The following is a 57,671-nucleotide window of genomic DNA, read 5'->3' as shown; positions in this document are numbered from 1 at the left end:
TCTACAGTCGCGCACAATTAGATCAGCTAGATCCGGTATTCGGCGCCACCTTTGTGCCTGTCCTCCTTAAAAACAACATCAAAACACCCATACCCGAAAAGTGGAAAACATCCCCTAATCGGGCACCACGTACCGTGATCGGCAAATATAAAGATGATCAGATCCTGCTTTTTGTAGCGGATGGATATAATGAGTATGGCAGCTCTGGTGCACAGCTGGAGGAGATTCAGAACAAATTATCGAATATGGGTCTCGTAGATGCTTATAATTTAGATGGTGGTGGCTCTTCCTCATTGATCTTTAACGGAAGAGTTATCAATAAACCATCCGATGGAAATCTAAGAGCTGTGCCAACGAATTTTCTGTTTTTTAAATAATATAGTAAATTGTCTATGTAACATATCACATTTGCGTTTATTTTTATTAAATTGCAGGTTATAATCTTGATAACGAATACATTCGCTATTGGAGGTGCCAGTATGTCGTTCTCATTAACCTTTTGGATCGTAATGTTCGTATTTGTGTTATTTACGGTCGGCATCCTTACCTCATCTTACAACGACGACAAAACAAAAGGCCTATAAAGCCGATATGTCCCTGCAGCCACTTGGTGCGGGGGCATTTTTTGTATACATAAAAAAACTGCCCCCCAAGTAGAAGAGTTCTACGAAGAGGACAGTTTTTTTATAAGCTCTTGGCTGTCAAAATTCAAAATATGTACTTCTTAGGCATGTCTTGGCAATTGAGTCATTTCAGAAAGGCATGCAGAACAAATATAACGATCTTTATATTCGCTTACACCATCCATCGATCCACAGAAAACACATTTTGGACGGTAACGCTCCAAGATGATATGGTCACCCTGTACCAAAATTTCAACCGGGTCGCCTTCATTCATCTGATACCTTTTACGCAGGGACTTAGGCAGAACAATTCTACCCAACTGATCCACTTTGCGAACTACACCAGCAGGTTTCATAACTAACGTACACCTCTCCTGTTCAAGAAAAATTATTTAGTAGCTACTACTTATTTCGGCTCTTTCAATATATTTCGTTACCTAATTGTCGAATCCTGCTGAAAAAAATAAAAAATTTGTCTTTTTTTAAATAAGATTAGGGAAATCCAATTGTCGAAGCGCCTCGTACACAATAATTGCTGCCGAATTGGATAAATTCAGAGATCTCACAGCATCACTCATTGGCATGCGCATTTTTGTTTCTTTACCTGCTTCTAGAATCTCTGCAGAAAGCCCCTTCGTTTCCTTGCCAAAAACAAAAAAATCGCCATCTTGGAACTTAAAGTCGCTGTATCTTTTCTCTGCTTTCGTCGTTGCGTAAAAGAAACGCCCCTCGCTATATTTCTCCAAAACCTCAGCAAAGGAGTCGTGATATTCAATAGTAACAGCATGCCAATAGTCTAATCCTGCTCTTTTTAATGTAGCATCGTCAGTACGGAATCCGAGTGGACGAACCAAGTGAAGATGAGTGCCGGTAGCGGCGCAAGTACGCGCAATGTTGCCAGTATTGGCCGGAATTTCCGGCTCGACTAATACGATATGGAGTGCCATTATATGGTTCCTTCCTCTCTAAAGGCTTAATAGCCAGATGTTTTACTCTAGTGCCTAACCATAGCTTCTCCAAACAAACTGAAAACCTTCCACCAAGAAGGCGGAAGGTTATAGATAGAATTCATTAACCTTGAGTTTGCCGGAAATGGTTCATGAAATCGGATAGTGCTTTTACACTTTCGTAAGGAACTGCATTGTAGATGGAAGCACGCAAGCCCCCAACACTGCGGTGACCCTTTAAGCCGACAAAACCTTCCAGTTCAGCAGCTTTGACAAACTGCTTTTCGAGTTCTTCTGATTGCATCCGGAAAGTAACGTTCATAATAGAGCGGCTGCCTTGTTCTGCAACACCACGGTAGAAACCGTCACTTCCATCGATGTGATCATATAACAGACCCGATTTTTCAAGGTTCTTGGAATGGATGCCAGCTAAGCCGCCTTGCTCCTCAATCCATTTTAATACTTCGTTCACCATATATACAGAGAAAGATGGAGGTGTATTGTAAAGAGAGTTATTCTTATAATGAGTGCTGTAACGCATGATAGTAGGAATGTTAGAAGGTGATTCTGCAAGCAATTCTTCTTTCGCGATAACTACAGTCACGCCTGAAGGTCCAAGGTTCTTTTGTGCTCCGGCATAGATCATTCCGAATTGGTTCACATCGATTGGACGGCAAAGTATATCACTAGACATATCCGCGATTAACGGAATCGAGCCTGCATCCGGAAATTCTGCATATTGCGTTCCTTCAATGGTCTCGTTGGAAGTAACATGAAGGTAAGCAGCATTCTCCGCAGCTTTGATCGAACTTAATTCAGGTATAGCCAAGAATTTCTTATCTTCGGAAGAAGCAGCAACATGAGCGCCTCCTACCAATTTGGCTTCTTTATAAGCTTTATCTGCCCAGCTACCTGTCATTACATAGCTACCTACTTGGCCTTCGGAAATCAAGTTCATAGGGATCATTGCAAACTGCGTGCTTGCTCCGCCTTGTAAGAACAATACCTTATAGCCCTTCGGATTGCCGAGGAGTGAAAGCAGACGTTCCTGCGCTTCATTATGCACGGATTCGTAAATTGCACCACGGTGCGACATCTCCATGATAGACATTCCACTTTCCCGGAAATCAACAAACTCCGCTTGTGCGCGTTCCAGTACCGTAAGCGGCAATGCTGCCGGTCCGGCATTAAAATTGTATGCTCTCTTATTCAAAACTGCTCCCCACCCTTTCTCTCCTATCAATATGGATATGGTTATGATAGCAATATTCTCCCGCACCAGCAAGTATAATTATTCACATAAAAGGTTAAGACGGTACTCATTTCGCAGTGAAAAACCGGTAAGATCGGCGCCAGCTCTTGCTTTGACGCGGTAAAAGACTAATGTTCACAAATACTTCAGGAGAGACTACATGACCTTCTCCCCACAGGGCCATACGTTCTACTGGAAAGTCCCCACTCTCTCGCACGCCTGTTCCACTAGGCTTATGAACCAACTCCCAGGTGAACTCATTTTCCTGACCTTCCCAACCGCTCAACTTGCAATAAAAGGGTTTATCCGGTTCCTTTGACCAAGTAAGGGTATTCCCGGATACCTCTAGCAATTCTTTCGTATAGGAGGATTCTGGTTCTACTACCTTGAGTTCCCTCGGAAGACGCAGTTCGAAATCCTGCCCAATATTCAACCCGTCGATTCCGATGAAGTTGTGAATATATTCCTCCGTATGGAAAGGCTTTTGCCCTTTGTTATGCAGTTCATATGCAATTATTAATTGATCCCTCTGTAAAGAAATCGTTTTGGTTAGCTGCACAGCATATCCGTTGCTTTCCATCGGGTGGATCGTATAGGTGACCGCATCATTCCCTGCTTCGATATCCTTACTAAAAGAGGTTAAGGGGAACTCCTCATTGAAACTGTATAATGGGGAATTTCCTTTTTGTAACAATCCGACTCCGATTTTTGGAAACCAGCCTCCGATTGGTGCTTCATCATATCCAATTGCCCGGGAAATGCCAAACTCATTACAAAGCCCCTTGCCCCCAGTTCCTTCGCCTGGCTTCAAGCTTTCCGGCACACAAAACGTATGTTTCCCCTCTTCTAATGTCACCTGTGTAATAAATCCTGTCCAGTCAAAACGTGTGCCCTTATACTCTCCGATATCAGCGATATCGACAGTTAATATGCCATTTGACAGTCTGTAACCCATACCTAACGCGCCCTTTCGTTCATTGTTACAATGAATAAATATTCATTATTGAAAAAAACGTCTGCAGCCGCTATGAATAACGGTGCAGACGTCTTAAAATATCGTATAAAGCTACGCCAATGTCACTTCAATCAAGTGGCATTTCTCTGTCTGCAGAGAGAGCAACTCTTCACGCGGAATAATCGCACTTCCTGAGCCGCGCTGCAGCGTCACCTCGCTGCCATTCAGGGTAACAGCGTGTATTTGGTACTCCCCGTAGTTTAAGCTTCCTGTGGCTTTATAGACCACTTCAAACTCGCGATCCGCGAAGATTGTCTTAATAGAGGCTTTTCCCTCAGAATTAAACTGCGCTTTAACAAGCTTCGGTTCCAACAAAAGATCGCCTAGCTTACCTTTTACACCAAATACTTCAGTAACCATAGTTAACAGCAGCCAGCTTGCTGATCCTGTTAAATACGTATACATCCCTCTGCCTTGCTCGTTAATATACTCAGGAATTCCTGGGTATATGCGGGCTTTTGCAAAGTCAGTACTTAAGCTATACAGAGATTCTAATACTTTATGTCCTTCTTTCACATATCCGCGTTTATACAACGCATTGCCATACATGATGGTCATGTGACTGAACATAGCACCGTTCTCTTTATGTCCAAAGGCAAAGCCAAAGGCGCGACCCAGATTCTGCTGGATGCCTCCGAAACGGGAATTAAGTCTGTACCCAATTTTGTCATCCAGTAGATTACGATCCACGGCGGCAATGATATGCGGAATTTGCTCTGGCGCAGCTGCATGACCCATCAGCGGGAATACTTGACCTGTAAGCGTCATTCGAACGCCTTCTGAGAATTCCCCTTCCACTTGTTCTCCATCATTATTATAATAACCGTTAAACCAGCCTCCACCTTGTTCACTTTCCACCCACTCATTGCGGCGCAAGTGATTAAAGATCCACTCTGCTTTTTGTTCCAGATCGTCCGCTACTGTCTCTATGTCGAGTGCTGCACGAATACCGCTAACTTTGTTCGGAGCGGCAGCATAATATTGATTAAGTCTTTCATGCTTGCCTGATACAGATTCATAATCCACTTGCTCACCAAGCGAATCTAGCAATAGTTTCATTTCTTCTGCCAATTCAACTGTCTCTTGCCCTTTAGAAGTCTTTAGCGTACGCAGCACACGAGAAATATCCAATAAGTTACTTGCGTAGAATGCTGTGAAAGCTACACTCTCACCCCGGTCTGCGCCCATATCAAGACCATCATTCCAGTCTGCGCCCTCCAGCAGGATATTATTGTGCTCTCCAACATTAAAGAACGGAACCAGATTTTGCAGCAGGATATGTTCCAGAATCGTACCTTTATAAACCTCACCAGAAGTTGTTCTGAGATCACTTCCTAGCGAGGTATCCCATGAAGTATCACGTTCCTTACAGCGACTCATAAAGGTATCGCGGAAATACGTCTGTTCCTGCAATAAGAAATCAAGATCACCACTCTGATCCAGATATAACATAGTAGTTAAGAACGGCCAAGCCCCATGATCCATCCACACCCGCGGGATGTTGTTACGGTCGGCAATAAATTCACCAGGCTGTTGACCGATAATAGTGGCATTACTACCATCTATTCTTACCCCAGCGTAGTTGTTCAGCAGTAAGCTCCGTACTTCAGCCGGTTCCATAATAAGGAGTGCTAGACAATCCTGCCAAAGATCCCGCCAGCCACGTCCGCCTCTTCCATAATCATGATAAGGCAAGAAGGAGTTACCATAAAGTCTTCTCAGCACGGGTTGAATCGTAACCCATTTCATCCATTGGTCAGCATCTGAATCACCGGTATGAAATTCTACCATATTCACTTTATCTGCCCAGAAGGCTTTAGTCTCCTCAAGCAAATGATCAAAAGCTTCAGATGTACCATATTTGTTCATCAAAGCATCCACGTCAATTCTCTCATTATGGATCGCCATAACTACTATATAAGAATGGCTGTCACCAGGAGACAGAGTAAGCGTCTCGTAACGAAGACCCCCGATAGCCTCATATCCCTCTCTTTGTACGCCTCCGCCCTTGCCAATCTCCGGCGTGTTGTTCAGGATAACAGCTTCCGGCCAATCCAGGCTTCCACCTTCTCCAATGAACTCCTCCTGCACCGGAAAGAACCCCGCAGGTTGACTGCCGTCACCCTCTGCACCAAATACTCCATAAGAAGTGTGATTGATGCGGTGTCCCCGCTCATCAAAGGAGAGTGCAGGCTGAACCTCAACACCATAGGGTGAAGTATAAATCCGGTTAAGCAAGGAGGTTACATGTCTATGATCGCGCAGATCATCCGCCGAACGCGCGTAAATCGGAACTACCGCTGTCGGTGTCAGCGTAATAGCCTCTGCTGCTGTATTGGTCAACGTAACCTTCATTAATTCGACTTTATCATTACCACTTGGCACAAAGCTGGTGATTTCTGCTTTAACACCCATCTCTGCGTTACAACGCGTTACGCGTTGCCACAAGAAACCAGCCTCTAGTACTGCTTCATCAGTAGACGATGTATAAAAATCGGCATTTTGCTTAGCGGAGTTCCCCACTGCCGACCAAGCTCCCTTGCCGTCTACGTATACCCAGAAGTTGCGGGAAGCCCGCGAATTATGCAAATCTTCAACAGATAATGGCGGTGTTAAAAATGAATTATGACCTGTGGTAACCTGACCATGAAGTTTTGGAGTTACTGTCGACATCATTCCCCCTTCATTCACTAGAGGGAAATATAGAAAACTGCTGCGATCCGGTTGCTGAAGCCTGAATTCCCCATCATTTCCGGTGAATTCGAAGCCATGAATTTTATTACGATCCATTCTCTCCATCCTCTCATTTACACAACTACTTAAGCTTTAACCGCACCTGCCAATGCACCGTCAACGATATACTTTTGAATGAAGGTGTATAGGATGATAAGCGGTGCAGATACGATCATGATCCCGCACGCCAACATAGGCCAGTTGTTTCCGTATTGACCGCGGAATTCTTTAAGCCCGAAGGTGATTGGATAGTTTTCTGGACTCGGTAAATACATGACCGGCCCCACGAAGTCATTCCAGATACTAATTGCTGTTAGAATAACACCTGTAGCAATTACTGGTTTCATAAGTGGCATGATGATCTGGAACAAATAACGCATATATCCAGCGCCATCCATACCTGCTGCTTCATCCATCTCCCGGCTAATTCCTTTGATGTAACCTACAAACATCATGAACACGATACCCGTTCCGCCTGTTTTAAGGAGAATGTAACCCAGCTTCGTGTCATAACCTACAAATCCTAGCTCCTGTTTCATGGTAAGCATCAGCTTGAACTGTGCGACCATTGGATTCGGCAGGAACTGAGACATCAAGAAGAACAAATAAATAAATCCGCTCCACTTCACATAATTTCTCGCCACCGGGAAGGCCCCGAATAACGAAACAATTAGGGTCAGCACTGTTGCTACGGCCGTATACAGCAGACTGTTTAAGAAATAATTAGAGAAATTACCCTGTAGCCAAGCTTCTTTATAATTATCCCATTGAATACTTTTTACGAGACCGATAGGATCTAACAGATATTCTGTAAAGGACTTGAATGAAATATTGATTACAAATAACAACGGCATGATATACAAAACAAGCAACACTGCAATCAGAATATAAGAGAGAGTTTTGGCGGTTTTGGAATCCTTCATTAATATTCCACCTCTCTCTTACGCATTTGTTTCACTGCAAATACTACAAACACCAGAATCATAAGGAACTGAACCACGGAAAGCGCGGAAGGAAGTCCCATCTGTAGAGAACCACGGAACGTCTCTTTATAAACGTCATATGCCATCGTTCTTGTGTTAAAGCGACCGTCCGTAGTTGCGAGAATAATATCAAAGGTGGACATCGCACCGATAATAGACAAAATAATGTTAATCGTAAAGGATGGAGCGATAAGTGGGAATGTGATATTTTTAAAAGATTGCCACTTCGTAGTTCCGTCTATATATCCAGCCTCATACAAATCTTTCGGTACGGATTGTAGTCCCGCAAGGAAAATCAACATCGAATATCCCATATACATCCAAATTTGCGTAAATATAATATAACCGAACGCATGAGTGAAGCTTCCAAAGAACATATCTTTATAACCGAACAAAGAATCATACAGTTGGTTAACCGGACCACTCAGCGGATCGAACATCATGCCCCATACCAGTGCAACTACCGCCACACCAAGCACAACCGGTAAAAAGAATACCGCGCGATAGAAATAATCGCCTTTCAGCTTCTGATTGATAACTACGGCCATAAGCAGACCGACACCGTTCTGTACAATGGTTACAATGACCATGAAATAAATAGTACGTATAATGGAATCCCAACGCTCGCCTGAATTTCCTGAGTAAAATACATCATAATAATTGTCAAGGCCTACGAAACTCATCTTGCTTCCAGGAACGTTAGTGATATCTGTAAATGAATAGATGACCGTCATCATAGATGGGCCAAAATAGAAAATTACATACAATGATAATGGAATCATTAGCAGCAGAAGCGGTATATATCGTTTAAAACCTTTCCCGAACGGATACATTTCTCTCACCTACCCAATCCTAATTCAATAAAATGATCGGGGCCTGCACAAAACAGACCCCGAAGCTGTAAAACATGTTTGGTGTACAGTATGTTGTAGATTCTTTTTTATTTATTGGGATAGCTACTTATTTAGGTGCTGCTGCTTCCCATTCTTTTTGTTGTACGTCTGCAAGCTCTTTAGCGGTTTTAAACTCGCCGCCTGGTGCCAAATACTCAGTGTGAACGCCTTCAGCTGCAATGTGTTCACCAACGTTGTCACGGTTAATCATCATAATTTCATAAGCAAGCTCGAAATCTCCAGTCATGTATGGAGCAAGTTCTTTGTCAATAAAATCACTTTCAGTGGCAATATTGTCTTGTGTAGGCAAGAATCCTGCTGCTTTAACATATTCTGTGTAGTTTTCTGGTTCAGAGAAGAATTCCAGCCATTTCAAAGCACCTTCTTTGTTCGGGCCTTTTTCTGCTGCATACCAAGTTACATCGTATTTACCGACAAGAGAATTATTCTTAGCAGCATCTTCTGTAGCTGGGATTGGGAAGTAACCAAATTTCACATCTGGATTTGCTGCCGCGATCGTAGGAGCATCCCAAGTTCCGTCAGCAATCATAGCTGCTTTTCCTGTTGCGAAAAACGAAGGTGCTGTTGCATAGTCGATACCCAAGAAACCGTCGATGATGTAGTTATCTTGAAGCGTCTTCATTTTCTCCAATACTTCTACAGCCTCAGCATCGTTAAATGCCGAAGTTCCCTTCCAAACGCCCTCAATCCATTGTTGTTGGTTGCCGCCACCTAGAATCTTAGCTTGCAAACCGAACACTGGCAGTTTCAATGGCCATACGTCTTTACCAGCCACTACGATTGGAACAATACTCTTAGCTTTCAATGTATCTAGAACACTAATGAACTCTGTCCAAGTTGTAGGTACAGTCAGACCGTTTTGTTCAAAAATTTCTTTATTATAGAAGAATCCTGACATTGCTACTTTACCGGTTGGGATTGCATACACTTTATCTTTATAAGTGCCGGCTTTAGCAATATCATTCGCATTGTAGTTTTTAACGAAAGCTTCGTTGCTCAGATCAGCAATCAGTCCGGAATCAATCCATTGTTGCCAGTCTGGCACTTTCGCACCTGGTGTCCAATCTTTCGGGGACAATCTCATACCGGATAGATCGGCAAGAACATCTACGTCACCAGCTGTAATTCTTGCTCTTTGTGCTTGTTTGAATTCATCATCCGGACCCGTGGTTGTGTACTCCACTTTGTATTCCGGATATTTTTCTTCAAACTTTTTATTAATTTCTGTAATGACCTTGTTAATATTCTCTTGTTTCCAGTGTAAGATCTTAATCACTTTCTTATCACCAGATGCAGGCTTGTTTGTTCCGCTGCCCGGAGTAGCCTCACCATTCGCGTTGTTATTGCTGTTTCCACATGCTGCTAATGAGAGCACTAGCGCTGAGCTCAACAATACCGCAGAAAGCTTCTTTACCATTTTGTTACCCCCCAGATAATTTGTTATGACCCTTTTAACGAAACCACATGCTAATTTCTGAAAATCACGAAACAGTAAGGACGATATCACAGAAAGCGGTTTCGGTGTTTTTATTATTACATCGTTATTTGTCTTTGTAAAGTCTTTTTTCTTTGTTCGTTTTTGAACGTTATTTGAACCGATTATTCAAAAAAACCTTTAAAACCAAGCATAATCCTAGTTTAAGAGTAAACATTCCATTGACTATAATCTTATTGAACTATAAAATAAGTAACGAAACTATTTCGCAAATCATAAATTCAAGTCATAAAAAATAGCCTTGAGTAGATTTTAAACATATATTACGGAACATTTTTCACTATAAGGGGGACTTAATTTGGCCTACAGCATCAAAGATATAGCGAAAATTGCTGGAGTTTCTGTTTCGACAGTATCCAAAATCATTAATAACTACAGTGATATTTCGGAAGATACCAAGACAAGGGTTCAACAAATTATAAAAGAAACTGGATATACCCCCTCCAATTCAGCTAAAACATTGGCTACGAAATCATCCAATCTAATCGGAGTGATTTTTGCCGGAATGCTGAATGTCGACTTTACCCACCCTTTTTTCATTGAGGTGCTAAATTCATTCAAAAAACAAATGGGACTACTAGGTTACGACCTTATCTTTTTTTCCAATGAAAAATTCCAAAGTGGCGATACTAACGATTATCTTGCCCGTTGCCAGCATTTTAATGTAGATGGGTGTGTGCTTCTATCCGGACAGGAGCTAGAAACCTCTATCAGCGAATTAGACAACAGTGCAATTCCGTGTATCGGCGTAGATTTAAAGCTGACCGGTGACAACTCTGGTTTTATCATGTCGGATAATTTCAAAATGTCCTCCAAAGTGGTGGAACACTTTTACTTACTGGGCTATCGAGAGCTTGGCTACATCGGCAGTTCCTCAGATTCAGACATCTCCAATATGCGCGAAAGTGGTTATCGCAAAGCTCTTGAAGATTTAGGACTGCCTATTAACGAGAATTGGTTCTTAAACGGAAGTAACTTCTTTGAGGCCAGCGGGTATGAGACGATGCGTAGAATGATTGAGAATGGAAATTTACCTAGAGCGATCTTCGCGGCGTCGGATCAGCTTGCTATAGGGGCGATGCGTGCCCTTAAAGAGGCTTCTATCGCCGTTCCTGAAACTGTCGCAATTATTGGCTGTGATGATATCGAGGCCTGCAATTATACAACCCCCCTACTGACTACCATCCGCCAAAATAAAGATAAGATCGGTCGCCTAGCAGCGCTAATGCTATATGATCTAATAAACAACCAATCAGGCACGAGTTCTTTCAGCGTGGAGCCAGAGCTTATCATTAGAGAGTCCTGCGGCGCTCCTGAACGGGGGCTAGTGTAGTCTTTCTTAGCATATAGTCATAAGGCACAGTAAAACCCATTACTTTTCCTGATTCATAAAAAAGAAGCTGCCCCAAGTAGAATTCTCTACTTTTGAGACAGCTTCTTTTATTATAAAGATTATAATAGCAGGAATCTTATAGATCGAAGTACAGGGCGTATTCATGTGGATGAACACGAATCGCTACCTCTTGTGCTTCAGAACGTTTCAGAGCAATATAGTTATCGATGAAGTCCTTAGTAAATACGTCGCCTTCTGTTAGGAACTCGTAATCAGCTTCCAAAGAATCAAGCGCTTCGCTCAGGCTGCCTGGAACGCTGCGGATTTTTTCTTTATCTGCATCAGACAATTCATAGATGTTCTTATCCAGAGGACCATAACCCAGTTCTTGCGGGTTAATCTTGTTCTTGATTCCGTCCAGACCTGCCATCAGCATTGCGGAGAATGCCAAGTAAGGGTTAGCTGTGGAATCCGGTGTGCGGAATTCGATACGACAGCCTTTTGGTGTCACAGCTGCTACCGGGATACGAACTGCTGCAGAACGATTTCCTTTGGAGTAAACCAAGTTAACCGGTGCTTCGTAGCCAGGAACCAGACGTTTAAAGGAGTTGGTGCTTGGGTTAGTCAAAGCGATCAATGCTGGTGCATGGTACAAAATACCACCGATATAATGAAGAGCCATTTCGCTCAAGTTAGCATAAGCGCCTTTTTCGTAGAACAAAGGAGTGTCTCCGTCAAAGATGGATTGATGCACGTGCATTCCGCTACCGTTATCACCGAACAGTGGTTTTGGCATGAAGGTTGCTACCTTGCCATACTGACGTGCAGTGTTTTGTACAATATATTTATAAGTCATGAGATTATCAGCAGTTTTCTTCAAGGTATCAAAACGGAAGTTAATTTCCGCTTGACCTGCAGTGGCTACTTCATGGTGATGACGTTCAATGCGTAGTCCAACTTCAGCAAGCAGACGGCACATTTCACTGCGGATATCCTGTTGGGAGTCAACTGGTGCTACAGGAACATATCCGCCTTTAACGCCAACTTTAAATGCCAAGTTGCCGCCCTCTTCTTTACGACCCGTATTCCAAGCCGCTTCTTCAGAATCTACGAAGAATGAGGATCTGTTCATGCCACTTTCGTAACGAACATCGTCAAAGATAAAGAATTCTGATTCAGGCGCGAAGAATGCAGATGTACCTACTCCGCTTTTTTGCAGGAATTCTTCTGCTTTCACAGCAATACCGCGAGGATCGCGCTCATAACGTTCGCCATCAGGAGTGAAAATGTCGCACATCACGTTCAGCGTTGGATGAGCTGTAAACGGATCTATGAATACACTATTCGGATCAGGCATCATAACCATGTCTGATTCTTCAATACCACGGAAACCTTTGATGGAAGAACCGTCGAATGCTACCCCATTTACAAAAGTTTCATCTTCCACTTCAGAAGCTGGCAGAGAGATGTGGTGGGCACGACCACCTAAATCTACGAATCGAAAATCTACCCACTCGATATTGTTCTCTTTAATTGTTTGCAACACTTTTTCAACCGACATGAATTTTTCCTCCCCCAAGTTCCGAACATTAGGCCGCTCACAGTATGCAAATGTTCTTGTTTTAATTTTTTTTGCTGTCGTAATTATAAATCTCATACCTAACATCGTCAATGCTTATGTCAGGTATTTCTTTCAGCAATGTAAGATATTCTAACGCTTTCGTGAAATCTGTTATTTTCGCATATTTCCATGTCACATTTATTTTATCCAACTCCAAAAAAACCCTCTTTTCCCACTAGGTCGCGGGTTAAGAGGGCTTCCGAGGAAGCTATTAGATTAAATTTTATAGGACCGAAACCGTTTCTGGCGAAGTTGAAAACTTACGTCCAACAATTGGAGCCAGCTTTTCCAGATCCTTAAGCAGGTTATCAAACTGATCAGGGAATAACGATTGAACACCATCACCTGTCATGGAATTGTCCGGATCTGTGTGCATTTCAATAATTAGACCATTTGCGCCAGCAGCAACAGAAGCTTTGGCCATAGGCTCAACTAACTCACGACGACCGGTTCCGTGACTTGGATCAGAGATTACTGGAAGATGGCTTAAGCTTTGTAGCACAGGAATAGCCGATAGATCCAGCGTATTACGAGTGTAGGTCTCAAATGTGCGAATCCCGCGCTCACAGAGCATCACATCCTTATTACCGCCTGCCAAAATGTACTCCGCTGCATTGAGCAACTCGTCATAGGTCGCACTGAAGCCACGTTTTAGAAGAACAGGTCTGCCACAGGTCCCCAGCTTGCGCAGCAAATCAAAGTTTTGCATATTCCGTGTACCCACCTGCAGAATATCCGCATGCTCCGCACAGATATCAACATACTCTGGTGTCATAACCTCTGTAATGGTCAACAGCCCATGACGCTTTCCTGCTTCAGCCATCATAGTCAAACCTTCCACACCTACGCCTTGGAAGCTGTACGGTCCTGTACGGGGCTTAAACGCGCCTCCACGAAGTACCTGAGCACCAGACGCTTTAACAAGCCGGGCGATCTCATCAATCTGCTCTGGAGACTCAACGGCGCAAGGTCCGCCCATGATCACCAGGTTTTCTCCACCAATCTTCACACCCTTGATATCAATAATCGTATCCTCAGGATGGAAATCCCGGCTGGCCAGCTTGTAGGATTTGGAGATCTTCACGACGTTCTCTACACCCTTCATTTGCCGCAAATGCTCGGCGAGCTTAGGAGTGACGACTCCCACTAAACCTATCACCGTGTGATCTGCTCCTCTGGAGAGATGCACCTGCAAACCTTCTTTTTCGATTACGGCAATTATATCTTTAACCTGCTCTTCCGGTGTTTGATTTGATGTAATGACGATCATATTTATAACTCCCTCTCTACATTTAAAATTTATAATAATTCCGCTAAGTACTATCGCACTACGACGCGTGTTCGCTTTTAAGCTTTTATGCTTTTAATCACTAAAGCAATTTTACCTCAAAAAACGATTATAGTCAATCTATATTCTAGATTCCTATGCCGGAAGCGTTCTTTCGATAAAAAAGAGCACTTAACCTCGACTGACGAAGTTAAGCGCTCTTGTTGCAGCGTTCATAATATATAAGTTCGAGCCTAGCCCATTACATTAAGTAGTACTTGCACTCTTATTCTTAACCGGTGGCAGCAGCTTCGCCATATTCACTGTACGTTTGATCTCCCACGTCTCCGGATTAGCCGAATCATACTGATCTAAGTAGTTAATCACTTCTTTGGTGATAGGTGTAGGTGTGGACGCGCCAGAAGTGACCCCGACGATATTTACACCCTCTAGCCATTCTGTTTGGAGTTCAGACACATCAGAAATACGATGGGCAGGAACCCCAGCGATTTCTTCCGACACCTGTGCCAGACGATTGGAGTTGTTGCTTCGCGGATCACCGACAACAATCACCAGATCACATTGCCCCGCTTGTTCCGCCACAGCCTCTTGACGTACTTGGGTAGCCATACATATCTCATTATGCACTTCAGCACCTGGGAAGGTCTCTAGAAGCTTTTTCATGATGTGTTTAATATCCCACTGGCTCATAGTAGTCTGATTCGTAATGACAATACGTGAAGAAGAGATGGATAACGTAGCAATCTCATCTTCTTTTTCAATCAGATGCACATGCTCAGGGGCAATACCCACAGCACCCTCCGGTTCCGGATGGCCTTTTTTGCCGATATAAATGACCTCATAACCGTCATCTACTTTTTCCTGAATAAGATCATGGGTCTTCGTGACATCAGGACAGGTAGCGTCGACCGTAGTCAGACCCTTGTCCCTAGCCATCTTGCGTACCTCAGGAGAAACCCCGTGTGCAGTGAATATGACGGTCCCACTATCCACTTTATCCAGAATATCCAGACGATTATGTCCGTCCAAAGTAATAATGCCATCATCTTCGAACGAATTCGTGACATGACTGTTATGAACAATCATACCCAGTATATAAATCGGCCGGGGAAGATCGAGATTTTGCGCAGCCTGCCGTGCCATAACCATTGCATCGACAACTCCGTAACAATATCCCCGGGGAGAGATTTTAATGACTTCCATGAGTTCACCAGCTTTCTGCTTTCATTGACCTCTGTATTAGGACACTTCTAAATTATACCCTATTCCAGCGGCGGAGCAAAGAGAAGCGGCAACCAGATGACAAAAGTGGTCCCCTCACCTTGGCGTGTAACAACCTCCACAGACCCACCATGCTCGTCAATAATCCACTTAGCAATGGATAAGCCAAGCCCAATCCCTTCCGTAATTCCACGCGATTCATCTGCACGATAGAAACGGTCAAAGATATATGGAACCTCATCTTTATCCATACCAATCCCTGTATCAGTGATCCGAATGCCAATCTGATTCTGATAGAAGAGGGTATCCAAACTCACGATGCCTGAAGGCGTGTACTTAAAGGCATTATCAATAAAAATAAAGAGCATTTGCTGTAGATAATCTTTATTCCCAACTATATATTTGCCATTTAAGACTGACATATCACCTGTAACCCACTCGGCTTGACGGGGCAGGAAAGAGGCGCGGCGCGCAATCTCATTCATCATCGGTTCCAGTGCCACGGGCTCTATATCAAAAGTACGTCCAGTATCCGCACGCGCGAGCGAGAGCATATCCGCTACCAAGCGGCTCATACGCTTAGACTCGTCTGCGATATCCTGCACCGATTCAAGCGATAGCTGGCGAATCTCAGCTTCACTCATCTTCCCTTCTCCGGGTTCCATCTCCCAAACCTTTTGCAGCAGATCAATATTTCCGCGGATCGTAGTGAGCGGTGTCCGAAGCTCATGTGAAGCATCTGAAACGAAACGGCGCTGAGCCGCATACGAATCCTCCAGCTCTGTGTAGAACCCTTCCATACGCCCAAGCATACTGTTAACGGTCTCAATAAGTCTTCCTATCTCGTCTGGCGGCCCATCGTATTCAATCCGCGAGCTTAAATCATTCCCCGTCTGAATCCCATTCGCAGCTTCAATTACTTTGCCGATTGGACTCATGGATTTGCGCGCAAGGAACAAACCGAAGGTAAATGCCGCGATCAGGGTAGCAAAAGAACCTACGAGTAGTATATTTTTTAAACGCTCCAAGAGCTTGTCTTCCGAATTTGACGGTGTTGCCACCTGCAGAAGGGCCACAGGACTCTTATTCAAGTCATATATCGGTATCTGATAAACCATCAAATGATATCCGCCAAGCGTAGTCTGTTTGAACCCGTGAGCTTTATCAATATCTTCCAGTTTCGGAACATCGAATTGGATATCTAGATAATGCAAGTTCTCTGACTTTTGCAGGTTCTCATTATTATAGATATAGGTTTGCACCAAAATATTAGCTTCCTCCAGTTTGTTGCCGAAGAAGGGGTTTATGCTCACACTTTGCAATGAACCGTCATACGCCCAGTTAGGATTGAGATTGGTTACAAGCTGCTCACCCTGTTTTTGTATACGATCCTTCAAGTCCCCATAAGTATTAAAATAAACAAAACCGTAAATTGCGGCTGATAAGGCCAGCAGCATAACGGCCAAAATCCCTGAATACCAAGCAGTCAGCCGCAATCTTATAGACATGTTAGTTGTCACCTCTTAGAATGTAACCGGCACCCCGGATCGTTTGAATGAGGCGTTTACCGCCATGCTCCTCCGTCTTTTGACGTAGCATAGCTATGTATACCTCAAGCACATTAGATTCACCGCTATAATCATAACCCCATATTTTATCCATGATCAGATCCCGTGAAAGCACACGTTTCGGATTCTGCATAAAAAGATGAAGCAGCTCAAATTCCTTCGCTGTTAGCTCCAGTCTTTTACCGGCGCGGGTAACCTCACGTGAATCCACATCCAGCGTAATATCTTCATAAGAAACCGCTTGCTCTCCACCTTCGCTTTGCTCACTCTTACGCCGAAGCAACGCACGTACACGTGCAAGCAGTTCTTCCAGCGCGAAGGGTTTAACCAGATAATCGTCCGCACCCAGATCAAGCCCTTTTACACGGTGCTCAATTTCATCCTTCGCGGTAAGCATGAGAACAGGAACATTACTGCCTCCTTCCCGCAAGCGGCGACATACTTCAAAGCCATCCACCTGAGGCATCATTACATCCAAAATTACCACATCCGGGTCACTGCTCAAGATTGCCCGTAATCCATCCGCTCCATTCACCGCTGTTTTCACATCGTAACCTTCAAAAGCTAAACCTCTACGCAGCATAGAAATAATCTTTTCGTCATCATCAATAATTAGAATATTCGGTCGCATCAAGCAGCCCCCATTGTTCAGTTCTTTTTATATATTGTAGCAGTTTACATCACAATTAGACAAAAACGGAAGGGTCGCCCCTTCCGTGTGACTTACCGTCCGGTATTATTGCTGCTGACTTTGTTGTGTAGTCGTTGTATCAAAATCATTTTTGTTACCGATGGTAACTGAGAGATCCATGGTTTTACCGTCGCGCACAACATTTAATGTTACTTTATCACCAACTTTTAACGTTTGAATGAAAGTAATCAGATCTTGGTTGGTTGCATACTTCGTTCCATTCGCACCGGTAATGATATCGTAAGGGCGCAGGTCAGCGGTATACGCTGGGGATTTATAGATGATGTCTGCAACCACAGAACCTTCTTTAATATCCGTACCCATTTGCTTAGCAACCTCATCTGTAATCGTCATAAGAGTTGCACCAATGAAAGGTACCGGCTCTTTCGGAATGGCTTGGTTGGCTTCCAGCTTATCTACGACTTCTTTAATCGTATTCACAGCGATTGCGAAACCAATACCTTGAGAATCCGTGCTGACGGCTACGTTCATCCCAATTACCTGCCCATTCATGTTGAGCAGCGGCCCACCTGAGTTACCCGGGTTGATAGAAGCGTCGGTTTGCAGCAGGTTTTTGTAATTACGTGTTCCACTGCCATCTTCTTCATTAATATCAATACTGCGTCCTTTTGCACTAAGAACACCGGAAGTTACAGTATGATCAAAGCCTTGCGGGTTACCGATAGCAACCACTTCTGAACCTACCTTTATGCTATCCGAATCTCCCAGTGCTACTGTAGGGAAATCACTATCTCCTTCAATTTTAAGCACAGCCAAATCCAGATCTTTGCTAGAACCTAGCAGCTTCGCTTCATAAGGCTTGGTTACGCCATCCACGGTGACTTGGATTACATCGGCATTGTCAATTACGTGCTGGTTGGTCAAAATATAGCCGGATTTCTCATAAATGAAGCCTGTTCCAATTCCATAAGGGATAAGCTGTGATGAAGAATCCGATCCTGATTTGGAATCCTGTTCATTTTGGGAAGAACCATTTCCACTGTATTGATCCCCGAAGAAAAATTGTGAGAAGGGATCACTCAGATTCGGACTGGATGAGCTTCCATTACGCGAATTAGATTTAACTAGTGTCTCAATCTTAACAACTGCTGGTCCCACCGCATCAACAACACCTGTCACATCACGAGATCCAGTCACCAAGGATGTAGTAGAAGTAGAAGGCGCAACACCTGCACTCTCGCCCGTTGTCTTCGCCGTTCCATTCGTTCCGGAGCTAGCAACCGTTGTAGCTGTATCTCCCGTAAACCAGTTACCTCTGTCTGCCATATACATTGAGCCCGAGAGAACGACCATACCGGCTAGGAATGATACCAGCACTGTTTTTAACGAGCTTTTTGGTTTTTTATTATATTGCCAGCCGCCGCCACCTTCAGAACCGCCACCGCCATTTCCTCCGCGGCCACCACCATTGCCATCATAGCCAGTGGTGCGAAGCGATGTGTTATAAGGCAATGGCTTTACAGGCTGTGGAGGTGTAACCTCGACACGTTCTGGCTCCATCCGATTGTAGTGCTGTGCGCCACCGTCAGTGTTATTCTCGTCTTTGTTCAAAGATTTAAAAGGTCCGTAAGAATAGTAGTATGATGATGATCCTGCTTCAGATGAATTATTATTATTGCTGCTATTGTTATTATTGTCCCATTCCCGATCTGGTGCTGGTCCATTGTCGCGATTGAAGTTGTTTTTGTTATCGTCCATGTTTATCTTTCCTCCTGCTTCCTGTCGCCGTGACAAGGATTAATTTGTTTTCATGTTCTTATTTTGTACTTTAAACCTTAAGGTCACATTAAAAACAATTTAAGCGCAGATAAAAGATATAGGCAAATGGGAGGAGATTAGGCAGGAAAGTAAAAAAAGAAGCTCGGGCGCGAAAAACATCGCGGCCCGAGCTTCTAAAACCATTTCAAATAGTAATGCACCTTAGTCTACAAGTCCTACCCCTGAGCCCAGCCCTTCCGATGAGCGTAAATAGCCAACTGGGTACGGTCATCAAGCTCGCATTTCATCAACAGATTGCTGACATGCGTCTTCACTGTCTTGATGCTGATATGCAGCTCCTCACCGATATCCTTATTGGTCTTGCCCTCAGCTATAAGCAGCAGGACTTCCTTCTCACGCTCTGTTAAACCGGAGGAATCACCTTGCACGGTGCGCTGGCGAATACCACGGGTCAGCGCCTGTGACACATCACCCGTCATGACTGGCATGCCGCGGTAAGCCCCTTGCAATGCGTAGATTAACTCTTCTGCCGACACTGTTTTGAGCACATAGCTGACTGCACCAGCCTCTATAGCATCTACAACAAGATCATCCTCCAGGAAGCTGGTGAGGATCACGATTTTGAGGCCAGGAAATTCAGCCAGCACTGCTCTTGTGGTCTCGGCACCATTCATCACTGGCATCATCAAATCCATCAGCACGAGGTCAGGCAGACCTTCATGTCCACCAGCACGCAGCATCTCCAGCGCCTCTTGTCCATTCGCCGCCTCACCGATGACCTCGAATGTAGGCTCCAGCATTAGATAAGTTTTGAGGCCCATCCGTACCATATCATGATCATCTACGAGCAACACTTTTATGACACTCATGCTCTACTCCTCCTCGTCCTGTGTATCTGTTCCTAACGATCTATTCTGCTCTAATTCTGGGTTCCCTTGAACAAACTTAGGAATATGTACACGGATCGTCGTTCCCGCACCCTTGCGGCTAATAATCTCCACTTGCCCACCCAGTTTCTCCGCGCGTTCGCGCATGGTGGTGAGACCGTAGGAGCCTTGTTTTTGCTGCACATGTTCAAAACCTTGACCGTCATCACTAATACTCAGCACAACTTGTCTTGATCCTTCACGCAGCGATAGACTCACCAGTCTAGCCCCGGCATGCTTCACGATATTCGCCATCGCCTCTTGAATAATTAGGAACAGCTGATGTTCGATTGCTTCCGATAACTCGCCCTGAAGTTCGAGCTCCTTCATTCCTTTTAAGCCATTCTGGCGGCAATAATCGGGAAACCATTTTTCCAGCGCCTCGAACAGATTTCGACCTTCCAGCTCCACCGGACGCAGTTGTGCAATTAATGCTCTCATTTGTTTTTGTGCCATCTGAGACATTGTAATCAACTGGTCCATGACCATTTGACCTTGAGCTTCATTAACCTTCAGCACTTTAGGCAGCGAAGAAGCCGACATATGGATGGCAAAAAGCTGTTGGCTCACCGTATCATGCAGATCCCGGGCCATACGCCTTCTTTCCTCCAACACCGCACTCTCCGCTGCCTGTTCCTTCTCAATAACCTCTTGTTCACCCAATCGCTGTAGAAGCTGCATCTTATTCTCGACCGTATCCATCATGACATTAAACTCGTGATACACTCGGGCAAAAGACTGATCGTCACTTTCTGGCATCCGTACGGACAGATTTCCTTTGGCGACCTGCAGCATATTCAGATCCAGATGATCAATCCGGCGCTGAATCCGCTGGCCTGCCATATAGCCGATAACTACAGTGAACAACACAATCCCGAGACATAAGTACAGCCACATCCGATAATCCTTCACTTCGATATAACCAAGGCAAGTGCCTGCATACATCAATCCTGCGCTTACCGCTCCAGTGAGCAAAAAGTAAAACAACAGCAACCATTTGGTATTACTGAAGATTGTCCCCATCTAACCCACCGTTTTAACTTTAATGTCACCTATAAATGCACTTACATTTATACGGACTTTTTTGCCTGCTTCTTTATAATAAGGAGTCTTGCACTGTACACTGCTCATAAAACCACTGCGAGACTGATCCAGAACTTCCATATCCCCGATAAAAGAACTGCTGTTCACCGAGATGCCAAGATCCATATCATTCGGAATGTACACTTTAATGTCGCCTATAAAAGCGGAAATATTAATCCTCGTTTCGCCATAAGCAATCTGTGCATTCGTCAGATCCAGTACGGTATCGCCGATAAACTGCGAGATATTCGTGTTCTTCAGTTGGAAATGCTCGCGCCCCATGTGGACATCTCCGATAAAAGCAGAGCGATTGGTCGATTCCTTTTGATTATTTGATTCATGGAATTCCTCATGCCATTTACCATGTCTATGAGCATGACGCTCATGACGTTCCTGACGTCTGCGCTCGTGTCGTTCCTGCTTCTCTTGCCAACGTGCTTCAGCGCTGGACTTATAAGATCCTGTTTCGTCCTCATCGTCTTCTTCATCTTTTTGAAGATAGTCCTTCCAGTCGCGTTGACCAGAAGCCTTGCCAAATTTTTGCTCAAATTGTTCATCAAGTGTGGAATCCAGTGGTTTGGGCGGCTCCACATCTAGTGAGCTTTTTCCTGAAGGAAAGTGATCTGGTGGTGACGGTGGAGCTGGTGGCACAGGTGGTACTGAACCGCGTGGTTTAAAAATCACATAAAGTCCGCCGCCGATCAACATAACTGGAATGAACATTTTGAAAAAATCCCCGGCCGAAATATCGAACCAATCTAAATTCCGTCCAAGGAAAAACACTCCGATCGCCAGAAAGAAAAAGCCGCCGATAGGTGAAGAACCTTTGGATTGTCCATCCCCTGTACCTAAAAGCCGGTTCATTCCCATTAGGATCAAAATTACCGGCCAATAATTCGAAATCAGGTAACCTAAGCTGAAATCAGTGTAACCTAATTGTCTCAGTAGAAACATAGCTCCAATCCCTATCAGGATCAGGCCGCCTAAAACCTGGCTGGTGAACCTTCTTTTCATCATTCATTTCCCCTTTAAAGTAGTGGAACGCTCTCTTCTTCAATCTTATAGCCTTAGTCTACAGGAATGAAGTACTGAGAAACAGCGGCGAGAGAAGGAACTTCCCCTCAGTCTCTAGACTGAGATGAATGGGATAAAATTCTATTTACTTCATTATATATGAAAAAAGACTGTCCCTCAGTAATTAACTGAATTGGACAGTCTCTTTTTTTCAGCAGTCTTCTGCTTCAGTCAGCGCATTATTGTTGCGGTTTCTGAGCTGGTTTAGAAGTATTTCCACTTTGCTTAGTAGCGCCGTCATTCTCAACAGCAAACTCAGCATTGTATTTTTCATTTGGTGTTTTGTAATTTTCTTGTACTTTAGATTTCTTGTTATTGGCCACGGAATTCACCTCCTTTTCTCTTATGCAGCATAGAATATGCTTACTAAGAGAACATCTCGGAAGAGGCAATTGCTTTGCCCCAGTCCGTATTATGGCAAGGTGATGTCACTATTATGCATGACCAAGTGAAAATAAGTTCAATCCCTTTAAATGGATTCTTCGAGCATGGATTGCGGTACTGCTTTGTAAGTCTCAATCGCTTGGCTCAGCTTCTTCAGCATGACTTCCGTACAAGTCCCGTTACCACGCTTAATGAGTTGAACTACAACTGATTTTTTGCCCCATTCCTTATACACCTGTTTCGTAGTAGCAAAATACAGATCAATCTTCCGCCCTTTAATAGCCGAGCCTGTATCAGCAACTATGGCATATCCATAGCCCGGTATATAAAGAATACTCCCCAGCGGCAAAACCTTAGGGTCCGCAGCAATGGTTGAGACTGTATTTTTGTCTCTGCGCACTTTTACCCCTGAATAGGTAATTCCATATTCGGGATGTTTAGATGTTTTACCTGTAGATTCATAACCCGCAGTATATCCAGTCGCCATCACTTTCATTGAAGTAATGATCTGGTCTTCCGCAGGTGCGGCTACAGGAATAGAATTTGGTAACTGTTTGGAAGATCCGCTGCCACCGTTTGCTTTAGTGGTTGGAGCTTTGGTGCTCTGCGGTGCCTTCGTCGCTGCTGGTTTATTTTTTGTTGTTGCAGGTAATACAGGTGCGACGGAATGCGCCTCGTTTGACATAAGTGTGGCACGGCCAGTCGTAAGAATGACCTTATCATCTGTAGTTCTCATAAACACAGAATTAGCCTTGGTATATTGCAACTCGTTCGATAGCGTTTTGTTAATACCCGTGTGTTGTAAAGTGTCTCCTGTCCCAATGGCCCCTACTGCCTGTTGCTTAGATTCTGGAATGATTCCAGCAGCGGTCAATAGCAAAACGATGGTGACAAAAAGACACCAAAACCTCTGAAATATGCCCATTTTGTTCATGTGAAAAACCTCCCCCTTATTAGCGAAGGTTTCCCGATTCACAAAATTTTATACATGAAGATCAGAAGTTGATCCTCATTGGCATATAACAGAGGTCTTATTTAGACGTAATTTTGGTGTTGTTAATTACAAGAAACTAGGAGATCACACGATCAGCAATTTCCTGAGACAAGAGCTCAATCACTTCTTGAAGCGGCTTAGCTCCAATGTCGCCTTCCCCGCGTTTACGGATGGAAACCGTCTGAGCGTTCATCTCATTCTCGCCAACTACGAACATGTATGGCAGTTTCTCAAGCTGAGCTTCGCGAATCTTATAACCCAGCTTCTCATTGCGGAGATCTGCTTCAGCAGAGATACCACGGCGACGCAGCTTGTCTGTAACTTCCTTGGCATAATCGTCGAACGCTGTCGATACAGGAATTACTTTAACCTGCTGTGGAGATAACCAAAGCGGCAGCGAGCCCGCAAAGTTCTCTAACAGGAAGGCAACGAAACGTTCCATTGTACCCAAGATTCCACGGTGCAGAACGACTGGACGGTGTTTTTGACCATCATCGCCGATATATTCCAGTTCAAAACGTTCAGGCAGCAAGAAGTCGATTTGTACAGTAGACAGAGTCTCTTCTTTACCTAATACAGTCTTAATTTGCACATCAAGTTTAGGACCATAGAATGCAGCTTCGCCTTCTGCTTCGTAGAACGGCAGTCCAGCTTCCTCTACAACCTCACGCAACATCCGCTGTGCAGTTTCCCACATTTCGTCATTTGCATAATATTTCTCAGTATCCTTAGGATCACGATAGGACAACCGGAAACGGTAGTCATTAATACCAAAGTCACTGTATACCTGTTTAATCAATTCGATTACACGAATGAACTCGCCTTTAATTTGGTCCAGACGGCAGAAAATATGGGAGTCATTAAGAGTCATCGAGCGTACACGGTGTAAGCCAGTCAATGCGCCTGACATTTCATAACGGTGCTGGATACCAAGCTCAGCAATACGGATCGGCAGATCACGGTAGCTGTGCATTGAGCTCTTATAAATCATCATGTGATGCGGGCAGTTCATTGGACGAAGAACAAATTCTTCATTGTCGATAGTCATCTTAGGGAACATGTCCTCTTGATAGTGCTCCCAGTGTCCTGAAGTTTTGTACAGCTCAACATTACCCAGAACTGGTGTGTATACATGCTGATAGCCAAGACTTGCTTCCAGATCTACGATATAACGCTCCAGAATACTGCGCAATTTGGCACCCTTAGGCAACCAGATTGGCAAGCCTTGTCCTACCAATTGATTAAATGTAAAGATTTCAAGCTCTTTACCGAGCTTCCGGTGATCGCGTTTCTTCGCTTCTTCAAGCAGACGAAGATGCTCATCAAGCTGAGCTTTTTTAATCCAAGCTGTGCCGTATACGCGTTGAAGCATCTTATTCTTGCTGTCGCCGCGCCAGTAAGCACCGGCTACATTCATCAATTTAAAGACTTTGATCTTAGCAGTCGACGGCACATGGGGTCCACGGCATAGGTCGAAGAATTCTCCTTGTTCATAGATAGAAATTACGCTATCTTCAGGCAATGCCTCGATCAACTCCAGCTTGTAAGGATCACCTAGCTCACCGAAAATTTCAAGTGCTTCCTTGCGGCTAACTTCTTTGCGCACGATTGGCAGGTTCTCCGAAATTATGCGGTCCATTTCCTTTTCGATTTTGAGCAAATCTTCAGGATTTAGAGGATGTTCCAGATCCATATCGTAGTAGAAGCCATCTTCAATGACCGGACCTACACCAAGCTTAACTTCTTTTGTTCCGAACAAACGTCTAACCGCTTGAGCCATCAAGTGAGCTGTACTGTGGCGCATAACCTCCAGACCTTCAGGTGAATCCAAAGTTACGATCTCTACCAGTGCGCCCTCTTCAAGGGGAGTAGATAAATCTACAACGATACCGTTCAATTTCCCCGCTGCTGCATTTTTGCGCAGGCCACTGCTAATAGAAGCTGCTACATCATCAATACTGCTACCCTCTGCGTATTCACGGACAGAACCGTCCGGAAGCTTAATACTTACTGACATTGCTAATTCCTCCTTCATATAATTAAGCCTAAGGGCCCTTTAACCTTTGCGGAACAATAATATCCACGCACACAAAAAAACGCCCGTCCCGCAAAGGGACGAGCGATTACACCCGTGGTTCCACCCAAATTCGATTCTCTCTAGCCTCCCTTGAATCCTCAAGCGGAGTGAAGATAGAATCCTTCGTAAGCATGGAGTAACGACCATGAACCGGCAGCTCTTACTATCCCATTGCAGGGAATTCAAAACCGCAGCTACAAAGGGGTAAATCGAAAGCAGGATGCCGGAGAAAATTTCAGCCTAAGTTTCCTCTCTCTGAACGGTCCAGAACAATCAACTCATATCTTCGTCAATGCTGTTAACGTGAATTATGGAGTAATTATAAATCTGTCCTCTCTGACAGTCAAGTCAGAAAAGGGTCCAAAATGATAGAAACACAGTCAGAAGACACACATAAGGACTGTTCTTGCAGCCAATACATGGATGCTGAAACAGCCCTTCTATGGTTATTCCTCTCGCCGTTTTTTTTCAGGTAAGCGGCCTGCACGCTTCAAAGACTCACGCAACAAGTATTCGATATGTCCGTTTACGCTGCGAAATTCCTCTCCCGCCCATCGTTCCAGCGCCTCATGTAAATCCGGATCAATCCGCAGTGGAAAGCTTTTCTTGGCCGCCATGATGCACCGCCTTAGTACAACGAGCCGGCGTTAATGACCGGACTCGCTCCGCGCTCCGACACGATCGCAACCATCAGATTATTAATCATCGCCGCTTTGCGTTCCTCATCAAGCTCAACCACGCCACTCTCTTTAAGCTGTTTAATCGCCATATCGACCATGCCCACGGCGCCTTCAACAATGATTTGACGAGCGGACAGAATTGCAGATGCTTGCTGACGTTGCAACATTGTACTGGCAATCTCTGTGGAATAAGCCAAGTGTGTGAGCCGCGCTTCAATGACCTCTACACCAGATATCGACAAACGTTCTTGCAGCTCGGTTGCCAATTCTTTAGCAATCTCATCTGCATTGGCCCGCAGGGACATGCCCGATTCATTGAAGTTATCATACGGGTATTTACTGGCCACATGACGCAGCGCTGTTTCACTTTGAATTTCCACAAACGCCATATATTTATCTACATCAAAAAGCGCTTTTGCAGAGTTAATTACCTTAAATACGATAACTGCAGCAATTTCAATCGGATTACCTTCCACATCATTAACCTTCAGCTTGACACTGTTAAAGTTACGTACGCGGAGGGAAACCGTCTTGCGCAAACTGAACGGAATGACTGCAAACAAGCCACTTGTCACGATAGTCCCTACATATTGCCCGAAAAAGGTAACTACAACCGACTTATTGGGCTGCACAACCGTAACACTTGTACATAATACCCCAGCTACAACGAACAGAATGACTGGCACTGCGACATACTCTTGAACCGCACCATAAATTCCCCCAGCTAAACAAACTGCAATTAAGGCGAGAACCCAAAATCCACTGACAGGACGAAGCGTTTTCTCTTTCATAAAAGCACCCCCACTAGATATTCTTTTGATATGATTATGATATCACTTTTGGATAATAATGTGAATGGGTAAAAAGAAATAAAAAAATATTTTTATGTTCACATTTATATAAAGCTTCGTTAAAAGGCGTACTCCACACCAACCCTCGTTTGTGTAGTTAACATTAGTTCATATTGTTCGTATACATCAGCTCTATCGGACACTGATGCTCTTATACGCCACATTTTCCGATTTTCCCTATGCTATCGGACCCCACAGTCGCTATTGCACTAAAAACCAGCCTATATGGGGCTCTTTTCAAGGAATAGCGTCGCTGGGGTCCGAACCCCGACTCAAGAAGCGCTGAATTTGCAATTAAGGTCCACTGGGTCCGTACGCCTAGCGGATGATATAACAAGCGAAGATTCAGATGTGTTCTGCAATAAGGCTTGCTAATGATCGTAATCCTAACCTTACAAAAAAAACGCTTGATGCTCAGTAATCCACTTAAGGATTAACAAGCATCAAGCGTTGATTAATAATTAATATATATTAGTTCTGCATTACAAAATCATTATCAATCTTCGCATTAGGATCATCGAACACCCGCAGAATATCATAACGTGTATTCCGCTGCGCTGGAACTTTGCCTGCTTCGCGAATCAGCTGAGTAATCGACTCGATGTTTACCTTATAAGTCGCACCCGCCGAAGATACTACGTTCTCTTCAATCATTGTGCTGCCGAAATCGTTGCAGCCATATTGCAAGGAGAGCTTGCCGACCTCTGGCCCCATAGTGACCCAAGAAGATTGGAAGTTCTTAATATTATCCAACACAAGGCGGCTGATCGCTACCGTCTTCAGATATTCCTCAGGCGTTTGTCTGTCCAGCTTCAGGTTGGTATTGTCCGGCTGGAATGTCCATGAGATAAAGGCCAAGAAACCTTCAGAATCATATTTGTTGGCAATACACTCATCCTGAGCCTCACGTACACGTAGTAAGTGCAAAGCTCGTTCTTCCATACTTTCTCCAAGCCCAATCACCATTGTTGCTGTTGTATTCATACCCACTTTATGTGCTGTCTGCATTACATCCATCCACTCGCGCCACGAGCCTTTTAGCCGGCTGATTTTGCGGCGTGTACGGTCATCAAGAATTTCTGCGCCTCCGCCTGGCAAGGAATCCAGACCCGCAGCATGAATTTCACGAACCACTTGTTCCAGTGGTAATCCTGATACTTCTTTCATCTTCATAATCTCAGCAGGAGAGAAGGAGTGCATTGTAATCTCAGGGAAACGTTGCTTAATTCCGCGCAGTATATCTGTATAGTAGCTAAATGGAAGGTTAGGATTAGTTCCACCTTGCATAAGAATTTCTGTACCATTAACAGCAATCGTTTCAGCAATTTTTTGATAAATCGTTTCATCTGGCAGCACATAGCCTTCATCCGAGCCTGGTCTGCGGTAAAAAGCACAAAAACGGCAGTACACATCACATACATTCGTATAGTTAATATTACGGCCAATTACAAATGTGGCTAACGGGTCCGGATGCCAGCGTTCCATAATAGTGTTTGCAGCAGCACCCATTTTCTCAATTTCGTTGCTCTCGAATAGTCGGATGGTATCTTCCAATTGGAGACGGTCACCCCGCAGGGCTTTATCCAAAATAAGATCTATCGTACTCATCGTTCGCATCCTCCTTTTAAACCCTTAGGGATATGGTAGATTCACAAAATCACAAGAAAAATAACGTTGTCGTCCTTTAGAGATAACAACCGTTTCTCGTAGTAACATAAGGATAAAGTATAGTATGTAACTTATACCTTATATTTTAATAAATGAACAGTTCATTTCCTCATCGTATCACAATCTGAACAGCTTGAAAAACTTTTTACTTTCTTAGCAAGATACCATCCAGCAGAAAGAGTCCTTACATTGCTGCCTGCACCCGGTGAATCAAAATTCCTTGAGGCTGCCGGACACAGATGACGTTATTAGTTAGTATTTAGCCTTTGGAGCATAGTTATGGACTCCAGCCACGCTATTCCTTGACAAGAGACTCATGAAGGCTGGTTTTTAGCGCAATAGCTGCTGTGGAGTCCGTTAACATTCCAAATGTGTAATAATGCTGTGTCTAAGGTCAGCTGTGTCCAATAGCAAAAAGTCCAAAAAGAAGAGCTATCCCAGCAGCCAATTCCCGGCTTATGAGACAGCTCTATTTCATCCTGCGTCCAACACCAGCTCTAAATCAACGGTGAGATAGATCCTCGATATTTCCCAGCATTCGGTGCCGATCTGGGTTGCCGTTACTTTTACTTCGTTTCGATTTCCGCTCGCGCAGCCTCTAAAGCTTGACCAAGATCAGCAATTAGATCCTCCGCATGTTCAATACCGACCGAGAAGCGCAGCAATCGATCATCTACACCCACCGCATTCCGAATTTCCACAGGAATATCCGCATGCGTCTGTACTGCAGGATAGGTCATTAGCGATTCAACCCCGCCGAGGCTCTCCGCGAAGGCAATAAGCCGGATATGACGAAGCAGAGGTTCTACGTATCTGGCATCTTTTAATTTGAAAGAAAAAATTCCGGTATTGCCCGAGGACTGGCGATTCTGGATTTCATATCCCGGATGATCCGGCAGGCCTGGATGGAACACTTCCGCAATCGCCGGATGCTCTTGTAGATAGCGGGCAATTGCTAGCGCATTGCTCTCGTGCCGTTCCATACGCAGGGCCAGTGTCTTCATGCCTCTCATCAGCTGATAACTGTCTGTTGGCCCAAGCACAGCGCCAATAGAGTTATGTAGAATCGCTATTTCAGCGGATAATTCAGCTCCTTTAGATACAATAAGACCCGCAAGTACATCATTGTGTCCGCCCAAATATTTGGTAGCACTATGGACTACAATGTCCGCACCTAATTCCAGAGGACGCTGGAAAAATGGAGTCAGCAGTGTATTGTCTACAATTGTGAGCAGCCCATGATGACGGGCCCAAGTAGCAACGGCTGCAATATCCGTAACCATCATCAAAGGATTCGTTGGCGTTTCAATAAATATCGCCTTCGTATTTGGAAGACGTGAAGCCTCAAGCGCATCCAAATCATTCGTATCTACATAGGAAGCAGTGATTCCAAACTTGGACATAATTCGTTCCAACAAACGATAGGTCCCGCCGTAAAGATCCAGCGAAACGATCAAGTGATCGCCTTGCCCAAACAGGGTAAATATGGTTTGAATAGCTGCCATCCCAGAACTACAGGCAAAACCTGCATCACCAGACTCCAATTCCGCAGCCGCATTCTCTAGTACGGAACGGGTTGGACTTTTGGTACGGCTATAATCGAAACCTGTGCTCTGCCCAAGCTTCGGGTGACGGAATGCCGTAGCATTATAGATAGGGAAATTAATGGCTCCGGTAGCCGGATCTTCTTGTGAACCTATTTGTGCCAGTCTGCTTTCAATCCTAAGTTTGTCGTCCATGATAAATGCCTCCTAAATTGTAATGTAGCGCTGATCTTAATAAACAATCGGGTCGATATCGTAAGGTGTCTCTTGATATACATAGTAATTGAGCCAATTAGAGAATAATAAGTTGGCATGTGCACGCCACACTGCAGGAGGTGTTTGTTCTGGATCATCTTTAGGGAAATAGTGTTTCGGCAAGGCCATCTCCATGCCCCTCTCCAAATCACGATCATATTCCCATTTCAAGGATAATGGATCGTATTCGGAATGTCCGGTCACAAATATTTGTTTGCCGTCGGTCGTAGCTACTAGATACATACCAGCTTCTTCGGATTCCGCCAGAATCTGCAGATCTGGATTGCTCTCAATATCTTCGCGGGAGACATCGGTATGACGGGAATGCGGTACATGGAATACCTCGTCAAAGCCGCGCAGCAATTTAATGTTATTTTGATTAATCGTATGGGAGAATACTCCAAAACATTTTTCAGGCAAAGCCACTTTACGAACACCAAAATGATGATACAACCCTGCCTGTGCTGCCCAACAGATATGCATGGTCGAGGTCACATTATCCTTGCTCCATTCAAAAATCTCTTTTAGCTCTTCCCAATAGGATACTTCCTCAAACTCCATTTGCTCTACGGGTGCTCCTGTAACAATAAGACCATCCAAACGGCGGTGGCTGATCTCGTCAAAAGTTTTGTAAAAGCTTCTCAAATGCTCAGCAGAAGTATTCTTAGAAGTATGTGAGCGTGGATGCAGCAAGGTAACGTCAACTTGTAGCGGTGAATTTCCTATTAAACGCAGCAATTGAGTCTCCGTCGTTTCTTTAGTCGGCATGAGATTCAGAATAGCAATCCTTAGTGGACGGATATCCTGATGGAAAGCCAAACTATCATCCATCACAAAAATATTTTCACCGGATAGTATTTCTTTTGCTGGTAAACTGTCGGGAATTTTAATTGGCATTGTCTTTCCACTCCTTAACTGTATTTAGGTTATGTTGTCACATCGCGGCTTTCTGAACAATAAAAAGACCTTTCTCGGAAAACGAGAAAGGTCATATCTACAGTCATATGCGCCTCTCTCATCTGCCAGAAACTTTTGGACGAGGGTTAGTCGTCAGCAAAGTTCCGCAAGAATTAGCACCGTGCGTTCACACGCCGGTTGCCGGGTTTCATAGGGCTAGTCCCTCCACCTGCTCTTGATAAGATTTAGCTGTATTCAATTAAATTTCTTTAAAATTTACTTTAAATCATGAACCTCCTTTTCGTCAAGTCCATACAATGCTGAAGTAGCCTCAAAGTAACAATAAATTTGCTTGAAAGAGGCATACTCCGTTGTTATACTAGACAAGTATTTCATACCTGAACGAAAAGAAGAGGTGAGAAGAAGAATGGAAGGCGACCCGAGCTCGCAATTAAGTGTACAGAATGAGCAACCACACAGGATAATCATCAGCTTGCCGGCGGCGGGAGCAGTTCTTCTTCATGCCCTCGAATCGTCATTCGGCCTCTTGTATTGATTGTAACGCCGGCCAAGCTGATTTTTTCTCTGTGCTTAATTAGCAGTCCCTGGTGAAGACCCGGGGATAGAAGGAGTGGAATCAGATGAAAATCCGGCTGGTGAATGCAGGGGTTTTTACACCTATTGATGAAATTGATGAAACATTGACACCCCCAACAGAAGGGTTCTATTGGATTGATGCAGATGTGGAGGATTTGGAGCTGCTTCAGCCCCTGTTCAACCTGCATGATCTCGCTGTTGAGGATTGCCTTAGTGAAGAGGATCAACGTCCAAAGATCGAAATATACGAAAGTCATTACTTTATTGTTGTAAACAGCATCCGCTTTGATGATGAGGAAATCTTCCTGCGGGCGCTCAATATATTCTTGGGCAGACATTATATTATTACTGTAACGAAACAAAAGATTCACGAGCTACGCGTCCTGAAGCCCATGTTATGGGAACAAGAGGTTAGCGAACCCGACCAATTCCTTTACCTGCTTATCGACCTTGTCGTAGATAATTATTTCTCCGTAGGTGACCGAATTGAAGCCCGGATTGAGAAGCTTGAAGAGGATATTCTAATGCATACCAAGAAATCTCATTTGAGTGAGATTATCGGTCTGCGAAGTGAGATCTTATGGTTAAAGAAGATGCTGGGACCACAGAAAGAGGTTATCAATACCCTGAATAAAAAAGACCTCCGTCTGATTGATGATCAGCTGCAGAAATACTTTAGCGACATTTATGAAAATGCAGTTAAAATATCCGAAACTTTTGAGACGTACCGCGATCTCATGGGCAACTTACGTGAGGCCTACCAATCCAGTATCGCCAACCGCGCCAATGAAATTATGAGAGTATTTACCGCGATTACAACGATATTCATGCCTTTGACCGTAATTACCGGAATCTATGGGATGAACTTTGATCATATGCCGGAATTGCATACGAAATACGGTTATTTTGCCGTTATAGGTCTAATGTTGACGTTAGGCTGTGGGATGCTGTATGTATTCCGCAAGAAAGAATGGCTATGAAAATAAACGGACGAATAGGCAAGACGAAGGCCCTTTAACCCTATGGTGTAAGGAAGCCTTCGTCTTTTTGATATGATAAAAAGCTACTAGAAACTGGTCGCCATGCCCACTTTAGGAGCTTGCTCCCGCCGGAAACGAATGCGGATCAGCCGCAGACGTTCATAATAGCTATCCAGCCCTTCTGCTGCTGAAAAATCCTCCCCATACACCTTATGCAGCACTGGCTTTAGAAAAAGATCTCCAACCTCTGCATAGGCATTCCATATCGCCTCCTGCTCATTCTGCGGCACATTTTTCAGTTCTACCTCGATCAGTTTCTCCACGCAATAACCTTCTCTTTCCAGCTCCTCTACCGCTTCAATCAGTTCGCGACGGTTCACTCCACTGTTCACCTTAAGCTGTTCTAACCCTAACCCATTCTCGATCCCTTGCAGCAGAATTCGCCGTAATCGCAGTCTTTCTAGCTGTTTCTTATATTTGACCTCTTTCTGTTTATAGAGCCAGGATACAAAAGAATCCTCCTCAATTTCTTGGTGTACCCAATTCAAAGGAAAGGAGTGTTCCCTTGCAGCCGTAGAGGTTATAGCCAACCAATCCGTGCCATATTGGGCTACCTTTCCTTCCCCTACACCAGGGATCTGCAGCAGCTCCTCTGGTGTATGCGGCAAGAAAGTGCTTATCAAACGTAACAAACGATTGCTGGCAAGAATGTAAGGGGCTTTCCGTTCACTAGAAGCTCGGCTGCGGCGCCAAGCACATAACTCCTCATAAATAGCTTCGTTCCCATTATATTCACTGTAATATTGCAGCCTTAGCTGCTCCTGATTACGCCCGGTAAGGCCGTCTTCTTCATGAAATACGCTATCAATCAACGGCCGATAGCCATCCCCCATCTTCACCGCCAGCTCATGCCTGTAAACACAAAGCATTTCATTCCATGAACCACCCGCGTACCACAAATGCTCCTGTGTTTCCTCACCGCCTGAAAAATCACGCCAGCCCAGACTCCACACTCCTTCTTCCTCTCCAATCCATAGCTGAGCGAACACCTCTTGATCCACCCCAGATATTCTGGATAAGCGATTCATAAATACAATTTGCATATTCATCCCTGCCTTTCTAGTCTTCAGCAAGCACTATACCTACCGGTCTGAGCTACTTATTCGCTGATGTGAATCCCACACTGTCAGACTCGGAAAACGCAAAAAAGCACCACTCTCACGATAAACGTGAAAGAGGTGCTCCCTCATTAAATGCTATACTGTTAGATCCTACAATACCATATATTTCCTAACAGTCAATATCTTTTTATACTAGTTTCTTGCCAAAGCTAAAGTTGCCAGTCCAATCGCACCTGCAAGTCCTGCGTTATCTCCAAGCTGCGGTGGCACAACATAATTATCGATGTCGGTATTTAGCGCTGGATGCTGAACATAACCCTTCAGCAGTTCCTGCAGCTTGGTACGAATTAGCGGGAACAAGTGGCTTTGCTTCATGACACCACCGCCCATTACGATTTTTTCGGGAGACAGAATCAACACGTAATTCATAAGTGCATGTGCAAGATAATGAGCTTCCATATCCCAAGCTGGATGGTCAACAGGCAGCTCGCCTGCTGGTTGTCCCCAGCGTTTGCCAATCCCCGGACCTGCGGCTAACCCTTCAAGGCAATCGCCATGATAAGGGCAGTAGCCCTCAAACGTGTCCTCTGGATGTCTGCGAACTAGAATATGTCCCATCTCAGGATGAGACAATCCATGCACCATCTGACCTCCAACTACTGCTCCCGCTCCAATGCCTGTCCCAACCGTAATATAAAGGCAGCTGTCCAGACCTTTAGCCGCTCCCCATTTACTTTCCGCAAGCGCTGCACCATTCACATCCGTATCAAAACCGATCGGCACGTTAAATTGCTCAGCCATTGTACCTACCAAATTATATTGTCCCCAGTGAGGTTTTGGTGTCGTTGTTATGTAACCATAAGTAGGGCTGTCCAGCACGGGATCAATCGGTCCAAACGATCCAATACCAAAAGCTTCTACATTCTTCCCATTAAAATAGTCAATTACGAGTCCCATCGTTTCTTCCGGTGTTGTTGTCGGAAAGCTAACTCGGTCCAGAATGGTACCGTCCTCATAACCAATTCCGCATACAAACTTCGTTCCGCCTGCTTCAATCGCTCCCAATAACTTCATAGCAACTATCTCCCTTCTCCATTAAGCAATAATCCGCCATCCAGTTTGAAAATAAAAATTAATATAAAATAAAACAATCAACAGCCCTTATTATACGTTGGATGAAGCGCTATCACAATAATAAAACTCCCTTCATGCTTTTTTGCATGAAGGGAGACTATTGATGTTTAATTATTTAAGTCATCAAACATAGAGCCTTTTACCGTAACCTCAATTTGATCCAGCGGCTTAATGCCGACAAGCTTGCCCAGTGATTTGTACGCGTTGGTACTCTTGGAGAGCTCCACATCTGCCAGCCAAGCCTTAACATAGTACTTCCCATCTGGCATTTCAGCTGTAGTATAGACAGGAATATGGTCCTTATTAATCGTAATCGTCACCGTAGACTTTTCCGTGATCTTGTACATATTCTGATTCAAGCCCACATATTCACGGTATTTGAAATTGTTGAAGCTTCCCAGTGTACTAGACTGTGAGTAACCCTCTAATATATTCTTCCAGAATTCATGGGTGCCTTTATCACTTTCTCTTTCTTGTGAATATGGGATCTCTTCCACATCTTTAGTAAAGCTGTTCTCCACCGTCAGCAACTTCGCATCATTCACTCCGGTGTTATCCTCTACGGATAAAGCTGCTGGCTTTCTTGCAAAGTTATTCCCGTTTTTGCTCAGTGGTTCATTCCGCAGATTGACCGCAACTTTATCATTATTGATATACATAAGATCAGTTTCATATCGGAAAGAATTCGTAAGTTCCTCAACAAGATCCTTATGGTCCTTCGTGTCTTTATCCGTATCTTTAAACGTAACTGTCTCCAGTGTAAAGGTATACGTTCCAACAGGATTAAAATAATATCCGGATTTAATCGGATAATCATACCCTTGAAGTTGCTTATCCGTAGCAAACACGGCGGTATCATAATTAGATTTGTCGTTAAGCATTTTTTTAGCGGTAGCTCTGGCTTTCTTATAAGCTTGAGCCATGCTATTCTCTACCTTCCAGCCGATATCTCCGCTTGCCTGTTGTGTGAAGATTCGCTCGAATTGCCCCTTTACTTTCGTCCAATCCTGTAAGTTCTTATTCTCATCTTCATGAGCCATCCAGCGGATTACATTATAATTGTAAGGCTCACTTGTCCAGAAGAGCTTTCGAATCAAAGAATCCGCTTTATTCTTGTCTATTGAATTCTTGTACAGCTTAGGTGCTATTTGTTTGGCCCCATTATAAATATAAGTCCGAATGGTTTTGACATCCTCACCTGGTGTAAACGGAGCTGAAGTGCTGCCGCTCTCCGTATATGTTTGACAAGATTCAACATCTTTACCTTCCCCGTTCTTTGTTGTGCTGCACACCTGATAATTACGAGTGAAATTTCTGCTCACAGTACCCTGGAAACTGATATTACCTGACTTTTGATTAGGTGTATACGGAGCCGGATTAATGTACCACTTACCGTTAACAGGATCATCACCAAAATCAGGGCGCTGTAGACTAGCTATGATGTCAGGTTGTCTAACTATAGTACTGGCGGCATCGTTAACCAGCGGATTATTCTCCACACGGAAATAACGATAGATAGTATCCGTATTATTGATTACTTCCAAAGCGCCTGTAGCATTCCCACTCCAAGTAAAATCAGAATATTGCGGTTGTAGAACAGCCTTTATAGCAGCGCCATCGGCTAACCCGAATTTCACTTTTTTCGATAACACATTATAATCCAGATCGAAGGAGCCTTTAGTTGTTGGCATCGAGTTGACCTTCTTAATCCATCCGTAAATCTCATTATTTCCGTAAAAGACTTCATTAGGTGACTTCAGCCTGTTCAGATTAAACTGGATGTATACGTCCTCATCAGGCATTGTAAATGTCGCGAAAAGAATATTGTCAGCCGTATTAGCCGCAAGCATAATTTCACCTGCTAACGTTGACGCATGACCATGGTATCTTACAGGGATTTCCTTTCCGTTACTCGTGATCTTCCAAGCGTAATCTGTTGTTTTCTGGGTAGCGAAGCTGGATCTGAGTCTGATTCCAACGGTTACCTCTTGTCCAGCTACCGCGCCGGTTGGCAAAGTTTCGAAATGAGGGGATAAATCATTTACCTGCAAAATAAACGGTGCGATAGGAATGCCTAAGTAAGTAATATTTCCGTTGGAACCTTGGATGTAAATCCTCCCTGATCCCCAAGACAGATAGGTAGGCGGTTGCAGGACGTGAACATAATCTATCCATCGCCCTCCCTTAGACGGTGTAGTATTCTGAGTGTATACAACCCTGTCTTTATACTCCTTGTCTTGATTGTTATAGATGAACCGTTCATATTTCTTACCGGCATAGCTCAGGTTTAGTCCAGTAAGAATAGCCTGCTCAAAAGTCCCGCCGGAATTCACTAGATACTCAATATCCCTACCTACAAATGCATCAAAATCATTTTTTCTAATTTTGTAGCTTGATTTTACGCCAGAGTCCTTCCAAGGTTCCTTAATCATATTAAAATTCTGAATTTGAATCCCGCTCCATCCAGCATACCATGGAGCTCCCTCAGTTGAGACCGAGTCCCCATCAATCGAATACCCGGAAAAAGCAAACATATTGCTATGCTCAAGCCATTCATGATTTCCACCATAGACAATCTCAAAATTACTATTGTTAGATTTTATCTGGTTTTGTAACAAATCCTCTCTTAACTTTCCTTTATTAGTCTCCATTGTGTAATAATTAGATTTTTTATAGAGCTCCGCCATATCTTTATTGATCTTCTCGATAACAGCTGTCGCTGTTTTTGGAAGATTGTTAGAAGTATCATTCACTGACTCTTCAGAGAAAACTGAAGAAGCTATAGATTGGAATAAGAATATTGTCACTATACTAAGCCATATCGATTTTTTCATACCTTCACCTCTCCTACTTCGGCCATACTGCGATTCCTATATCCCCCATACCAGGAGAGTCTACATCAATTTTATAATCTTTGCTTTGGAAGACTTTATAATCTAGCTCATCCATTCTTTTTGTTTTTGTTCTAACATACTTCATAATCGAATCTACGACATCGCCCTCAATGTTTTGTCTAAGAATATTCTCCGCTTCCTTCGCCTCCAGTGCAGGGTCAGAGCCTATATTAGTAAATGTAATTGTAATTTGAAAAAGATACTGACCTGCTTTCCGATCATCATTGTTGTATACTGTCAGCTGTGAATCGGTAATATAAGTCGACTCTAGATTGGCCCCCAGATGGGTATACGGGATTTCAAACCCATGAATCGTTACCGTCTTGGCTCCATTCGTTGATTCTCCCGTAGCAGGCTTATCAGAGGTAGCTATTTCACCTGAAGGAGTAGTGATGTAGACCGTCTTCACAGCATCATCCCATTTCACGTTTACACCGAGTCCTTCATATACAAATCGAAGTGGGACAAAAGTTCTTGACTGTTTGAACAATGCAGCCGTGTCCATTTGTTTTGTTTTTCCATTGAGCTCATAACTCTTTTTCCCGATATAGACACCCATTGTTTTGCCTTCAAGCGAGATTGTTGCCTTTTTAGCCTTACTGTCCCATAACACCTTAGCTCCAAGCGCTTCACTTATAAAACGCACGGGTAGCTGTACCCTTTGCTGCGCATCGATAAAAGGCTGGGCGTCTGGAAAAATAACTTTTTCTCCATTTACTACTACTCTCAATGGAAGACTTGCTGCAAAACCTGAAAATGCAGAAGTCATCAGGGATACCATTAGTAATAAAAGCAGCGAACTAATTATTTTTTTCATATAATTGCTCCTCTCAAATTTATCTTTCTATTTCCTGATATAATTAGTTCAGGTGTATTGTGGTAGTACTTGCACGGGCAGCAGCAACAATTTTAGATTCAATCTCTCGATATTTTGTAACAGTGTATCTTAAACCTGCAGTTTTTCCGTTTATCGCTGTTGTTACACGATTTTTCTGCGTCCGGACTTCATTGCTTAAACGTTGAACTTCTCTTAATTGAGCTTGAACATAAGATTCACTGTAAGCCCTGCCCACGTTAGAACTTACTCCAGAAGCTATAGATAATATCCTCTCGACGACTTCAGCAATGCTCTCTTCCTTACGCACCAGACTTTTCTGCAGACTCTCCAGTTTATCCATATTCGCCAAGATCTTAGCTCCTTGAATGACACTAGCAGATGCAACTGCAATCTTCGTAATGGTTTTCGTTACGGTCGATTTAACATTGCTGATCGCTGAATCTTTAATCGTGCGTGCGCCAGCGATAAATTCTTCCTTTGTTTTCTTAATTTTAGATTTTACACTTTGGAATATATCCCCCATTTTCTTCATCGCTTTGTCTTTTACACTAATCCAATATTCCTTCTGAGCTTCAACATATTGAATGGCATTCTCTACAAAACGATTGAAGCCCTCTTTCATTTTCGTCATAAAATCAGAAACTGCGTGCTTTACCTTTTGTGAAAACTCCGCAATTTTATCACCGATCAAATTAGTCACTCGGACAGCTTCTGTCACCATATTCGTTACAAATTCAACACTTTGATTATAAAAGGAAACTACTCTCTCCTTGATATCCTCCACCCTTTGCTCAATCCAGGGAATCACACTGTCAATTACAAAACCAATCACATAAAGCGCAACCAGAGCTTTTATAGTGACAACGAGCGCAGCTAACGCTGCAGTAAGCGCCGCAGTAACAACTGCAACGGGCCCAACTGTCACCATTAAAAGTCCAACTACGGCTACTCCCGCAAACGCTAATGGCCGCAGATCTACTTCCCCATCCAATACTTTGAAAATCCCTTCGACCAATGCTTCCTTTAGGGGGCCCGGCACAATTTCCAGACCAACTGTAATATTATGCACTAGGTTAGGAACCAAAGCCCGAGTCTGTGACTCTGAACGTTGAAAGGACTCATTGTTCCCGTCGATCTTCAGTGAGAATAAGGAATGATGTGGCAGGACGGTATTCCTTTCAGATTCAGTATCAATGTAAATACCTGCCGATGGATTTTGAAATAGGGCCGGAACGATGTCATTTTTATTTCTGAACTCTTTAATTTTGTCATTCTCATTCAATTCGTCTATAGTGGCCCTGTGTTTATCAAGCAAGGTTCCATTAAATCCCGGTGCATTAAACGTTGATGCGGAAGTTAGTTGGTTCCGTAAATTCTCAGGTAATATAAAAGAGGAATATAGGGCTAGATTACCTCCTAGCGAGTGCCCAGTCAGAAACAATTCATAACCCGCATCTATTTTGAAATTATTCATATATTCTTTAGCTTCCGCCTGTTGTAAAGATTCAAGGGCATATGCAGTTGTTCCGTTGTTTTTCCAGTCATTATGGTAAAGCGGGTTATCCATTGGTTCACTACCCCGGAACGCCGCTACCTTTGCCCCGTTCTTGGTATCTACTGTAAATGCAACAAAACCTGATTCCTCTTTTTTATTATGAGAGACGATATTGGAGATTTCCCAATTCTGATAATCAGATATATTCATCTGCTCTATGAGATCATTCCACTGCTTGTATTCTTTGACTCCGTTAAGATCGTCAGGAAAGCGTTCTTTTAATTGTTGCTGACCTGCGGGAGAAGCGAAGAAGTTGAGAACTTCGCCGAGAGTGATTTTTTTATATAATGCATAAGTTTTTTCCAAATCCTTAATGTTGAGTATATCTAAATAAACAAGTTGCGAGATCTGCTTTAACTCTACCTCTGTAAGCGTATCGTCCATTACAATCCCCCTCTTTGTTCCATTCTTTTTATTCTGTCCTCTTTCCATATATCAAAGAATTCTCTAATCTTGTCTTGAGATTCTACAATCTTTCCATCAACTCCTAATTTGAATCCAGCCATTGTAACTATATTAATAATTCCTGTTTTTTTAGTTTCGTCACTAAAATATATGTCAACACTTTCCTCTGCCTTTTTGACCTCTTCTAATCGACCATAGGCCTCTGGAGTGAGGTATCCTATCCCTATCAGACTACTCACATATTTATTTTCTGCTAGTATTTTTGCAAAATCCATATATTTTCTCATTTCTGCCTCTTGGTCCATATCTCCATTACCATCAACATAGTTATCACTATTTAAATAGACTGAAATCACCAGCGTATTCGTTGGATATAACTTCAGAAATTGCTCGTAGGAAAGCTTTGTATCGTTATGCTTGGGGTAAACCAACCCCGTTTCGTTGGCAACGATAATTTTACTGTCAGGCCAAATGCTAGCAGCGATTGCTTGAATCATTGGTTCGTCTTTTTTTGCTACCACCTGGTTTAAATAGTTGTCATACACCTTTTCCAAATCCTTCGTGATTTCCACCCGTACATTAATCGTGTCATCCTTCTTAGGATGCACAGTCGCCTTCAATGTATTGTTGTTCATCGTTCCCCAACCGCCGCCTATGCCATCAAGGATGAATTCCTCGCCATACTTTTCCTGCAAGGAGCTCAAAATTTTCTTTTCACTTTTCTCCTCTCTAGAGCCACATCCCATAAAGCTGAACATTGATAATATCAACATCAGAGTCAACACCTTCCTTGTATAAATCTTTTTCATGCTGGCTTCACTCCTTTTTGATGGCGATTCCAGTTAGTAATCAGAATTCAAAATCCAGCTTCAATTCTGGAAATTTGAGCATTTGATTCATGGTTGTTTCAACCACCTTATCTAGATGTAATGTCATTTGGTTCGTTAGTTTCTCCATACGTTCCATGAGGGCATTTGTCAGTTTATTCAACCATTCCTCTACATGGTCCATCAGCTTATCCCCTACCGGACTGCAAATCAGTAGGATGGATAAGACAGCTTGCGTGATTTCATTAAGCTCTTCTGCTATTCCCGCTGCCTCTAGCATGGCTGCTTCAGATAGTTGTTCAAATTTCGCAGAGATGTCATCGAATAAGAAGGATTCCGGAATATTATTCATTTCGGTTCTCCACTCGCTGAACTTCGCATCCAACATTCGTTCATATTTGTGGGCAATTTCAATCAGTGCACCTCGCACTTTTCCTACATCCAACTGATCTATTAAGGTAAATATCACGTAACCCAAATGGTCCGATGCAGCTTCTGTTAGTCCGACGGTATCCCCAAATCCACTCATAACAGCATCAAAAACAGGCGTATGCTCTTCCGTTAGGATATTAATCTTGGATAGCAAAGCATAGGCATTCCCTTTTTCACCTATAATCACATTCCCCTCAGCGTCAAAGGTATAGCGCTGCCAAAGCGAATCAGGAATTAGAAATTCCGTTTCTTCTATACCCGATTTAGCAAATACAATCTCTTCGTTGTGTTTGCCTAACGCGGATACAAGACTGTTATAAGCCACAATATTTTTAACCTGAAGCTTTCCCTTTTGCTCCACAGTCAGAATGTTTGCTATACCTGGTGCGTCGAATACCACACCACCAATCCCCTCATTAACCGTTGCTGCATAAAGAGCTAAGGCACCGCCCATGGAATAACCAGTAACCTGGCAATCCTTCTCCCCTTTGTTTTTTAATAAAAATCTTGATGCTTCCTCCGGCATGCTGCTCTGACCGCTTAACAGAGACTGCAGATCCGCAAGCCAATCTTTTCCTTTATATGTAAAGATAATTAATCTATCATCATGCTCATCTCTATAGGCATAGGCTGCTGCACCAGCAAAAGCCAGACTATCCGTCAGTTCGAGACCGTCTGCTGCTTCTACAACTGATGCCAGTGTTATGTATTGTTGTTCGGTCAGCTTCACTTACAGATCCCCCCAAATAAATTCACATTAAAATCATACTAACAAGGCAGATGGCTCAAAATCTGCCTTGTTATGTATGCCAGCATTATTTTCCACGCAGTTTACTTGCCATTTCTTGCTCGGCTTGTTGCTTGATGTTAGCAATTTGCGTTAGGTTCTTACTGATATTCTCTACACAGAGAACCATTTCCTTAAAACTAGGCATAAGTCCATCGAATTGTTGTATAAAAGCTGTTTGTGATTCTCCTTGCCACCAACCGCTAACGGCATGAATTTCAGATTGCAATTGTTTGATAAGAGTATCTGCATTATTTGCTTTGGTTTTAATAGACTTAGCTACACCTAGTGCCTGATCCGGATTAAATGTAAGATTGTTTCCCGCCACATTATTCACCTCCTTTCAAAGCATTTATATCTCAACAACCCTGTCATTACTTCTGGCTTTGCTTTTGTTTTTCTAATTGCTTTTGTTTCAGTGCCTCTTGCGCCGCCTTCTCTGCTAGTCTTCGCTTTTCTTCTCTTTCCTGTTCAGCACGGATCACTTCTGAAGCCACTCTTTGGACCCCACTTTCGAGCCTACCCAGCATTGTGAGCAGGGTCTTCATTTCGCTATCCAGCTCGTTGTATTCACTTTGAAATGCCTTAGAAGCCGTACCGGTCCAATAGCTGGCCGATTGTGTATAATCGCTTTGCAGTTTTTTTGAAGTACTGTTTACTTCATTAGTTAGACTATGGATCTGTGAAGCGTTTCCCCTGATTTCTGATGGACTAACTGACACTAGTTACACCTCCATCCTAAACTCCTACTCCCGCATTAACTCGATTCTCCTTACTCCATACGGCACATCTTAATCCGGTATATTTATTCTTTACAATGAGATAGCCATCACCTTGCTCCCCTTCTTTCTCCTGGGTTCCGTAAGGTAAAGAAACATTGTAAAGATTTTGTTCTTTCATTCTTCCTAGCAAAATCCCGGTCTGTTCTTCTCGGATAGTCTTGCCCAAGGAATCCCAATTAGAGGTAAGATCACTTGTGTTATCTGCCGCTAGAACAGCTACCTTCATACCGCGTTCTTGCTTCACAATTCGTTCAATCAGCTCATGCAGCATGTACTTGTCTCCGCTCGTAAATTCACTTAGACGATCAATAACGAAGATGATCTGCTTCCACTGTTTCATCAGAGCGCCAACGTCACCACCGGACATTCTGCATGAGAGAAGCTCACTGCGTCTAGTTTCCAATTGTTCTTTGATCCCATCAATGAAATTGTCCAAATCATCCACGTTCGATAAATCCGTTACGTAAGACTGTTGTATCAGTTCATAAATGCCCATAGCAGATGAATCCAGCGCATATACCTCTATATCCTGCTTTTCGCTCATCAGCTTCATCCACGATACAAGTAAAGTGCTCTTTCCTGACATAGCCTCTCCAGCTATCATCAGCACTGGTGTTGCAACAAGGTCTATAAACACAGGCTGTAAATCATTGTTGCCCAAGCCTATGGCCAGTTGCTCTGTATTATTATTGAGCTGCCGCAGATCAATCGTAGAAGGCATCACCGGAATTGGTGCGGCTCCACTTAGATTCAAAGCCTCCATTCTCTTCAAGATGAGCTCGGTAGCGGAATGTTGATATTCAGGAAGCGAAGTCTGAAATTCCAAAGGCGGCTTGCCTCTTACCAATCCTCTGCCTGCAACCTTTGCGGGTTCCAAGCCTTCCGTTCGTCCTACAATACCATCATATTCACTCTTCTCAGTCATCTGGAAGCTGATCGCCATTTTGAAGTTAACCGAAAATTTATATCTGACCAAAGCACTATTGGTTGCTGTAGCGACCATATAAATACCGTATTTAAAACCTTCACGAGCCAGCAGCACCATTTGAGCGTCAAAATCTTCGTAGGTCTCCGATAAAGCAAAGTAGTTGTCGACTATGACTATAAATGCGGGCAGTTTTCGTCCACTTCTACGGTAATCATTGAACCCTTCACTTCCATTATTTTGAAACAGCGTTCTTCGATCCTCCATAACCCTGAACATAAAGCGCATAAATTGGTCAATTTTATCTTCTTGTTCCAGTGTCATTACCCCACCGACATGAGGAAGCTTCTCCATAGCTTTAAGTGAGCTTCCGCCAAAATCCATAATATAGATATTGACGTCATCCGGCGGATACATCAGAGCCAGCGATAAACATAACGTTTTGAGGAACACAGTTTTACCTGTACCCGGCGTTCCATAGACAAACAGATTCCCCTCAGATGCAAAATCTATCTCCAGCGCTTCCTGTCTCTGTCCTCTTGGATCATCCATGAGCCCCACTGGCACACTGAGCAGTTTCTGCTGCTGCGGCCATCTACCTTCTGCTAAGCTATTCGGCAGCAATAAATCGAGGTAGACTACATCAGGCAGTGGCGGTAGCCAAGGCCCCTTCATTGGAGAAATCCCATATTGCTTGGCGGTTTCTGTAATGTATTCAACCATGGCATGGAGCTGGGAAGCGGACTCATTTTTGGAGATTTTCTCTTCTTCAAGCGGAAAGATCTGCTCGCTTCTACCATTCAGAGCTACCTTATAGATTCGTTTGGGCTTGTTCTCCTGTTTCTGTAGTTCGCCTTTCGGATCATAATCAGCACCAGAATACGCAGATTGGAACAACTCAAAGATCTCATCATTTCCGACCTGTATATACGCCCGTCCCGGTTCCTTAATCATGGCCGCATCAGGACGTTTAATAACATCCCTACTGTCAGCCTCATCCTGCACTTTAAGACATATTTTAAATTTCGAGTTACTCCATATCTGGTCATCCACTACGCCGGCAGGCTTCTGGGTGGCAAGGATCAAATGGACGCCAAGGCTTCGACCTACCCGGGCCGTACTTACAAGCTCTTTCATGAAATCCGGTTGATCCTGCTTAAGCTCCGCGAACTCATCCGCAATCATAATCAGATGGGGAATAGCTGGCATGTCACCTTTTACATCTTTGCTATAAAATAATTTCTGGTATTTATCAATATTGTTCACGCCATATTCCGAGAAGACACGTTGCCGCCGCATGAGCTCACTTTTGATAGACAATAGTGCTCTCGTCGTTTGATTTCCATCCAAATTCGTAATGGTACCGACCAGATGAGGCATTCCTTTAAATACATCTGCCATGCCTCCCCCTTTGTAATCGATGAGAACAAAAGCAATATCATGGGGATGGTAATGAATGGCTTGGGATACGATGATACTTTGCAGTAACTCACTTTTGCCAGAACCTGTTGTTCCGGCTACAAGACCATGGGGCCCAAACCCCGTCTCATGCATATCTAAAAATAAAGCTTCTCCGCCAGCTCTCACCCCTATAGGTACGCTCATACCCATATAGGTTTTGTTGCGGGTCCAGTTCAGAATTACATTTACTTCAGACACCTTTTCGTTCTGTAGCATTTCCATCAGCGTGATGGAGGATGGAAGCGAGAAACTAGCACTTGAATTTTTAATACGAAGCGGTGCGAGCTTTCTCGCGACTAGATCTAAATCATTTATGTCTGCCTGGTCTGGAGTAAACACGATCTTCTCTCCGGTTAATCGATTGGCCATTTCACCACTTTTTCCGTTTAAATGAATAACCGTTTTACAGTTCATGGGCAGATAAGCGGAATTCTTGGCGATAAAAAGGGTTGATACTCCAAGCTTTACACTGCCGTTGTACAAATATTTACTGATTAGCTCATTCTCAAGCAAGGAAGCGTCCTCTACAATAAAGAGATAATGGGGCAATACACCACCGCTCAAAGACCTCATCTCCCGTTCCTTCAAAGAGCCATAAATCTCGGACAAGGTCTGATGGGCAATGGCTTTACCACATAAAAGAAATCTGATATTAAACCCGTCATCCCATAGATGGGGTACAAATTTCAGCCAATCCCATTTCTCCAATTCATCCTCTGCGGCAAGAACAATAACCCTGACATCGTCATAACCATGATGAGTCACAAGCTGTAGCAGCATCAGCTTTATTAGCACAGCTGTTTTATCGCTTTCACCGGCAATCCCGCATATTTCGGAAGTCACCAGATTAACCGTTATGGGAACATTCGAGACCTTCTCGAATTCCATGGCCAATCTCTGCGGCTCCATCAACAGCGGGTCCGTTTCAAGGATGATCGCCTGTTTGGTGTATTTGATGTGCAGTTCCAGCGGTACACTTCCCACCCCGATCCGCAGAGCCAGAAAATCATTATGTGAAGGCGTTTTTTCCCATAGCTTGTTATCCCTGCGCAGGATTCGTTGCACACATTCCGCAGGTTCCGGGCTCATTTCATTCATGGCTTTTACCTGTTGTTCGCGAGCTATCGACAATTCGCTGCGGACATCGGTTATAAATTGAAGATATTTTTCTTCCCGTTCCTTCTTCTTTAGCTTATATTTCCGAATCTGAGAAGTTGCTCCTGTCAATGACCCAATCAGTGTCATTACTGTAGTCGCAACTGAGATCAGTAAATAGATAGACTGTGAAGTCATTGCGATTAATACGGTAATAATCAACATTACGATAGGTGGAAGCAATATTCCGAACCAAGAGATTTCTGGTTTCTCGTTAATCATAGGTGGATTAGGAACATCAATTTCTCCCCGGGGCATATCCGGTAGGAAACGGGGCTGACGACTGAATTCATAGCTCATTAGATCTACCTTCCTATAAAGGTTATTGTCTCCGCCTCTCCACCAAATAGAGAGATTCGATGCCATTCACGACCACTGCAAAAATAAAGATCATTGTCCAGAACATGTAAATAGTCCGCGCTTTCCCCAGATATTCGAATACTCCCTCCATGCAATGGATCCACTCGATATATACTGTTGTCATTTAATCGGTTAGCACAATAAATATATTTGTCATCCGAGCTCATACTAAGGGCATCTATATTGTCTACCACAGTTACCGTATCACGCTCCACATCAAGCAGCGTCAAGCGGTGTCCATTCCCGGCATCTGGAAAACACAGTTTACTTCCTATTCGGATCAGTAAACTTGTAACCATTTCACTAATCCTTTCACTAGCCTCACCGGATTCTATGCTCCTCTTAATCCCATTTGGTGTAGCATAGTAGATTTGTCCTTCATACAAGAGAAAACTCTCCACATGCTCATCAATCAGCTTTATATCACGTTTACCACTAGTAGCACAGCGATACAATCGATGGTCCTCCTCGTGAATATAGTAGATCCAATCTCCATGTCGCTGAAGCTGATAACAAGGTTTGTCTAACAATACTTCTGTATGTCGCTTTACAATATCAAGCTTACAGAGCACATTCCCCTTTAACTGATCACTGTAATAAAGGAAATTTCCAGCCTCATTCATGAACCAGAACAAACCCTCATAATGAATAGGCACTGCTTGATCATTCGCTCTATCTAAAGAATAGGTTCCTGAATAATTTTTAATATCCGTAATAAAAAGAGATTCATCAGCCTTTAGGATTAATCCGCCACTTTGCAGGTTGCTATTCATTTCATTGCCCCTTCTCAGATAAGTGTGAGCAGTGCGCCTTGGGCTACACCTTCTTGATCCAAGGTTTTACTATTACTTAATATTCTGCCTAATGGCTCAGCCTGAAGCTTGGCCCCGCTTCTCTCCTTTAAGCTCAAGGACTCCATTAACATGTCTAACAGTTCTTCTATAGTCACAAACACCGGAACTTTTAGGTCCATTCTTAGAGCTGTATCCGTTTGAAAAGTAACCATTATATAATCCATTCCGATTATTCCTTTCATCAATTCTTAACGGAGAGAATATATTTCCTCTCGCTAATTAACTGATAATCTACTTCTTTGTCTGCTTCTTCAGCGAGCTTTAAGTATCTGGTTTTAAATTTGTATGTTGCCTGTGCTTTCACATTAACTTCTGATACTCTTTGACTGGTTTGGGCATTCTCAATGTTAGAAAAATCTAAACTTACCGTAAAATCATTGTATCTATCATCATTGGATGTAAATGTAAGCACGTTGCCATCATCGGTCTGTTCCGATACATTTAGAGCGCTTTCGAACGCATCTGAAAAGTATTCTTTGAACCTCTCCTCGTTAATCACCGCATCCAGTCCACGTAGCAGTTCATACTCCAAACTCCGATCCTTAGCTGCGCGGCAAGCATTTGAGATCGCAGTGCTCAGCACTACCTTCTCTCTAAATACAATGCCCATCTCCACCAAAGGCTCCACAACAATTGACACTAGAATAATCAACAATACTCCTACTGCAATATTTTTCACCAAAAGTCATCCTATCAATCTATATAGTAGTCCAGATCCTTATAATGTTTCAGGCCTGTCGTTGACATGGAGAAGTGGACCGGAATTTCATGCTCCAGCTTCTTTCCCCATAAAGTGATAGAGAAAGGATACACAGCTTTAATCTCAACCGTTAGTGGTTCGCCTCTTTGCCGATAAGGTTTATTCCATTCGTTCCCTTCATCGTAATATGAGGTTTCATCATCATTACCAATCGCATTATCATGATCTGCATTAGTGACCGTAATGACAATATCATCGGCTTTATCTCGGTAAATAGGGCGCTCCTGTAATCTCTCCATAGCATCCTCATAATACGATTCCTTCAAGTAGTTATCACCAGCTACAATCTGCGAAACACTATACGTCTCTGTGACTAGCGTTAAATACCATGGGAAAAAGAAAGCCAAATTCACAAACAGCAGAATCGTAACCGAAGTCAGTATGGTAAGTAATACTGCCTTTGCTATCCCTTGCATTGTATTTTCACCCCAAATTAGCTAACCATCTTTTTGATCAAATCATCGAATAAAAATGTCCAGATATCATCAACCCATCCTGCCAGTACTCCGCCCTTTAAATAAGTGACTACCACACCAATTAATATAATAACGCCGACCGTAATCGCGATTTGCTTGATGCCTACTTCCCCTTTTTCCTCCACTAGCAATTCCTTTAGATCTGTCTTCATTCGTGTATCCCCCTATAAATAAAATTGGCTTATTGAAACATCTTCATCGAACTCAGAATGGTAAATAAATAGTACATAACGATATAAATGGCCAACACTATAATAAGTAGAAATTGGATTCTTGCACTGCTGCGCTGCCTGCTCTCCAGTTCTTCTTCCAAAGCCCTGATTCTGAAGCCATCTAATTCATTCTTGAGATATGCCATCTGAGACACATTATCGTATCCTTTAAGCCTAGTCTCCATAATGTCGCAGAACTTGATCACATAATGCATTGGAATCCGTTTCTTCAGCTGCTTAAAAGCGAATTCTTCTCCGTAATCAATATTATCCAGCATCACACCAAGCTCCTCGGCTATATCAGGATTTGCACTGGGAATGTAATCCTTAAGCACATCCGAGAAATGTATGTTGACCGACTTTATATACTGGTAATAGACCATACTATAAAAGGCTGGGAAATCCAGGGATATATTTTTGTTCTTCTTATCGATAATCTTCTCCAACTCGACCACCGGATAGAGCCAGCCCAGCATGATGAAGATGGCAGAGATACAGCCAAGCAGGATGTTCACCTTCCATAGCAACAACATAATCACAATAGCACTTAGCGAGTACATGAATTGCTCGGTCCGTATTTCCTCTGGAGTCTTTTGTAGATCAAGTCGGTCAATGATTTTCTTGAATCTTAACCTTTCAGCACTTCCCAATAACCCTTTAACATATTTCATTGCAATTCTTCGTTTATATTGGTTGAACTTCTCTTTTAACGCCGCATTTTTACGCTGCTTGATATATTGACGTGCACGTTTTTTCTGTTTTCTGCTCACAGGTTTAAAGAAGGGGTATAACAATATCTTGATCAAATAAAGGATGGAGAGCATGGCAATCAGCTTAACTAGGAATATCATTTGCGCTCACCACCCATGCCGACGTTCCCTTGGAGTACCTGGCTGCGTGCAAAGCTTAAACAAATGACACTAATCAATATCGTGTTGATCAATTTCCCAACATTACTTACAAGCATAAATTCTCTAAAATCCTTTACAGTTAATGCGTACAAGAAAAAAAGCACAATGATTCCGGTTTTAAACATAAAATCTCGATTCATCTTTCTAAAAATCCGTTCCTTTTTAGAGTTAATCTCGCGCAGCACGGCATTTTCATCTACAATATCGAGGAAAATGTCTGCCATACCTTTTCTTTCGTTATATTCGAAAACCACTGCTTTTTTTGTGAAATTATCAAATTTAGGACCAAGCTGTCTATTTAACAGCGTAATAGCTTGCTTAAAGGAATAGCCGTTGTTATCACAATTATCTATAAACTGCTGGAAATAGGGCCTAAGGTTAGGACTGATATATTCATCGCTCTCCATCACCTTTTTAATGGCTACTAGTACACCTTCACGGGCTAACGGACAAATTACATCTTCGGCATCCATTATATTTTCCAGCCGTTCTGCTTGGATGGCTCTAGACTGCATCACGAAAAAAGTAAACAAGCCTACAAAGATTGAAATCGTGATCACAAGCGAAAGCGTAATGCTATTCATAAGCAGAACCACTAGCAGAGCTATAATAGCAAAACAAATGCAAAGCATTGAGGTGAAGCTCTCCAGTGTAAAAGGCATATTAAAATCTAAAATTAGACCCTCTACCATTCGATTGTATTTCGCATAAATATTTTCCTTCTGCCTGACAATTCGTTCCTTCTTGATCCGGTCGACATAACGCTTTGTGTTATACTTGCCAAGGTACTCTGCGAGGGTATCCATAACGTCGAGAACATATCTTACAGACCCCTGAAAAAACTTGACCTCAAAGATGGCGTTAAATAGTACAAATGCAGCCGTACCAAGAAGTAGACTAATGATTAAAGTTGTATTCATCGAATTCGTACACCTCTGTTTCGCCCTCCAGCGGATCCTTGGTAAAGAACTCAAACCTGCTTCTCTTAATTCCGGCCTTGAGCATTAGCTGCTGTATATTCTCCGAGATCTTTCCTACACGTAAATGTCTGCCAACAATTTTGATCATCTTCTTGCCTTCAATCATCTCTTCAATAACATCATCACAATCAAATCTATAGATTTGATTAATCAGTGGATTCAAGCCATCTGAGCCCAAAATCTCTGAAATTGAAGTCACTTTACGCGTACCATCTGCCAGTTTCTCTTGAAAGATTACAAATTTTACAGCACTGCAGATATTTCGTAGAGCAAGTTCCGCTGGCTCATTAGAGGCCATTAGATAGGCCGTTAGAAATCTGAAGATCGCTTCCTTATCCCCCTCTGCATGAAGTGTGGAAAAGAAATAGTGTCCCGTCTGTGCTGCTCGGAGCGCTGTGGCGAATTCACCGGGTGTTCGAAGCTCCCCTGGTCCAATCCAGTGAGGTGATTGTCTCATCGCATTAATAAGCAAATTTTCCATAGTCGCTGGGCTTGAGTCATCATCATCAGGGACCGACTCGTATTGCAACACATCATTCAGCACTCTACCGTGTTCGCTGTTATCTTCTCTTTGAATCAATCTCATCTCCGAAGGATTTTCAATGGTAATGATCCTTGATAGAGGATTGATCTCCTTCACAAGAATTTCATTTAGCGTTGTCTTTCCGCTTCCTGTCGGTCCCACTGTAATCCAGGATAAGTCTGATTTCGGGATCAAAGACAATAATTTATACATGTTTGAGGAGAAGGATTTATTCTCAATAAGCATTTTCGGAACAATACTCTTCTTGCTGAACTTTCGGATCACAAACGCTGGTTGGTCATACGGTGAGATCTCAGCATGAGTGGCATTCACACGATACCCCTCAATCGTTCTGGCATTTACCATGGGTATCTTTGGAATCAGCCGAACCTTGGAGATACCTATAAGCTTGGCGATAATCCGTTCCATATGATCACGATCTGTAAAATGTTGATCCCACTGCAGGCTTCTTCCGCCGCTTTCCACAAAGATTTGATCAGGTCCGTTGGCTCTGATTTCATCTATACTAGGGTCCTCCATAGCCTTGGTAATAGGACCATAGTGAGTGATTTCATTGGTGAGTGCGTTTTTCAATTCTGCTAGGTCATAAAATCCCTCGACAGAAGGTTTCTGTGCATCTACAAATTCATTTATGTATGCCTTCGTCATTTCACGTTTTCGAGCAGGGTCGCTTTCTCGCCTATAGGCATGTGTCGTTATTTTCGTAATATATTTTTGGCATAACTCCAAAGCCTCATCAAAGCTTATGGTCGTATATTTACTAGCCAGATCCTCCATGTTCTCCTTCGGCCCTACCTGATGCAGTACTTTTTGCTGCATATCGCTAATTTTCGCACGTGTCAGCAAATCGCTCTCCCCTTTACTGATCCGCCAACCGATCGGCCAGTTTTTGGATCTCTTTTTTGAAATATTTATTGATTAGGGGGTTATCTTTTATGTACAGCCTGCCCTCATGTGCACGAACTACGGCATCCTTCACAAGTGGCAGTACAGAAACTATGTTAAAACCCATATCCTTCATAACCTTATAATCAAATTCAACATGCTGAATATTCATCATCACCACACTGGTGAACTTAGCCGTACTTATCCCCACCGATTTAGCATAGTCCAGCAGCTTCACCATATTTATTGTAGCTTCCATCCTCTCTGTTGCCGTAAAGAATCCTATGTGACAATACTTCATGGCACCCAGACAAAATTCCAATGGAGGGTTGTTGGGAATGTCGATCAGCACGATATCAAACATCTGCTTAAGTGTAGTAATTACACGCTCTAAATTTCCAAACTCAAAATCAAAATACTCCTCCATTAGATCCTGTGGACTAGCTGATAACAGGAACAGCTTCTCGTATTTGGTCCGCTGTAATTCATCTCTGAAATCTACCTTGTCGCTTTTCAACACCTTAATTAATCCTTGCCCCTTCTTATGTGCAGGGACATCTAGAAATTGATATAAGTTTGGATAAAACACCTTAAGGTCAACCACACAAGTATTTAGACCCTTTTGAGATAACAAATATCCTAAGTTGCTTATGAGCATGGCATTATCTACACCATCACAAGCAGGTATAAAACCTACTACACTATAAATCAGATTATTCTCTTGAAGTTCGGCACCGACGAGATCCTTAGATGATATTTTCTGAAAAATGCTGTCGATTCCTAATCCTCTTTTCCGATCCACGATTCCACCTCTTTCTCCAAAGTGGGCAATTGGTCAATGATGACATCACTACTTTTTCTGCTCAGTATGGTAATCAGAAATGAATTTCCATTAAGTCCTTTGTATTTGGCATAGTTGTTAATTTGTGCACTCGTCCCCTCGAGAAGTAATGCTTTAGGTTGAATGTTCTTTAAGAAATCCTTACTCTTCATAACATTTTGTTTCTTATCCTCATCCAGTTTCTGCACTTCTTTATATACTTCGTAGATGGAATGACTACTTGCGTTGAGCATATCCTTCACAACAATGCTTTCAAACAATACTTCAGTTTTTTTGATCGTATTCGTGGACTCGGAATAAATAGCGTTTGGATTGCCACCCGCGGTATCCTTCTCCTCTACCTCATAGGAAACACGGATACGAACACGGTCTCCTGGCATTAGAATATCTCCACCAACCTCCAGAAAATTATAAGGAAGCGTCAAGACCTCATTTTCCTCATTCACTTGATACAGCCATTCATTTTTTTGCGGTTTTTCATCCAGTAACTGATCTTTGTAGAGCACGCTGTTTTCTCGAAGATAATATGCGGACAGTTTATCCTTCACCGAATCTATATCTTCAGACAACACCATGTCCTCCGTGTATTCTTTTTTGATAATATTGTATTTCTCAATCATAGGTTCCGTAATGACTACGTAAGCCGGAATACCATCACTCTGCTTCACCCGCAACACCTCTACCACATCGCTGGCATCTTTGCTGGCTTTCGTAATGAACATATATGAAACCACGATGATCAATAGACTAAAGAGCAATGCTGCAACCCGCTTGAACATTTGCTTATTGGGTGTCGCGTTTTTAAGCCCGCTTAAATCCATTAACTACTCCCCTCCAGTAATCTAAGAAGTATATTTCCATATGCCCGCTCATGGTCTTTGTTTGAATATACAAGCGGCACATCGGTTTCAATCTGAGTATCAAAGTCCGTGTCATAAGAGACATGACCTGCCACTTTCATTCCGTATGTAAAGCTTTCTAAAAGACCGGATGTAGCAATTGCACTTACCTTATCTGGTACGAAAATTTCACCTTGAAATCTGGAACGGTCATTATATTTGGTGACAATTACTTTTGATTTAGCATTCAAATAGGCCGTATTTTCCTTATTCAGTGTCTCTTCCACATTCCTCAGAGTGCTTAAAACAGCATATAGATTATTGGGAATACAGAGGCCAAAGCTGTCGATATGGATTAATGCTTCTCGAAATCTGTCTAATAAGTTCAGTGGTAGATCCAATAGGATCAAATTAAATTTGTTTCGGAGTAAGGACAACAGACCGACAAGTTTAGAGCTGGTGTAAAATTGCTCGATTAACTTGGGGTCGGAAAAGCTGTAACCCAGTCCAGCCAGCCATAGATTTTCTTTCAAATGAAAAGCCGTAGTCAAACAATCCTGAGGTCTTGCTAACGTTCGGATGAGAGATGCATTTATATCTTCATCCCGCTTGGTTCGTTCATGAAAGCTGCTAAAATACATATTCGTACTTCGATATTCGATGTCCATATCCACGATTATTACATTCAGACCCCGTTTACTCGCTTCACTTGCAACATTGATAGTTGTGCTAGTAATTCCGCATCCACTATGGCCGGTTATCGCTACAATACGACTAATCCCTCGGCTAATCTTATCAAGCTCCCTAGTAAGGGTATCTGTAGCCTGTAATTCAGTTGGGGCTTTCAGTTTCGGTTTAAAGCGATCCAGAAACGACCCTTTTCTGTCTATACTCTTTTGATTGCTCTTATCGTCGTGAAGTCTGGAATGTTGTTTCAATTGAGGTTTGGTATCGGATAAATGCTCAAGAGCTTCCTGAAATAGTACTGGTGTAATGCGTATGTATTCGTAATTCTTAATTTGGAGATTCGGATATCTATAGCTGAGATTCTCCCATTCTTTATCTTTCCTTATGTGCCTGGTGAGGATTAAAATCTTTACATTTGACTTTTGATTATATAAGAGCCAATTGATTAGGTTATTTAAATCACTCCTGTTCTGTTCCATCCTCAGAGATAATGCATCATCTGTTATTAATATGCTGTCTATAGAAGGATTGATGTTTTGCAAAAACTCCAAAATACCTCCAAGGACTAATTCAGACTCGTTCACTACGTCTATGGTCCGCCTGCAATAATTACCTACTATCTTCTGGAACTTGTGCGTGACCAAAAGTATCTTCATCTCATCATCACCTACTATGGAAAATAATCCCTATGTATTTCCTTTGAAATTTCATTAAACCAATATCCATGATTAGAAACCTTAATTTGTAATTAAGTCAAAAAAAGACATATATTGATAAATTTCCACATGAATTCGACAACAAAAAAAGCAGATCAAGGAAAGTAACCTTGACCTGCCATTATGTTTATTCACCTTTTCATCAGAAGAGAACCACTCTCCTTAACCCAGATCACCTAACTCAATCTGTACAATTCCCCGTTCGTCCTGCACCTCAGCGATCAAATGCATCAGGCTGCCAAATTCCAGTTCTTGAAATTTACGCGCGGCTGTTTCCCGTTGTAATTGCCATAAAGCTTCCGCCAGCTCACAGACCACAGGCACATCACAACGGATTTCAGCCAGCTCTCTTGATAGATGCAGCATATCAAGGTCGGCTTCAATTTTGGACCGTACACCTTTAGGGAGCAAGTGAAGATTCTCAATTACACCTTCAACTGTACCGTATTCCGTTAACAGCTTCAGCGCGGTTTTCTCACCAATCCCTTTTACACCAGGGTAATTATCACTTGTATCGCCCATAAAGCCCTTCAGGTCAATAACCTGTCTAGGGGTTAGACCTTTATCCTCAAGCAATTCTGCAAGGTCATAAACTTTATAGTTGGAGCGTCCTTTTTTCATAATGACGACCTTAACATTCTCATCAATAAGCTGCAGCATATCATGGTCACCCGTCAGAATGTAAACCTCAGAATTATCGCTGTAACAGGATGCTAGCGTACCAATGCAATCATCTGCTTCATAGCCGGCAAGACCGATGTTTGGCACACCTAGCTCAGCCACTACTTCTTTTACTAGATCAAATTGCGGAATTAATTCCAGCGGAGCTTCGATCCGGTTGGATTTGTATCCATCA

The 57,671-nt window shown here is 43.1% G+C and carries 50 protein-coding genes and 1 riboswitch (2 of these 51 only partly in view); of the genes, 3 read left to right on the top strand and 47 right to left on the bottom strand.

All coding sequences use genetic code 11. The annotated features are described in order from the left end of the window. Positions 1 to 377, top strand: the end of a protein-coding gene (locus NST94_RS08425) for a phosphodiester glycosidase family protein (RefSeq protein ID WP_143766386.1). 688 nt of this gene lie to the left of the window's left edge; 377 of the gene's 1,065 nt are visible here — the last part of the coding sequence; the start codon falls outside the window, past its left edge; it ends in the stop codon at positions 375 to 377. 347 nt (positions 378 to 724) lie between these two features. Here NST94_RS08425 and NST94_RS08420 read toward each other — a convergent pair whose 3' ends face one another. The 8 genes from NST94_RS08420 to NST94_RS08385 all read right to left on the bottom strand — a co-directional run bounded on the left by NST94_RS08420 (position 725) and on the right by NST94_RS08385 (position 9,884). Further along, the gene (locus NST94_RS08420; protein ID WP_036684437.1) at positions 725 to 979 is read right to left on the bottom strand and encodes an AbrB/MazE/SpoVT family DNA-binding domain-containing protein; all 255 of its coding nucleotides are present in this window, start codon (positions 977 to 979) and stop codon (positions 725 to 727) included. 126 nt (positions 980 to 1,105) lie between these two features. After that, the gene (trmL, locus tag NST94_RS08415; protein ID WP_076218323.1) at positions 1,106 to 1,570 is read right to left on the bottom strand and encodes a tRNA (uridine(34)/cytosine(34)/5-carboxymethylaminomethyluridine(34)-2'-O)-methyltransferase TrmL; all 465 of its coding nucleotides are present in this window, start codon (positions 1,568 to 1,570) and stop codon (positions 1,106 to 1,108) included. A gap of 124 nt (positions 1,571 to 1,694) precedes the next feature. Continuing rightward, positions 1,695 to 2,783 (bottom strand): 3-phosphoserine/phosphohydroxythreonine transaminase, encoded by a 1,089-nt coding sequence (serC, locus tag NST94_RS08410; protein ID WP_076141387.1) that lies wholly within the window; start codon positions 2,781 to 2,783, stop codon positions 1,695 to 1,697. A gap of 106 nt (positions 2,784 to 2,889) precedes the next feature. Further along, positions 2,890 to 3,777, bottom strand: coding sequence for a hypothetical protein (locus tag NST94_RS08405; RefSeq protein WP_339247464.1), 888 nt, complete (start codon positions 3,775 to 3,777; stop codon positions 2,890 to 2,892). A gap of 111 nt (positions 3,778 to 3,888) precedes the next feature. Beyond that, the gene (locus NST94_RS08400; protein WP_339281870.1) at positions 3,889 to 6,627 is read right to left on the bottom strand and encodes a cellobiose phosphorylase; all 2,739 of its coding nucleotides are present in this window, start codon (positions 6,625 to 6,627) and stop codon (positions 3,889 to 3,891) included. Between the two features lie 29 nt (positions 6,628 to 6,656). Continuing rightward, complete coding sequence (locus NST94_RS08395; protein ID WP_036684447.1) at positions 6,657 to 7,493, bottom strand: carbohydrate ABC transporter permease; 837 nt, start codon at positions 7,491 to 7,493, stop codon at positions 6,657 to 6,659. Continuing rightward, the gene (locus NST94_RS08390; protein ID WP_076126435.1) at positions 7,493 to 8,386 is read right to left on the bottom strand and encodes a sugar ABC transporter permease; all 894 of its coding nucleotides are present in this window, start codon (positions 8,384 to 8,386) and stop codon (positions 7,493 to 7,495) included. The genes NST94_RS08395 and NST94_RS08390 overlap by 1 nt, the downstream gene beginning before the upstream one ends. A 127-nt stretch (positions 8,387 to 8,513) precedes the next feature. Beyond that, complete coding sequence (locus NST94_RS08385; RefSeq protein ID WP_076126433.1) at positions 8,514 to 9,884, bottom strand: extracellular solute-binding protein; 1,371 nt, start codon at positions 9,882 to 9,884, stop codon at positions 8,514 to 8,516. Positions 9,885 to 10,260: 376 nt separating this feature from the next. Here NST94_RS08385 and NST94_RS08380 point away from each other — a divergent pair, with 376 nt between their 5' ends. Beyond that, positions 10,261 to 11,295 carry a LacI family DNA-binding transcriptional regulator gene (locus NST94_RS08380; protein WP_076101584.1) on the top strand — a complete coding sequence of 345 codons (1,035 nt, stop codon included), beginning with the start codon at positions 10,261 to 10,263 and terminating at the stop codon, positions 11,293 to 11,295. 136 nt (positions 11,296 to 11,431) lie between these two features. Here NST94_RS08380 and glnA read toward each other — a convergent pair whose 3' ends face one another. From glnA to metA, 17 genes are all read right to left on the bottom strand, one after another. Next, the gene (gene glnA, locus NST94_RS08375; RefSeq protein ID WP_036684454.1) at positions 11,432 to 12,856 is read right to left on the bottom strand and encodes a type I glutamate--ammonia ligase; all 1,425 of its coding nucleotides are present in this window, start codon (positions 12,854 to 12,856) and stop codon (positions 11,432 to 11,434) included. 283 nt (positions 12,857 to 13,139) lie between these two features. Beyond that, entirely contained in the window at positions 13,140 to 14,186 is a 1,047-nt protein-coding gene (aroF, locus tag NST94_RS08370; RefSeq protein ID WP_076281065.1) for a 3-deoxy-7-phosphoheptulonate synthase, read from the bottom strand. A 264-nt stretch (positions 14,187 to 14,450) separates the two neighbouring features. Beyond that, entirely contained in the window at positions 14,451 to 15,407 is a 957-nt protein-coding gene (locus NST94_RS08365) for a 4-hydroxy-3-methylbut-2-enyl diphosphate reductase (protein WP_076126427.1), read from the bottom strand. Between the two features lie 59 nt (positions 15,408 to 15,466). Continuing rightward, positions 15,467 to 16,933: a HAMP domain-containing sensor histidine kinase gene (locus tag NST94_RS08360; protein WP_076126425.1), complete on the bottom strand. Its 1,467-nt coding sequence runs from the start codon at positions 16,931 to 16,933 to the stop codon at positions 15,467 to 15,469. 1 nt (position 16,934) lies between these two features. Continuing rightward, positions 16,935 to 17,624, bottom strand: a complete 690-nt coding sequence (locus NST94_RS08355; RefSeq protein WP_036684461.1) for a response regulator transcription factor — start codon at positions 17,622 to 17,624, stop codon at positions 16,935 to 16,937. Positions 17,625 to 17,729: 105 nt separating this feature from the next. Further along, a complete protein-coding gene (locus NST94_RS08350) occupies positions 17,730 to 19,403 on the bottom strand; it encodes a trypsin-like peptidase domain-containing protein (protein ID WP_076184679.1) in 1,674 nt (557 codons plus the stop codon). 236 nt (positions 19,404 to 19,639) lie between these two features. After that, positions 19,640 to 20,293, bottom strand: coding sequence for a response regulator transcription factor (locus tag NST94_RS08345; RefSeq protein WP_036684464.1), 654 nt, complete (start codon positions 20,291 to 20,293; stop codon positions 19,640 to 19,642). 3 nt (positions 20,294 to 20,296) lie between these two features. Continuing rightward, positions 20,297 to 21,373, bottom strand: coding sequence for a sensor histidine kinase (locus NST94_RS08340; RefSeq protein WP_076126420.1), 1,077 nt, complete (start codon positions 21,371 to 21,373; stop codon positions 20,297 to 20,299). Then, the gene (gene liaF, locus NST94_RS08335) at positions 21,374 to 22,450 is read right to left on the bottom strand and encodes a cell wall-active antibiotics response protein LiaF (RefSeq protein ID WP_305953552.1); all 1,077 of its coding nucleotides are present in this window, start codon (positions 22,448 to 22,450) and stop codon (positions 21,374 to 21,376) included. Between the two features lie 236 nt (positions 22,451 to 22,686). Beyond that, the gene (locus NST94_RS08330) at positions 22,687 to 22,830 is read right to left on the bottom strand and encodes a hypothetical protein (RefSeq protein WP_156113077.1); all 144 of its coding nucleotides are present in this window, start codon (positions 22,828 to 22,830) and stop codon (positions 22,687 to 22,689) included. Between the two features lie 146 nt (positions 22,831 to 22,976). Then, complete coding sequence (locus tag NST94_RS08325) at positions 22,977 to 23,825, bottom strand: 3D domain-containing protein (protein ID WP_254857054.1); 849 nt, start codon at positions 23,823 to 23,825, stop codon at positions 22,977 to 22,979. Positions 23,826 to 23,961: 136 nt separating this feature from the next. Then, a complete protein-coding gene (gene thrS / locus NST94_RS08320) occupies positions 23,962 to 25,902 on the bottom strand; it encodes a threonine--tRNA ligase (protein ID WP_076135889.1) in 1,941 nt (646 codons plus the stop codon). A 506-nt stretch (positions 25,903 to 26,408) separates the two neighbouring features. Next, positions 26,409 to 26,579 (bottom strand): toxin-antitoxin system HicB family antitoxin, encoded by a 171-nt coding sequence (locus tag NST94_RS08315; RefSeq protein WP_036684471.1) that lies wholly within the window; start codon positions 26,577 to 26,579, stop codon positions 26,409 to 26,411. An 11-nt stretch (positions 26,580 to 26,590) separates the two neighbouring features. After that, a complete protein-coding gene (locus NST94_RS08310; RefSeq protein ID WP_036684473.1) occupies positions 26,591 to 27,433 on the bottom strand; it encodes an SPFH domain-containing protein in 843 nt (280 codons plus the stop codon). 531 nt (positions 27,434 to 27,964) lie between these two features. After that, positions 27,965 to 29,101 (bottom strand): cyclic dehypoxanthinyl futalosine synthase, encoded by a 1,137-nt coding sequence (gene mqnC / locus NST94_RS08305; RefSeq protein ID WP_076184682.1) that lies wholly within the window; start codon positions 29,099 to 29,101, stop codon positions 27,965 to 27,967. A gap of 626 nt (positions 29,102 to 29,727) precedes the next feature. After that, the gene (locus NST94_RS08300; protein WP_076184683.1) at positions 29,728 to 30,900 is read right to left on the bottom strand and encodes a PLP-dependent transferase; all 1,173 of its coding nucleotides are present in this window, start codon (positions 30,898 to 30,900) and stop codon (positions 29,728 to 29,730) included. Positions 30,901 to 30,936: 36 nt separating this feature from the next. Then, on the bottom strand, positions 30,937 to 31,857 hold the full coding sequence (gene metA / locus NST94_RS08295; RefSeq protein ID WP_076281068.1) for a homoserine O-succinyltransferase: 921 nt from the start codon (positions 31,855 to 31,857) through the stop codon (positions 30,937 to 30,939). Between the two features lie 115 nt (positions 31,858 to 31,972). Then, positions 31,973 to 32,102: riboswitch (SAM riboswitch) on the bottom strand. A 396-nt stretch (positions 32,103 to 32,498) separates the two neighbouring features. Here metA and corA point away from each other — a divergent pair. After that, positions 32,499 to 33,434, top strand: a complete 936-nt coding sequence (gene corA / locus NST94_RS08290) for a magnesium/cobalt transporter CorA (RefSeq protein WP_036684479.1) — start codon at positions 32,499 to 32,501, stop codon at positions 33,432 to 33,434. Positions 33,435 to 33,520: 86 nt separating this feature from the next. On the opposite strand, the gene NST94_RS08285 is transcribed toward corA, so the two are convergent. The 22 genes from NST94_RS08285 to NST94_RS08180 form a co-directional block, all read right to left on the bottom strand. After that, a complete protein-coding gene (locus tag NST94_RS08285) occupies positions 33,521 to 34,537 on the bottom strand; it encodes an HRDC domain-containing protein (protein ID WP_339282135.1) in 1,017 nt (338 codons plus the stop codon). Between the two features lie 210 nt (positions 34,538 to 34,747). After that, a complete protein-coding gene (locus NST94_RS08280) occupies positions 34,748 to 35,629 on the bottom strand; it encodes an ROK family protein (protein WP_051491338.1) in 882 nt (293 codons plus the stop codon). A 167-nt stretch (positions 35,630 to 35,796) separates the two neighbouring features. Continuing rightward, complete coding sequence (locus NST94_RS08275) at positions 35,797 to 38,523, bottom strand: hypothetical protein (protein ID WP_339281869.1); 2,727 nt, start codon at positions 38,521 to 38,523, stop codon at positions 35,797 to 35,799. Between the two features lie 13 nt (positions 38,524 to 38,536). Further along, the gene (locus NST94_RS08270) at positions 38,537 to 39,400 is read right to left on the bottom strand and encodes a copper amine oxidase N-terminal domain-containing protein (protein WP_339172584.1); all 864 of its coding nucleotides are present in this window, start codon (positions 39,398 to 39,400) and stop codon (positions 38,537 to 38,539) included. Positions 39,401 to 39,443: 43 nt separating this feature from the next. Then, complete coding sequence (locus NST94_RS08265; protein WP_339281868.1) at positions 39,444 to 41,360, bottom strand: Mbeg1-like protein; 1,917 nt, start codon at positions 41,358 to 41,360, stop codon at positions 39,444 to 39,446. After that, positions 41,360 to 42,190, bottom strand: a complete 831-nt coding sequence (locus tag NST94_RS08260) for a hypothetical protein (RefSeq protein ID WP_076281072.1) — start codon at positions 42,188 to 42,190, stop codon at positions 41,360 to 41,362. The genes NST94_RS08265 and NST94_RS08260 overlap by 1 nt, the downstream gene beginning before the upstream one ends. Before the next feature lie 40 nt (positions 42,191 to 42,230). After that, positions 42,231 to 43,370 (bottom strand): Mbeg1-like protein, encoded by a 1,140-nt coding sequence (locus tag NST94_RS08255; protein WP_339190243.1) that lies wholly within the window; start codon positions 43,368 to 43,370, stop codon positions 42,231 to 42,233. Positions 43,371 to 43,455: 85 nt separating this feature from the next. Then, positions 43,456 to 43,755: a WXG100 family type VII secretion target gene (locus NST94_RS08250; protein WP_036684485.1), complete on the bottom strand. Its 300-nt coding sequence runs from the start codon at positions 43,753 to 43,755 to the stop codon at positions 43,456 to 43,458. Between the two features lie 46 nt (positions 43,756 to 43,801). Further along, positions 43,802 to 44,149: a WXG100 family type VII secretion target gene (locus NST94_RS08245; RefSeq protein WP_076281074.1), complete on the bottom strand. Its 348-nt coding sequence runs from the start codon at positions 44,147 to 44,149 to the stop codon at positions 43,802 to 43,804. Between the two features lie 16 nt (positions 44,150 to 44,165). After that, positions 44,166 to 48,050: a type VII secretion protein EssC gene (gene essC, locus NST94_RS08240; RefSeq protein ID WP_339281867.1), complete on the bottom strand. Its 3,885-nt coding sequence runs from the start codon at positions 48,048 to 48,050 to the stop codon at positions 44,166 to 44,168. A gap of 5 nt (positions 48,051 to 48,055) precedes the next feature. Then, on the bottom strand, positions 48,056 to 48,883 hold the full coding sequence (locus NST94_RS08235) for a DUF5050 domain-containing protein (RefSeq protein ID WP_280752665.1): 828 nt from the start codon (positions 48,881 to 48,883) through the stop codon (positions 48,056 to 48,058). 14 nt (positions 48,884 to 48,897) lie between these two features. Beyond that, on the bottom strand, positions 48,898 to 49,128 hold the full coding sequence (locus tag NST94_RS08230) for an EsaB/YukD family protein (RefSeq protein ID WP_175623546.1): 231 nt from the start codon (positions 49,126 to 49,128) through the stop codon (positions 48,898 to 48,900). Positions 49,129 to 49,145: 17 nt separating this feature from the next. Then, positions 49,146 to 49,643 carry a hypothetical protein gene (locus tag NST94_RS08225; protein WP_280752664.1) on the bottom strand — a complete coding sequence of 166 codons (498 nt, stop codon included), beginning with the start codon at positions 49,641 to 49,643 and terminating at the stop codon, positions 49,146 to 49,148. 14 nt (positions 49,644 to 49,657) lie between these two features. Beyond that, positions 49,658 to 50,140: a hypothetical protein gene (locus tag NST94_RS08220; RefSeq protein WP_280752663.1), complete on the bottom strand. Its 483-nt coding sequence runs from the start codon at positions 50,138 to 50,140 to the stop codon at positions 49,658 to 49,660. Between the two features lie 17 nt (positions 50,141 to 50,157). Continuing rightward, positions 50,158 to 50,352, bottom strand: a complete 195-nt coding sequence (locus NST94_RS08215) for a hypothetical protein (protein WP_076281079.1) — start codon at positions 50,350 to 50,352, stop codon at positions 50,158 to 50,160. 29 nt (positions 50,353 to 50,381) lie between these two features. Next, on the bottom strand, positions 50,382 to 51,263 hold the full coding sequence (locus NST94_RS08210) for a hypothetical protein (protein ID WP_076281080.1): 882 nt from the start codon (positions 51,261 to 51,263) through the stop codon (positions 50,382 to 50,384). After that, positions 51,260 to 52,243 (bottom strand): hypothetical protein, encoded by a 984-nt coding sequence (locus NST94_RS08205; RefSeq protein ID WP_076281081.1) that lies wholly within the window; start codon positions 52,241 to 52,243, stop codon positions 51,260 to 51,262. Before NST94_RS08205 ends, NST94_RS08210 begins: the two co-directional genes overlap by 4 nt. Next, the gene (locus NST94_RS08200) at positions 52,221 to 53,693 is read right to left on the bottom strand and encodes an ATPase, T2SS/T4P/T4SS family (protein WP_076281082.1); all 1,473 of its coding nucleotides are present in this window, start codon (positions 53,691 to 53,693) and stop codon (positions 52,221 to 52,223) included. The genes NST94_RS08205 and NST94_RS08200 overlap by 23 nt, the downstream gene beginning before the upstream one ends. A gap of 13 nt (positions 53,694 to 53,706) precedes the next feature. Then, positions 53,707 to 54,534, bottom strand: a complete 828-nt coding sequence (locus NST94_RS08195; protein ID WP_076301354.1) for a hypothetical protein — start codon at positions 54,532 to 54,534, stop codon at positions 53,707 to 53,709. Continuing rightward, positions 54,513 to 55,394 carry a hypothetical protein gene (locus tag NST94_RS08190; RefSeq protein WP_076301355.1) on the bottom strand — a complete coding sequence of 294 codons (882 nt, stop codon included), beginning with the start codon at positions 55,392 to 55,394 and terminating at the stop codon, positions 54,513 to 54,515. Before NST94_RS08190 ends, NST94_RS08195 begins: the two co-directional genes overlap by 22 nt. Then, positions 55,394 to 56,350, bottom strand: coding sequence for an AAA family ATPase (locus NST94_RS08185; protein WP_339281866.1), 957 nt, complete (start codon positions 56,348 to 56,350; stop codon positions 55,394 to 55,396). Before NST94_RS08185 ends, NST94_RS08190 begins: the two co-directional genes overlap by 1 nt. 627 nt (positions 56,351 to 56,977) lie before the next feature. Further along, positions 56,978 to 57,671: the 3' portion of a 5'-3' exonuclease H3TH domain-containing protein gene (locus tag NST94_RS08180; protein WP_076126491.1), read on the bottom strand. It continues 206 nt past the right edge of the window; only the last 694 of its 900 coding nucleotides appear in the window; the start codon falls outside the window, past its right edge — the gene reads right to left on this strand; it ends in the stop codon at positions 56,978 to 56,980.

Source organism: Paenibacillus sp. FSL H8-0282 (assembly GCF_037963825.1).
Taxonomy (GTDB): domain Bacteria; phylum Bacillota; class Bacilli; order Paenibacillales; family Paenibacillaceae; genus Paenibacillus_AQ; species Paenibacillus_AQ odorifer.
The sequence above is the reverse complement of the archived record's forward strand: the minus strand, read 5'-3'. Positions and strand labels throughout refer to the sequence as shown.

What these genes read in the sequence shown, in the direction of transcription:
- NST94_RS08420 (WP_036684437.1), bottom strand. Translation starts at nt 979, where the DNA reads ATGAAACCTGCTGGTGTAGTTCGCAAAGTGGATCAGTTGGGTAGAATT.
- trmL (WP_076218323.1), bottom strand. Translation starts at nt 1,570, where the DNA reads ATGGCACTCCATATCGTATTAGTCGAGCCGGAAATTCCGGCCAATACT.
- NST94_RS08405 (WP_339247464.1), bottom strand. Translation starts at nt 3,777, where the DNA reads ATGGGTTACAGACTGTCAAATGGCATATTAACTGTCGATATCGCTGAT.
- NST94_RS08400 (WP_339281870.1), bottom strand. Translation starts at nt 6,627, where the DNA reads ATGGATCGTAATAAAATTCATGGCTTCGAATTCACCGGAAATGATGGG.
- NST94_RS08395 (WP_036684447.1), bottom strand. Translation starts at nt 7,493, where the DNA reads ATGAAGGATTCCAAAACCGCCAAAACTCTCTCTTATATTCTGATTGCA.
- NST94_RS08390 (WP_076126435.1), bottom strand. Translation starts at nt 8,386, where the DNA reads ATGTATCCGTTCGGGAAAGGTTTTAAACGATATATACCGCTTCTGCTG.
- NST94_RS08385 (WP_076126433.1), bottom strand. Translation starts at nt 9,884, where the DNA reads ATGGTAAAGAAGCTTTCTGCGGTATTGTTGAGCTCAGCGCTAGTGCTC.
- glnA (WP_036684454.1), bottom strand. Translation starts at nt 12,856, where the DNA reads ATGTCGGTTGAAAAAGTGTTGCAAACAATTAAAGAGAACAATATCGAG.
- aroF (WP_076281065.1), bottom strand. Translation starts at nt 14,186, where the DNA reads ATGATCGTCATTACATCAAATCAAACACCGGAAGAGCAGGTTAAAGAT.
- NST94_RS08365 (WP_076126427.1), bottom strand. Translation starts at nt 15,407, where the DNA reads ATGGAAGTCATTAAAATCTCTCCCCGGGGATATTGTTACGGAGTTGTC.
- NST94_RS08360 (WP_076126425.1), bottom strand. Translation starts at nt 16,933, where the DNA reads ATGTCTATAAGATTGCGGCTGACTGCTTGGTATTCAGGGATTTTGGCC.
- NST94_RS08355 (WP_036684461.1), bottom strand. Translation starts at nt 17,624, where the DNA reads ATGCGACCGAATATTCTAATTATTGATGATGACGAAAAGATTATTTCT.
- NST94_RS08350 (WP_076184679.1), bottom strand. Translation starts at nt 19,403, where the DNA reads ATGGACGATAACAAAAACAACTTCAATCGCGACAATGGACCAGCACCA.
- NST94_RS08345 (WP_036684464.1), bottom strand. Translation starts at nt 20,293, where the DNA reads ATGAGTGTCATAAAAGTGTTGCTCGTAGATGATCATGATATGGTACGG.
- NST94_RS08340 (WP_076126420.1), bottom strand. Translation starts at nt 21,373, where the DNA reads ATGGGGACAATCTTCAGTAATACCAAATGGTTGCTGTTGTTTTACTTT.
- liaF (WP_305953552.1), bottom strand. Translation starts at nt 22,450, where the DNA reads ATGATGAAAAGAAGGTTCACCAGCCAGGTTTTAGGCGGCCTGATCCTG.
- NST94_RS08325 (WP_254857054.1), bottom strand. Translation starts at nt 23,825, where the DNA reads ATGAACAAAATGGGCATATTTCAGAGGTTTTGGTGTCTTTTTGTCACC.
- thrS (WP_076135889.1), bottom strand. Translation starts at nt 25,902, where the DNA reads ATGTCAGTAAGTATTAAGCTTCCGGACGGTTCTGTCCGTGAATACGCA.
- NST94_RS08315 (WP_036684471.1), bottom strand. Translation starts at nt 26,579, where the DNA reads ATGGCGGCCAAGAAAAGCTTTCCACTGCGGATTGATCCGGATTTACAT.
- NST94_RS08310 (WP_036684473.1), bottom strand. Translation starts at nt 27,433, where the DNA reads ATGAAAGAGAAAACGCTTCGTCCTGTCAGTGGATTTTGGGTTCTCGCC.
- mqnC (WP_076184682.1), bottom strand. Translation starts at nt 29,101, where the DNA reads ATGAGTACGATAGATCTTATTTTGGATAAAGCCCTGCGGGGTGACCGT.
- NST94_RS08300 (WP_076184683.1), bottom strand. Translation starts at nt 30,900, where the DNA reads ATGGACGACAAACTTAGGATTGAAAGCAGACTGGCACAAATAGGTTCA.
- metA (WP_076281068.1), bottom strand. Translation starts at nt 31,857, where the DNA reads ATGCCAATTAAAATTCCCGACAGTTTACCAGCAAAAGAAATACTATCC.
- corA (WP_036684479.1), top strand. Translation starts at nt 32,499, where the DNA reads ATGAAAATCCGGCTGGTGAATGCAGGGGTTTTTACACCTATTGATGAA.
- NST94_RS08285 (WP_339282135.1), bottom strand. Translation starts at nt 34,537, where the DNA reads ATGCAAATTGTATTTATGAATCGCTTATCCAGAATATCTGGGGTGGAT.
- NST94_RS08280 (WP_051491338.1), bottom strand. Translation starts at nt 35,629, where the DNA reads ATGAAGTTATTGGGAGCGATTGAAGCAGGCGGAACGAAGTTTGTATGC.
- NST94_RS08275 (WP_339281869.1), bottom strand. Translation starts at nt 38,523, where the DNA reads ATGAAAAAATCGATATGGCTTAGTATAGTGACAATATTCTTATTCCAA.
- NST94_RS08270 (WP_339172584.1), bottom strand. Translation starts at nt 39,400, where the DNA reads ATGAAAAAAATAATTAGTTCGCTGCTTTTATTACTAATGGTATCCCTG.
- NST94_RS08265 (WP_339281868.1), bottom strand. Translation starts at nt 41,360, where the DNA reads ATGGACGATACGCTTACAGAGGTAGAGTTAAAGCAGATCTCGCAACTT.
- NST94_RS08260 (WP_076281072.1), bottom strand. Translation starts at nt 42,190, where the DNA reads ATGAAAAAGATTTATACAAGGAAGGTGTTGACTCTGATGTTGATATTA.
- essC (WP_339281867.1), bottom strand. Translation starts at nt 48,050, where the DNA reads ATGAGCTATGAATTCAGTCGTCAGCCCCGTTTCCTACCGGATATGCCC.
- NST94_RS08235 (WP_280752665.1), bottom strand. Translation starts at nt 48,883, where the DNA reads ATGAATAGCAACCTGCAAAGTGGCGGATTAATCCTAAAGGCTGATGAA.
- NST94_RS08230 (WP_175623546.1), bottom strand. Translation starts at nt 49,128, where the DNA reads ATGGATTATATAATGGTTACTTTTCAAACGGATACAGCTCTAAGAATG.
- NST94_RS08220 (WP_280752663.1), bottom strand. Translation starts at nt 50,140, where the DNA reads ATGCAAGGGATAGCAAAGGCAGTATTACTTACCATACTGACTTCGGTT.
- NST94_RS08215 (WP_076281079.1), bottom strand. Translation starts at nt 50,352, where the DNA reads ATGAAGACAGATCTAAAGGAATTGCTAGTGGAGGAAAAAGGGGAAGTA.
- NST94_RS08210 (WP_076281080.1), bottom strand. Translation starts at nt 51,263, where the DNA reads ATGATATTCCTAGTTAAGCTGATTGCCATGCTCTCCATCCTTTATTTG.
- NST94_RS08205 (WP_076281081.1), bottom strand. Translation starts at nt 52,243, where the DNA reads ATGAATACAACTTTAATCATTAGTCTACTTCTTGGTACGGCTGCATTT.
- NST94_RS08190 (WP_076301355.1), bottom strand. Translation starts at nt 55,394, where the DNA reads ATGGATTTAAGCGGGCTTAAAAACGCGACACCCAATAAGCAAATGTTC.